The sequence below is a fragment of the Variovorax davisae genome, assembly GCF_030316845.1.
Taxonomy (GTDB): domain Bacteria; phylum Pseudomonadota; class Gammaproteobacteria; order Burkholderiales; family Burkholderiaceae_C; genus Variovorax; species Variovorax davisae.
In genome coordinates this window covers 109072-156045 of record NZ_JASZYS010000018.1, presented here as the reverse complement: position 1 = coordinate 156045, position 46974 = coordinate 109072, and the positions used below count along the sequence as shown (strand labels likewise).

Sequence of the window (46974 nt, the reverse complement as noted above, 5' to 3'; positions counted from 1 at the left end):
GGCGATCATCCTGGGCGCCAACGACGTGGTGAACCCGGCCGCGCTGCAGAAGGGCACGCCGATCTACGGCATGCCGATCCTGGAGGCCTACAAGGCCAAGACCGTGATCGTGAACAAGCGCTCGATGGCCGCGGGCTACGCCGGCCTGGACAACGAGCTGTTCTACATGGACAAGACCATGATGGTCTTCGGCGACGCCAAGAAGGTGGTCGAGGACATGGCCAAGGCGATCGAGTAGCACCCGGCCGCGCCACGAAGACCACGGGCCGCGCAGTGTCGCGGCCCGTGCCGCATCCGACGCTCAAGTTACGATGGCGGCAGATTTCCCCACAAGATTTCGTTCTGGAGACTGACAGTGATTGATCGACCCTGGCTCGGCAGCTACCCGCAAGGCGTGCCCGCCGACATCGATGCCTCGCGCTACACCTCGCTGGTGGCGCTGATGGAAGAGAGCTTCACCCAATACGCCGACCGCACGGCCTACAGCTTCATGGGCAAGGACGTCAGCTACGCCGACGTCGACCACCAGAGCCGCGCCTTCGCCTGCTACCTGCAGGGCCTGGGCCTGGTGAAGGGCGACCGGGTGGCGATCATGATGCCGAACTGCCCGCAGTACCCGATCGCGGTGGCCGGCGTCTTGCGTGCCGGGATGATCGTGGTCAACGTCAATCCGCTCTACACGCCGCGCGAGCTCGAGCACCAGCTGAAGGACTCGGGCAGCACCGCGATCGTGCTGATGGAGAACTTCGGCACCACGCTGCAGCAGTGCCTCGGCGCCACCCAGGTCAAGCACGTGGTGCTGGCCGCGATGGGCGACCGGCTCGGCATGCTGAAGGGCGCGCTGGTCAACTACGTGGTGCGCAGCGTCAAGAAGATGGTGCCGGCCTTCAGCCTGCCGGGCGCGGTGCGCTTCAACGACGCACTCGAGAAGGGCGCCACCCGCACCCTGAAGGCGCCGGCGCTGGGCCCGGACGACGTCGCGGTGCTGCAATACACGGGCGGCACGACGGGCGTGTCGAAGGGCGCGGTGCTGCTCAACCGCAACGTGATCGCCAACGTGCTGCAGTCCGAGGCCTGGAACGACCCCGTGATGCAGAAGGTGCCGGCCGGCGAGCAGCCGACCAGCATCTGCGCGCTGCCGCTCTATCACATCTTCGCCTTCACGGTGAACATGATGCTGAGCATGCGCACCGGCGGCAAGCTGATCCTGATCCCGAATCCGCGCGACATCCCGGCGGTGCTGAAGGAACTGTCCAAGCACACCTTCCACAGCTTCCCGGCGGTCAACACGCTGTTCAACGGCCTGGCGAACCACCCCGAGTTCAACACCGTCAACTGGAAGAACCTCAAGGTCTCGGTCGGCGGCGGCATGGCGGTGCAGGCCGCGGTGGCCAAGCTCTGGCTCGAGAAGACCGGCTGCCCGATCTGCGAGGGCTACGGCCTGTCGGAGACCTCGCCCTCGGTGACCTGCAACCCGACCACCAGCATCGCCTACACCGGCACCATCGGCGTGCCCTTGCCGAGCACCGAGGTCAGGCTGCTCGACGACGACGGCCGCGAGGTGCCGCTGGGCAGCACGGGCGAACTCGCGGTCCGGGGGCCGCAGGTCATGGCCGGCTACTGGCAGCGGCCCGACGAGACCGCCAAGGTCATGACCCCCGACGGCTTCTTCAAGACCGGCGACATCGCGATCGCGGACGAGCGCGGCTACTTCAAGATCGTGGACCGCAAGAAGGACATGATCGTGGTCTCGGGCTTCAACGTGTATCCGAACGAGATCGAGGACGTGGTCGCGCTGTTGCCGGGCGTGCTCGAATGCGCCGCCGTGGGCATCCAGGACGAGAAGACCGGCGAGGGCGTCAAGCTGGTGATCGTCAGGAAGAACCCCGACCTGACCGAGGCCGAGGTGCGGGCCCACTGCCGCGCCAACCTGACCGGCTACAAGCAGCCGCGGGTGATCGAGTTCCGCACCGACCTGCCGAAGACGCCGGTCGGCAAGATCCTGCGGCGCGAACTGCGCGACGCGCAAAAGTAGTTAGGGTTCGGCCGGGGACCATCCCCGGCATCGCTCTTGCATATTGAGGATGAATGTTCAGATTCATCCTGACCCGCGCCAGCCTGCTCGTGCCGACCTTCATCGGCATGACCTTGCTCGCCTTTTTCCTGATCCGACTGGTGCCCGGCGACCCGATCGAGACGCTGGCCGGCGAGCGCGGCATCGACCCGGTGCGTCACGCGGCGCTGCTCAAGGAGTACGGGCTCGACAAGCCGCTGTTCAGCCAGTACGGCATCTACATCGGCCGCGTGCTGCATGGCGACCTCGGCAAGTCGGTGATCACGCAGGAGCCGGTGATGAGCGAGTTCCTGGCGCTGTTCCCGGCCACGGTCGAGCTGGCGCTGTGCGCCATCGTGTTCGCCCTGCTGCTGGGCATTCCGGCCGGCATCCTGGCGGCGGTCAAGCGCAATTCGCTGTTCGACCATGGCGTGATGGCGACTTCGCTCACCGGCTATTCGATGCCGATCTTCTGGTGGGGGCTGCTGCTGATCCTGTTCTTCTCGGTGCAGCTCGGCTGGACGCCGGTGTCGGGCCGGATCTCGGTGCAGTATTTCATCGAGCCGGTCACCGGTTTCCTGCTGATCGACACCCTGCTGTCGGATGAGAAGGGCGCCTTCGTCTCGGCGCTGCAACACCTCATCCTGCCGGCCATCGTACTCGGCACCAACACGCTGGCCGTGATCGCGCGCATGACGCGCTCGGCCATGCTCGAGGTGCTCGGCGAGGACTACATCCGGACCGCCCGGGCCAAGGGCCTGGCGCCGCTGCGCGTGATCGGCCTGCATGCGCTGCGCAACGCGATGATCCCGGTGGTCACGGTGATCGGGCTGCAGGTCGGCGTGCTGTTCACCGGCGCGATCCTGACCGAGACCATCTTCTCCTGGCCCGGCGTCGGCAAATGGCTGATCGAGGCCATCGGCCGGCGCGACTACCCAGTGCTGCAGGGCGGCATGCTGCTGCTGGGGGTGATCGTGATGGCCGTCAACGTGGCGGTCGACGTCGCCTACGGGCTCATCAATCCGAGGATCCGTCGATGAGCGCAAGCACCTTGGTGGTCGAGAAAAGCACCGCGCCCCCCGGCCCTTGGCGCGAGTTCTGGGGCTCGTTCTCGGCCAACCGCGGCGCGGTGATCGGCCTGGCCGTGATCGCCTTGCTGCTGCTGGTGGCGCTGCTGGCGCCGTGGATCGCGCCGCATGCGCCCAACCAGACCGACAGCAGCGCCTTCCTGCGGCCGCCGGCCTGGCAGGAGGGCGGCACGGCCGCGCACCTGCTGGGCACCGATGCGATCGGGCGCGACATCCTTTCGCGGCTGATGTTCGGCGCCCGGCTGTCGCTGTCGATCGGCATCGCCGTGGTGGCGATCTCGGCTGCGGCGGGCATCGCGCTGGGCCTGGTCGCGGGCTTCTTCCGCGGCGTGCTCGAGATCGCGATCATGCGGCTGATGGACGTGGTGCTGACCTTGCCCAGCCTGCTGCTGGCGATCGTGATCGTCGCCATCCTCGGCCCGGGCCTGATCAACGCGATGCTCGCGGTGGCCGTCGTGGTGCTGCCGCACTACGTGCGCATCACGCGGGCGGCCGTGATCTCGGAGGTTTCGCGCGACTATGTCACGGCGGCCCGCGTGAGCGGCGCCGGCACGCTGCGGCTGATGTTCCGCGAGGTGCTGCCGAACTGCGCCGCGCCGCTGATCGTCCAGGCCTCGCTGGGCGTCTCGACCGCGATCCTCGACGCCGCGGCGCTGGGCTTTCTCGGCCTCGGCGCGCAGCCGCCGTCGCCCGAGTGGGGCACGATGCTGGCCGATGCGCGCGAGTTCGTGCTGCGCGCCTGGTGGGTCGTGACCTTTCCGGGGCTGGCGATCCTGGCCGCGGTGCTGGCCTTCAACCTGCTGGGCGACGGTTTGCGCGATGCGCTCGACCCCAAACTCAAACGCTGACATGGCCCTCCTCGACATCCGCGACCTCCATGTGGAGTTCCCGACCCAGGGCGGCACGCTGCATGCGGTCGACGGCGTGAGCCTGCGGCTGGAGCAGGGCGAGGTGCTCGGCATCGTCGGCGAATCCGGCTCGGGCAAGAGCGTCACGATGATGGCGCTGATGGGCCTGATCGGCTGGCCCGGGCGGGTGCGGGCGCAGCACCTGCGCTTCGACGGCCACGACCTGCTCGGCATATCGGACCAGACCCGGCGCGGCCTGGTCGGCAAGGACGTCGCGATGATCTTCCAGGAGCCGACCACCAGCCTCAACCCCTGCTTCACGATCGGCTGGCAGCTGATGGAAACGCTGCGCCTGCACCTGCGCCTGGACAAGCGCGAAGCGAAGAAGCGCGCCACCGGCCTGCTCGAGCAGGTCGGCATCCCGGCGGCGTCCACGCGCCTGGGCAGCTATCCGCACCAGCTGTCCGGCGGCATGAACCAGCGCGTGATGATCGCGATGGCGATCGCCTGCAACCCCAAGCTGCTGATCGCCGACGAGCCCACCACCGCGCTCGACGTCACGATCCAGGCCCAGATCCTCGACCTGCTGCGCAGCCTGCAGAAGGAGCGCGGCATGGGCCTGGTGCTGATCACCCACAACATGGGCGTGGTCAGCGAGATGGCGCAGCGCGTGGCCGTGATGTATGCGGGCCAGGTGATGGAGGAGCGCGGCGTGGCCGAGCTGTTCGCGGCGCCGCAGCATCCCTACACCGCGGCGCTGCTGGCGGCGCTGCCGGAGCGCGCGGCCGGCGAAGGCCGGCTGGCCACCATCTCGGGCGTGGTGCCGGGCCTGCACGATCGGCCCGCGGGCTGCCTGTTCGCGCCGCGCTGCAGCTACGCGACCGCGCATTCGCGCGCCGTGCGGCCCGAGCTGCGCGACTGGATGGGCGGCCAGGTGCGCTGCCACTACGCGCTCGGCGATCCGCAGCGCGAGGCGGCGCTGGCGCGCGATGGCGCCCGGGTGGTGGAGTTCGTGCGATGACCGAATGGGTGGTCGAGGCGCAGGACCTGCAGCGCGTCTACGCGGTGCGCCGCGGCCTGTTCCGCGCCCCGGCGCAGCTGCAGGCGGTCGGCAACATCTCGTTCAAGGTCGAGAAGGGGCGCACGCTGGCGGTGGTCGGGGAATCCGGCTGCGGCAAGTCCACGCTGGCGCGCATGGTGGCGCTGATCGAGAAGCCGAGCGCGGGCTCGCTGCAGCTGGTCGGCCACGACGCGGTCGACCCGCCGCACGAGCGCCGGCGCGAGCTGCGCCAGGCGGTGCAGCTGGTGTTCCAGAACCCCTACGGCTCGCTCAACCCGCGCAAGAAGATCTCCTCCGTGCTGGAGGACCCGCTGGCGATCAACACCACGCTCGGCAAGACCGAGCGGGCCGCCAGGGCGCGCGACATGCTGGCCCGGGTCGGCCTGCGGCCCGAGTACGCCAACCGCTACCCCCACATGTTCTCGGGCGGCCAGCGCCAGCGCATCGCGATCGCGCGGGCCCTGATGCTCGGCCCGCGCCTGCTGGTGGCCGACGAGCCGGTCTCGGCGCTCGACGTCTCGATCCAGGCCCAGGTGCTGAACCTGCTGGCCGACCTGCAGGCCGAGCTCGGCCTGTCCTATCTCTTCATCTCGCACGACCTCGGCGTGGTGCGCCACATCGCGCACGACGTGCTGGTGATGTACCTGGGCCATGCGGTCGAGCAGGGTCCCAAGGCGCGCATCTTCGCGCGGCCGCTGCACCCCTACACCCAGGCGCTGCTGGCGTCGACGCCCGGTCTCGCGGCCGAGCGCATCGTGCTCAAGGGCGAGCTGCCCTCGCCGCTGGCACCGCCGCCGGGCTGCGTCTTCAACACCCGCTGCGCGCATGCCACCGAGCGCTGCCGCAGCGAGCGGCCGCTGCCGCGCCTGCTCGACGAACGCCTCGTGGCCTGCCATCACGCCGAGAAATTCCTGCCAGCCGATGTTTCCCCGTCCGCGTTTTCGCGGTCTCAACCTTGAAGGAGTCGAACGACATGCCCACCACGTCCCCTCTCTCGCGCCGCCTCCGCGCGGCCGCGCTGCTGGCGCCGGCCGCGATCGCGCTGGCCTGCGGCAGCGCATCGGCCAAGACCCTGGTGTATTGCTCCGAGGGCAGTCCCGAGAACTTCTATGCCGCGGTGAACACCACCGGCACGTCCTTCGATGCCACCACGCAGGTCTACAACAACCTGGTCGATTTCGAGCGCGGCACCACCAAGGTCGTGCCCGGCCTGGCCGAGAGCTGGACCATCTCCCCCGACGGCACCGAATACACCTTCAAGCTGCGCCAGGGCGTCAAGTGGCACAACACGGCCAAGAGCTTCAAGCCGACGCGCGACTTCAACGCCGACGACGTGATCTTCATGATGGAGCGGCAGTGGAAGGAGAACGATCCCTACTTCAAGGTCACCAGCCCGAACCACTCGTACTTCAACGACATGGGCATGCCCAAGCTCTTGAAGTCGATCGACCGCATCGACGACCACACGGTCAAGTTCGTGCTCAACAAGCCCGAGGCGCCGTTCCTCGCGAACCTCGCGATGCCCTACGCCGGCATCCAGTCGAAGGAATACGCGATCGCGATGCTCAAGGCCGGCACGCCCGAGAAGATCGACCAGGACCCGATCGGCACCGGCCCCTTCTACCTCGTGCAGTACCAGAAGGACGCGATCGTGCGCTTCAAGGCCTTCCCGCAGTACTGGGGCGGCAAGGCCAAGATCGACGACCTGATCTTCGCCATCACGCCCGATGCCTCGGTGCGCTGGGCCAAGCTGCAGAAGGGCGAATGCCACGTGATGCCCTACCCGAACCCGGCCGACCTCGACGCGATCCGCAAGGACCCGAACGTGCAGGTGCTCGAGCAGGCCGGCCTCAACGTCGGCTACCTGGCCTACAACACGCAGAAGAAGCCCTTCGACGACGTGCGGGTGCGCAAGGCGCTCAACATGGCGATCAACAAGAAGGCCATCATCGACGGCGTCTACCTGACGACCGGCGTTGCCGCCAAGAACCCGATCCCGCCGACCATGTGGTCCTACAACGACGCGATCAAGGACGATCCCTACGATCCCGACGCGGCCAAGAAGCTGCTGGCGCAGGCCGGCTACCCGGACGGCTTCACGACCGACCTGTGGGCGATGCCCGTGCAGCGGCCCTACAACCCGAACGCCAAGCGCATCGCCGAGCTGATGCAGGCCGACCTGGCCAAGGTCGGCGTCAAGGCCGAGATCAAGACCTTCGAGTGGGGCGAGTACCGCAAGCGGATGCAGGCCGGCGAGCACCAGATGGGCATGCTGGGCTGGACCGGCGACAACGGCGATCCGGACAACTTCATGTACACGCTGCTGGGCTGCGCCTCGGCGCAGTCGAACGGCAGCAACGTCGCCAAGTTCTGCTACCAGCCGTACGAGGAGCTGGTCGTGAAGGCCAAGAACGTGCCCAAGCAGGCCGAGCGCGAAGCGCTCTACAAGAAGGCCCAGGTGGTCTTCAAGGAGCAGGCGCCCTGGTTCACGATCGCGCACGCGGTGCAGTTGAAGCCGGTGCGCAAGGAGGTCGTGGACTTCAAGCTGAGCCCCTTCGGGCGCCACACCTTCTACGGGGTGGACATCAAGCAATGACGATCGCCATCGTCGCCGCGATGCACGAGGAACTGGCTGCGCTGCTGGCGCAGATGCCGGACGAGCAGCGCGTGCGCGTGGCGGGGCGCGACTTCTGGGTCGGCCACCTGCAGGGGCAGCCGGTGGTGGCGGTGCTGTCGCGCATCGGCAAGGTCGCGGCCGCGCTCACGGCCACCGTGCTGCTCGAGCGCTTCCAGGCGCAGGCGATCGTCTTCACCGGCGTCGCCGGCGGGCTGGCGCCGGGCGTCCAGGTCGGCGACGTGGTGGTCGCCACCCGGCTGCTGCAGCACGACCTCGACGCCTCGCCGATCTTCCCCAAGTACGAGGTGCCGCTGACCGGCCATGCGCGCTTCGCGGCCGACACCGCGATCAGCGACGCGCTGGCCGCGGCGGCTGCCGCCGTGCTGGCAGACACCGTGGGCCTGCTGGGCCAGAAGGTGGTCGAGGATTTCGGTTTGGCGGCGCCCGCGGTGCACCGCGGCCTGCTGGTGAGCGGCGACCGCTTCGTCTCGACCGCCGCCGAAAGCAGCGCGCTGCGGCGCGACCTGCCCGACGCGCTGGCGGTCGAGATGGAGGGCGCCGCGGTGGCCCAGGTGTGCCACGACTTCGGCGTGCCCTTCGCCGCGGTGCGCACCATCTCCGACCGCGCCGACGACGAGGCGCACGGCGACTTCACGCGCTTCGTCTCGGTGGTCGCCAGCCGCTACAGCCTGGCACTGGTCGATGCCTGGCTGGCGACACTCCCGCCGCCCGCCAAAGAGGGCGAGGCTACTTGAGCCACCCGCGCCGGCGGAAGTACCACATCGGCACCAGTGCGCTGGCGATCATCAGCACGATCGCATAGGCGTAGCCATAGCTCCAGTCGACCTCGGGCATGAACTTGAAGTTCATGCCGTAGACGCTGGCGATCAGGGTCGGCGGCAGCAGCGCGACGCTGGCCACCGAGAAGATCTTGATGGTCTTGTTCTGGTTGATGTTGATGAAACCGACGGTCGCATCCATCAGGAAGTTGATCTTGTCGAACAGGAAGGCCGTGTGGTTGTCCAGCGACTCGATGTCGCGCAGGATCTGCCGCGCCTCCTCGAACTGCTCGGCGTTGAGCATCCGGCTGCGCATCATGAAGCTGACGGCGCGGCGGGTGTCCATCACGTTGCGGCGGATCCGCCCGTTCAAGTCTTCCTGGCGCGCGATCAGGCCCAGCACCTCGCCGGCCAGCTCGTCGCTGACGTTGCCCGAGAGCACCTTGCGGCCGGCGATCTCGAGTTCGTCGTAGATGTTCTCGAGCGTGTCGGCCGAGTACTCGGCGTCGGCGTCGAACAGCTTCAGCAGCACTTCCTTGGCGTCCTCGATCAGCCCCGGGGCGCGCCGCGCGCGCATGCGCAGCAGCCGGAACACCGGCACGTCCTCGTCGTGGATCGAGAACAGCACGCCGCGGCTGCGCAGTTCGGTGTTGTGCTGGTTCAGGATGAAGGCGACGCGCACCGAGCGCGGGTTCTCGTCGTCGGCGATCAGGAAGTCGCTGCGGATGTGGAGCTCGCCGTTGTCCTCCTCGTAGAAGCGGGCCGACTCCTCGATGTCCTCGTCCATCGCGTCTTCGGGGATCGACAGGCCGTAGTACTGCTTGATCCAGCGCTTTTCCTCGACCGTCGGCGATTCGAGGTCGACCCAGATCGGCTGGAACTTGGAAAGCTCTTCCAGGGCCTCGATCTCTTCCTGGACGAGGCGGCCGTTGGCAAGCGTGAAGATGTTGAGCATGGCTCACTCCCTTGAAATGTCTGGCGTTGGGGCGAGGGGCGGGGCGCTTTCAACTCCCTCGCCAACGGCGCGTCAGAGGGGAAGTGAAAGCTGCCGAGACGGATCGATTTCCATGCGTGGGTCTCCGGTTGCAGCGAGGCGCGATTATGTCATCCGGTCCCCGGCGCCGCCGCTGTCCGACTGGACGGACATACAGTACAGTTGCGTCGATGCAGCGCCTCGCAACCCCTCTTCCTCCGGCGGCCGGAAGCCAGGCCGAGCGGCTGGCGCAAGCGCTCGCGACCCTCAACGACGCCCAGCGCGCCGCGGTCCTGCACGGCGTCGACGCCGCCCTGGCGCCGGCGCAGCAGGACCCGCGGCCCCTGCTGGTGATCGCCGGTGCCGGCTCGGGCAAGACCAGCACGCTGGCGCACCGCGTGGCCCACCTGATCGCCGGCGGCGCCGACCCCCAGCGCCTGCTGCTCCTGACCTTCTCGCGCCGCGCGGCGCAGGAGATGGAGCGCCGCGCCGGCCAGGTGCTGCAGCGGGTGCTGGGGCTGGCCTCGCAGACGCCGCCGGCGCTGCCCTGGGCCGGCACCTTCCACGGCATCGGCGCCCGGCTGCTGCGCGAATACGCGGCGCAGATCGGCCTGGGCGAGAACTTCACCATCCATGACCGCGGCGACGCCGAGGACCTGATGGGGCTGGTGCGCCACGACCTCGGCCTGTCGTCCAGCACGCGGCGCTTTCCGCAGAAGGGCACCTGCCTGTCGATCTATTCGCGCACCGTCAACACCTGCGCGCCGCTGGCCGAGGTGCTGAAAGAGGCCTTCCCCTGGTGCGCCGAGTGGGAGGCCGAGCTCAAGCGGCTGTTCGGCGCCTACGTCGAGGCCAAGCAGCAGCAGCAGGTGCTCGACTACGACGACCTGCTGCTCTACTGGTCGGCGATGGTCGCCGAGCCCGCGCTGGCCGCGCAGGTGGGGGGCCGTTTCGACCACGTGCTGGTCGACGAATACCAGGACACCAACCTGCTGCAGGCGGCCATCCTGCGCGCCATCAAGCCCGACGGCCGCGGCCTGACCGTGGTCGGCGACGACGCCCAGTCGATCTATTCGTTCCGCGGCGCCACGGTCCGCAACATCCTCGACTTCCCGCAGCAGTTCGGCCAGCCGGCGCGGATCGTCACGCTGGAGCGCAACTACCGCTCGACCCAGCCGATCCTCGACGTCTCCAATGCGCTCATCGCCGGCGCCGCCGAGCGGCACGCCAAGACCCTGTGGACCGACAAGCCCTCGGCCGGCCGGCCGCAGCTGGTGCTGGTGCCCGACGAGGCGCAGCAGGCCTGCTGGGTCGCCGACCGGGTGCTGGCGCATCGCGAGGGCGGGCTGGCGCTGAAGTCGCAGGCGGTGCTGTTCCGCACCTCCAGCCACAGCGCCGCGCTGGAACTGGAGCTGGCGCGGCGCAACATCCCCTACGTGAAGTACGGGGGCCTCAAGTTCCTGGAGGCGGCCCACGTCAAGGACCTGCTCGCGGTGCTGCGCTTCGCCCAGAATCCGCGCGGCCGGATGGCCGGCTTCCGCGTCACCCAGATGATCCCGGGCATCGGCCCGGTGAGCTCGGCGCGGCTGCTCGACGCCATGGACCAGGCGGGCGACCCGGGCGCCGCGCTGCAGGACTTCGTGCCGCCGGCCGCGGCGCAGGTCGAATGGGCCCGCTTCGCCGCCACCTACGCCGCGCTGCGCGCCCCGGGGCTGCCCTGGCCGGCCGACATGGAACTGGCGCTCGAATGGTACCTGCCGCACCTGGAGCGGCTGCACGACGATGCCGCGGTGCGGCGCGGCGACGTCGAGCAGCTGGCCCGGCTGGCCGCCGGCTACGGCTCGCGCGAGCGCTTCCTGACCGAACTCACGCTCGACCCGCCCGAAGCCACCAGCGACCGCCCCGGCCCGCCGCTGCTCGACGAGGACTACCTGATCCTGTCGACCATCCACTCCGCCAAGGGCCAGGAGTGGAAATCGGTCCACGTGCTGAACGTGGTCGACGGTTGCATCCCGGCCGACGTGGCGCAGGGGGCCCGCGAGCTCGAGGAAGAGCGCCGGCTGTTGTACGTCGCCATGACCCGCGCCCGCGACCACCTGCACCTGCTGGTGCCGCAGCGCTTCTATGTGACGCAGCAGGCGGTGCGCGGCGACCGCCACCTGTACGCGGGCCGCACCCGCTTCATCCCGGCCGCCGATGCCCAGCGCTTCGAGCAGCAGACCTGGCCGCCGCCGCCCGAGCGCGCGCCGCACGTGCCGCCGCCGGCCGCCGCCATCGACCTGCTGAGCCGGATGCGCGCCGCCTGGCGCTGAGCGCGCGGCCGGGGACGGCTTGCTGTCCCTTCGGACTGCGGGGTCGAAAGCCCCTTCGACGGAGCCTGGGTTTGTTTCCAGTGGCACCGGCCGGCCGCGCCGCCCGGCGCTTGCGGGCTATCAAATCGATAGCGTGTGACAAACTGCATTTGATCTGGCGCAGACCCCTGCCCGGAAGGGATTGCAATTCGATGACAGCATGGGCATAGTGAACCGAAGCCTCTCTCTCCCTCCCCCTCTTTCCCTCTCTCTCCTCCCCTCATTCCCCTCTCGTTTCCCCCGGCCACGCCTCTAACCCCAGGGGCGCGGCTATTTCCCCAACCGTCAATTCCAGGAGGTCATTCATGAATTTGACGATCAGCGGTCATCACCTCGACGTCACACCTGCTTTGCGCAACTACGTTACGAGCAAGCTGGACCGGATCACCCGGCATTTCGACCAGGTGGTCGATGTGAAGGTGATCCTTACGGTGGAAAAGCAGAAGGAAAAGGAACGCCGGCAACGGGCCGAATGCAATATCCACGTCAAGGGCAACGACATGTTCGCGGAATCGAGCCACGCTGATCTCTATGCTGCCGTCGACGAACTGGTCGACAAGCTCGACCGCCAGGTCGTGCGCCACAAGGACCGCCTGCAGGATCACCACCACGCGGCACCCAAGCGCGTGATGTAGTTCCGCTGTTCGGGCAAATACTCTTGCGGGCCGCCGTCAGGCGGCCCTTTGCTTTTTGCAGGGTGGGTGCATAATCGCCCCCGCCCCAACATGAACCGACTCGCGTCCATCCTGCCGCCCGCTCAAGTGCTCGTGAGCGTCGACGCCACCAGCAAGAAGCGTGCTTTCGAAGAAGCAGGGCTGCTGTTCGAGAACCTGCACGGTCTCGGGCGCGCCCTGATCACCGACAGCCTGTTTGCCCGCGAGCGCCTGGGCTCCACCGGTCTGGGCCACGGCGTGGCGATTCCCCACGGCCGCATCAAGGGCCTCAAGTCGCCGATGGCCGCGGTGTTCCAGCTCGCCAACGCGATCGGCTTCGACGCCCCGGACGAACAGCCGGTGGTGCTGTTGATCTTTCTTCTGGTGCCGGAAGCTGCGACCCAGAAACATCTGGAAATACTCTCGGAAATCGCCGAACTGCTGAGCGATGCCAATCTGCGCGAGCAGATCAAGTCCAGCACCGACGCGGCGGCCCTGCACGCCCTGATCGCCGGATGGCAATCCGCACAGGTGGCTTGAGCTTCATTGGCGCCGGGCGGGTTCGGACATGAAGCCGACCGTCATCAGCGCCGATGCGATGTTCGAGGAGTTCCGCGGCTCGCTGCGCTGGGAGTGGCTGGCCGGCCTCGGCGCCTCCGAGCGGCAGTTCGACCCCGACGTCATCAGCCGCGCCCAGTCGGCCGCCGACCTGGTCGGCTACCTCAACTACATCCACCCGTACCGGGTCCAGATCCTCGGCGCCCGCGAAGTCGCCTACCTGACGCGCGGCACCCTCCAGGACACCGCCCGGCGCATCGCGCGCATCGTCACGCTGGAGCCGCCGATGCTGGTGCTGGCCGACGGCCAGCCGGCGCCCGACGAGCTGCTGTCGATCTGCGAGCGGGCCCAGCTGCCGCTGTTCGCGACCCGCGAGTCGTCGGCCTTCGTGATCGACCTGCTGCGGGCCTACCTGTCGAAGCATTTCGCCGAGCGCACCTCGATGCACGGCGTCTTCATGGACATCCTGGGCCTGGGCGTGATGATCACCGGCGAGTCGGGGCTGGGCAAGAGCGAACTCGGCCTGGAGCTGATCTCGCGCGGCAACGGCCTGGTGGCCGACGATGCCGTCGACCTCTACCGCATCAACCAGACCACGCTGGAGGGCCGCTGCCCCGAATTGCTTCAGAACCTGCTGGAGGTGCGCGGCATCGGCCTGCTGGACATCCGGGCGATCTTCGGCGAGACCGCCGTGCGGCGGAAGATGCGGCTCAAGCTGATCGTGCACCTGGTGCGGCGCGACAGCTTCGAGCGCGACTACGAGCGCATGCCCTCTGCGCCGCTGACCCAGGACGTGCTGGGCATCCCGGTGCGCAAGGTGATCATCCAGGTCGTGGCCGGCCGCAACATCGCCGTGCTGGTCGAGGCCGCGGTGCGCAATTCGATCCTGCAGCTGCGCGGCATCGACACCTATGCGGACTTCGTCGCGCGCCACCACAAGGCGATGGAAAGCGCGCGCGACGACGATTGACCCGCGACCGGGCGAGCGAGAGTCAGCGCTTGCTCACGCAGTCGGCGCACAGGCCGTAGAGCGACATGGCGTGGTCCTGCAGGATCCAGCCCTTGTCCTTGGCGATCATCTGCTGGCGGCGCTCGATCTCGGCGTCGTAGAACTCCTCGACCTTGCCGCAGGCGGTGCACACCAGGTGGTCGTGGTGCTTGCCCTCGTTGAGTTCGTAGACCGCCTTGCCGCTCTCGAAGTGGCTGCGCTCGAGGATGCCGGCCTGCTCGAATTGCGTCAGCACGCGGTAGACCGTGGCCAGGCCGATGTCGGAGTGGTCGTTGAGCAGCACGCGGAAGACGTCTTCCGCAGTCATGTGCCGCTGGCTGCCGTTCTGGAAGATCTCGAGGATCTTCAGCCGTGGCAGGGTGGCCTTGAGGCCGGTGTTCTTGAGTTCGTCGATGTTGCCCATGGGTCGTTCCTCCGCCGGCCTGGCGGGAGAGGCCCGCCGGGGGCCAGCCGCTACAATGATTCGATCATATCGCCCAACCCTTTTCCCATGCCTGCCATTACCCAACGCCGCCCATGGCTGCTCCTCGGCGCTGTCGCCGCGAGCCTCTGCCTGGGCGCCTGCAGCAGTGTCGGCAACAGCGCGCGCGGTGCGCTCACGGCCGTCACGCCCTACAAGGTCGAGGTGGTCCAGGGCAATTTCGTGTCCAAGGAGCAGGTCGAGGCCCTCAAGCCTGGCATGTCGCGCCAGCAGGCGCGCGAAATCCTCGGCACCTCGCTCTTGACCGATGTCTTTCATTCCAACCGCTGGGACTACGTGTTCACGATCCGGCGCCAGGGCGTGGAGGCCCAGCAGCGCCGCCTGACTCTGTATTTCAACGGCGAGCTGCTCGAACGCTTCGAGGGCGACCCGATGCCGAGCGAAGAGGAATTCGTCGCCCAGCTCGACACCCGCAAGCGCCGTGGCTCGGTGCCGCCGCTCGAGGCGACCGACGACCAGCTCAAGAAATTCGATCCGCCCAAGGAAAAACCGGCGGACAGCCAGCCGGCCCCTGCCGCGCCGCAGGCGCCGCTGCCGGCGGTCTACCCGCCGCTCGAATCGACACGCTGAGCGCGCGCCTTGGCCGGCCACTCCGGCCCGCCCGCTCCTTCCCGTTCTTCCGCATTGCCAGAGGCTGAAACGCGTGACCGACTCTTCCGCTTCCCATTCCCCACTTCGGCGCGTCGCGATCGCGGGCGCCTCCGGCCGCATGGGCCACATGCTGATCGAGGCCGTGCGCGAGGCGCCCGACTGCCGCCTGGCCGGTGCGCTGGATGTCGCCGGTGGCCTGGCGATCGGCACCGACGCGGCCGCCTTCCTCGGTGCCGCCAGCGGCGTGCCGATCGTTTCCGACCTGCGCGCCGGCCTGGCCGATGCGCAGGTGCTGATCGATTTCACGCGGCCCGAGGGCACGCTCGCGCACCTGGCGGTGTGCCGCGAACTGGGAGTGCAGATGGTGATCGGCACCACCGGCTTCAGCGACGGCCAGAAGGCCGAGATCGCGGATGCCGCCCAGGACATCGCGATCATGATGGCGCCCAACATGAGCGTCGGCGTCAACGTCACGCTCAAGCTGCTCGAGATGGCGGCCAAGGCACTCGCCACCGGCTACGACATCGAGATCATCGAGGCCCACCACCGGCACAAGGTCGATGCGCCCTCGGGCACCGCGCTCAAGATGGGCGAGGTGATCGCCCAGGCGCTGGGCCGCGACCTCAAGGACTGCGCGGTCTATGCGCGCGAGGGCATCACCGGCGAGCGCGATCCCTCGACCATCGGCTTCGCGGCGATCCGCGGCGGCGACATCGTCGGCGACCACACCGTGCTGTTCGCCGGCACCGGCGAGCGCATCGAGATCAGCCACAAGTCGTCCAGCCGCGCAACCTACGCCCAGGGCAGCCTGCGCGCGGTGCGCTTCCTGGCCGGGCAGAAGGCGGGCCTGTTCGACATGTCTGACGTCCTCGGCCTGCGCTGAGCAGCGGATGAGTGTTTTCGAGCTGCTTCGACACGGTGACGGCGTCAGCCGCACGGTGGCGGCGCTGCTGCTCGCGATGTCGGTGGCGAGCTGGGTCGTGATCCTCTGGAAGGCCTGGCTGCTGCGCGGCGGCACGCGCGACGTGTTGCGCAGCATCACGGCCTTCTGGCAGTCGGCCTCGCTGCAGGATGCCGAGGCGCGCCTGCAGCCCGTCGACCGGGCGCTGATGGTGCTGCCGGCGGTGCGCGCCCTGAACCGGCTGGCGCAGCCGGCCGAGGGCGCGACGCTCGGCGCCAAGGTCGACCGCACGCAGCGCCTGACGCGGATCCTGCGCGACGCCCTGCACGCGGCCCTGCGCCGGCTGCAGGCCGGCCAGATCCTGCTGGCCACGGTCGGCGCCACGGCGCCCTTCGTGGGGCTGCTCGGCACGGTCTGGGGCATCTACGGTGCGTTGGCGGGCATTGCCGCCGAGACCGGCGGCTTCACCATCGACAAGGTGGCGGGGCCGGTCGGCGAGGCGCTCATCATGACCGCCTTCGGCCTGGCGGTCGCCATCCCGGCGGTGCTGGCCTACAACGTCTTCGGCCGGGTGGTCGGCCGCATCGAGGCCGAACTCGAAGGCTTCGCCCACGACCTGCTCGGCATGTTCGGCGATCCGGCGTCGCCCGAGGCCGCCCTGCCGCCGGCGCGGCCGATGCCGGTCTAGGCGCAGGGAGCCCGCATGGCCTTCGGTCGCACCTCGCTCGGCAGCGCCGCCAGCGGCGGGCGCTCGACCGGCGCCGGCGGCCAGCGGCCGCTGTCGGACATCAACGTCACGCCGCTGGTCGACGTGATGCTGGTGCTGCTGGTGATCTTCATCATCACGGCGCCGCTGATGGCCAGCTCGATCAAGCTCGACCTGCCGCGCACAGATGCCGGCCAGCCCAACGACACGCCCAGGTTCGTCACGTTGGTGGTCGACGCCGGCGGCAAGGTCTACCTGAACGAGCAGGCGGTCGGCACCGACGAGCTGGCCGCCGGCCTGGCCAAGGCCGCGGCCGACAGCCGCGACACCGAGGTCCAGCTGCGCGCCGACCAGAGCGTGCCCTACGGCCGCGTGGTCGAGCTGATGGGCATCGCCAACAAGGCCGGCTTGAGCCGCATCGGCTTCGTCACCGAGGCGCCGCCGAAGAAGCCGTAGCAGCCTCCGCGGCCGGGCCCAGCGCCACCGGCCGGGTCTTCCAGATGTCGTGCGCGTACTGCGCGATGGTGCGGTCCGACGAGAACTCCCCCATGCCCGCCACATTGAGGATCGCCATCCGCGTCCAGGCATCGGCGTCGCGGTAGAGCGCGTCGACCCGGGCCTGGGCCTCGACGTAGCTCGCGTAGTCGGCCAGCAGCAGGTAATGGTCGCCCCAGCTCACCAGGGCGTCGAAGATCTGCTGGTAGCGTGCCGGCTCGGTGGGCGAGAACAGGCCGTCGCGGATGCTGTCGAGCGTGCGCTGCAGTTCCGGGTCGGCCTCGTAGATGCCGCGCGGGTGGTAGCCGGTGGCGCGGATCTGGGCCACCTCCGGCGTGGTGTTGCCGAAGATGAAGAAGTTCTCGGCGCCGACGTTGTCGCGCATCTCGACGTTGGCGCCGTCCAGCGTGCCGATGGTCAGCGCGCCGTTGAGCGCGAACTTCATGTTGCCGGTGCCCGAGGCCTCGGTGCCGGCGGTCGAGATCTGCTCCGACAGGTCGGCCGCGGGCATGATGATCTCGGCCAGGCTGACGCTGTAGTTGGGCAGGAACACCACCTTCAGCAGCTTGCCGACCCGCTCGTCCTCGTTGATCACCTTGGCCACGTCGTTGATCAGCCGGATCACCAGCTTGGCCATCTGGTAGGCCGAGGCCGCCTTGCCGGCGAAGACGATCACGCGCGGCACGTGGCCGGCCGTCGGATCGGCGAGGATGCGGTGGTAGCGCGTGACCACGTGCAGCACGTTGAGCAGCTGCCGCTTGTACTCGTGCATGCGCTTGACCTGGACGTCGAACAGCGCGTCGGTGTCGATGTCGATGCGCAGGTGCTCGTCGACCCAGTTGGCCAGCCGCAGCTTGTTTTCGCGCTTGGCATGGCGAAAGGCCCGCACGAAGGCCGGTTGCTGCGCCATCGGCCGCAGCGCCTGCAATTGCGTCAGGTCGCGCCGCCAGCCGCGGCCGATGCGGGCGTCGAGCAGGGCCGCCAGCGGCGGATTGGCCTGCGCCAGCCAGCGGCGCGGCGTGACGCCGTTGGTCTTGTTGTTGAAGCGTTCGGGAAACAGGCTGTTGAAGTCGGCGAAGATCGACTGCTTCATGAGCTCCGAATGCAGCCCCGAGACGCCGTTGACCGAGTGGCTCGCGAGCACCGCCACGTAGGCCATGCGCACCCGACGCTCGCCCGATTCGTCGATCAGCGAGAGCCGCCGCAGCAGTTCGACGTCGTGCCCGTGGGCCTGGGTGACTTCGGCCAGGAAGCGCGAATTCATGTCGAACAGGATCTGCAGGTGGCGCGGCAGGATGCGGCCGAACATCTCGACCGGCCAGGTCTCGAGGGCCTCGTGCATCAGCGTGTGGTTGGTGTAGCTGAAGACCTTCTGCGTGTGGGCCCAGGCGGTGTCCCAGGGCAGGTTGTGCTCGTCGATCAGCAGGCGCATCAGCTCGGGCACCGCCAGCACCGGATGGGTGTCGTTGAGGTGGATGCTGACCTGATCGGGCAGGTCGTCGAAGGTGGTGTGGTTGCGCAGGTAGCGGCGCAGCAGGTCCTGCACGCTGGCGCTGACGAAGAAGTATTCCTGGTGCAGCCGCAGCTCGCGGCCCGAGGGCGTGGAGTCGTCGGGATAGAGCACGCGCGAGACGTTCTCTGAATGGTTCTTGCTTTCCACGGCCTCCATGTAGTTGCCGCGGTTGAAGGCCGACAGGTCGATCTCCTCGGTGGCCTTGGCCGACCACAGGCGCAGGGTGTTGGTGGCCTGCGTGCCGTAGCCCGGGATGATGGTGTCGTAGGCCATCGCCAGCACGTCGTGGGTGTCGACCCAGTTGGCCGCGCCATAGGGCGCGTGGGTGCCCTCGCGCCGCTGCACGTGGCCGCCGAAGCGCACCCTGAAGCTCACTTCGGGCCGCTGGAACTCCCAGGGGTTGCCGCGCGTGAGCCAGTAGTCGGGCTGCTCGACCTGCTGGCCGTCGACGATGCGCTGGCGGAACATGCCGTACTCGTAGCGGATGCCGTAGCCCATGCCCGGCACGCCCAGCGTGGCCATCGAGTCGAGGAAGCAGGCCGCCAGCCGGCCGAGGCCGCCGTTGCCCAGGGCGGCATCGGGTTCGCGCTCGGACAGCGCCTGGATGTCGACGCCGAAGTCGGCCAGCGCCTGCTTCACGGTGCCCTGCAGCTCGAGCGCCAGCAGCGCGTTGGTGAAGGTGCGCCCGATCAGGAACTCCATCGACATGTAGTAGACGCGCTTGAGCTTCTGCGCGTACTGCGCCCGGGTGGTGCCCATCCAGCGCTCGACCAGCTGGTCGCGCACCGCCAGCGCGGTGGCGTGCAGCCAGTCGTCGGGGCTGGCGGCGAACGGGTCCTTGCCGACCGCGTAGATGAGCTTGTTGGCGACCGCGCGCTTGAAGGCCGCGACGTCGCGATCGGGGTGGTCGTATTTGAAGTCTTCGATGGTCATGGTGATTCGCGTGGGAGGGCTTCGGCATAGACGCCGAGGTAGTCGGCGGCGGCGCTGCCCCAGTCGGCGGGGCGGCGCATGGCGTTGGCTCGCACGGCGCGCCAGTCGGCCGGGCGCTGGTAGAGCGCGAACGCCCGGCGCAGCGCGCGCGCGTAGCCTTCGTGGCCGAAGGCGTCGAACGAGAAGCCGGTGGCCTGGCCGCCGGCCATGTCCTCGAGCGTCGCGTCGACCACCGTGTCGGCCAGGCCGCCGACCCGGTGCACCAGCGGCAGGCTGCCGTACTTGAGCCCGTACATCTGCGTCAGGCCGCAGGGCTCGAAGAGCGAGGGCACCAGCGTGACGTCGCCGGCGCCGAAGAGGCGATGGGCGGTCGATTCGCTGTAGCCCAGCGTGACGCTGACCGACTGCGGTGCGTCGGCGGCGCGCTGCCGGAAGGCGGCCTCGAGCGAGGCATCGCCGCTGCCGAGCAGGGCCAGCTGTCCGCCCTGGGCCAGCAGCGCGTCGAGGCCTTCGAGCACCAGGTGCAGGCCCTTCTGCTCGGTCAGCCGGCTGACCAGCACGAACAGCGGGGCATGGGTCTGCGGCGCCAGGCCGAGCTCTGCCTGCAGCGCCGCCTTGTTGCGCACCTTGCCGGTCATCCGGCGCAGGTCGTAGCGGTGCGGAATCAAGGCATCGGTGGCCGGATTCCAGACCTGGTCGTCGACCGCGTTGAGGATGCCGGTCAGCACCCCGGCCCGGCGGCGCAGCAGGCCGTCGAGGCCGCAGCCTTGCTCGGGCGTCTGGATCTCGCGCGCGTAGGTCGGACTCACGGTCGTGATGCGGTCGGCGAAGCACAGGCCGCCCTTCATGAACGACAACTGGCCGTGGTATTCGAGGCCGTCGATCGAGAAGGCGGCGGGCGGCAGGCCGAGCTCGGCGAAATGCGAAGCGGCGAACAGGCCCTGGTAGGCCAGGTTGTGGACCGTGAAGACGCTGCCGACGCGCGGGTGCTGCCCGCGCGGTGCGAAGGCCATGTAGGCCGGCGCCAGGGCCGCGTGCCAGTCGTGCGCATGGACGATGTCGGGCTGCCAGCCGGGGTCGAGCCCCTGGGCGAGCTGTGCCGCGGCCCAGCCGAGCAGCGCGAAGCGACGGTGGTTGTCGCCATAGGGCTGGCGGCGCGGGTCCTCGTAGGGGTTGCCGGGGCGGTCGTAGAGCGCCGGCGCGTCGATGACGTAGGCCGGCGTGTCGGGTGCGCCGGCGGTGGCGATCCGCCCGAGCAGCAGCCTGGCCCGCTCGCCCCAGGGCGCGGTCAGCTCGGCCACCGGCGCCGCATCGGCGACGCCGGCGAGGATGGCCGGGAAGCCCGGCAGCAGCACCCGCGCCTCCTGGCCGGCCGCCATCAGCGCCAGCGGCAGCGCGCCGGCGATGTCGGCCAGCCCTCCGGTCTTGAGCAGGGGAAACAGTTCGGCGCTGACCTGGAGGACCCTCATCGTCGTCAAGAGGCCAGTCGCTTGAGCATTTCACGCGTTACCAGGACCACGCCGCCCTCGGTGCGCTCGAAGCGCGCGGCGTCGGCCACCGGGTCTTCGCCGATGACCATCTCGTCGGGGATCACGCAGGCGCGGTCGATCACGACCTTGTTGAGCCGGCAGGCGCGGCCGACCTCCACGTCGGGCAGCAGCACGGCTTCGTTGATGTCGCAGAACGAATGGATGCGCACGCCCGAAAACAGCACCGAGCTGCTGACCTTGGATCCCGAGACGATGCAGCCGCCCGAGATGATGGTGTTGACCGTCATGCCGTGCTTGCCGTCGCGGTCGAGCACGAACTTGGCCGGCGGCAGCTGCCGCTGGTAGGTCCAGATGGGCCAGTCGGTGTCATAGATGTCGAGCTCGGGGGTGATCGAGGCCAGGTCGAGGTTGGCTGCCCAGAATGCATCAATCGTGCCCACGTCCCGCCAGTAGGCGGCTGCGCCGGGCCCGCGGCTGGCCCGGGTCACGCAGGACATGCCGAAAGGATGGGCCAGCGCCCGGCCCTCGGCGACCGCGCGCGGGATGATGTCCTTGCCGAAGTCGTGGTTCGAATCGGGGTTGGCGTTGTCTTCCTCGAGCAGCTTGTAGAGGTATTCGGAGTCGAAGACGTAGATCCCCATGCTGGCCAGCGCCACGTCGGGGTTGCCCGGCATGGCTGGCGGGTCGGCCGGCTTTTCGAGGAAGGCCGTGATGTTGCGGTCGGTGTCGATCGCCATCACGCCGAAGGCCGTGGCCTCCATGCGCGGCACCTCGATGCAGCCGACCGTGCAGCCGCGGCCGCTGGCGACGTGGTCGGTCAGCATGATCGAGTAATCCATCTTGTAGACATGGTCGCCGGCGAGCACGACGACATAATCATGCGGCGTGGAGCGTGTCTGGATGATGTCGAGGTTCTGGTAGACCGCATCCGCCGTGCCGCGGTACCAGTGCTCGTCGCCGACCCGCTGCTGGGCCGGCAGCACATCGACCATCTCGTTGAGCTCGGCGCGCAGGAAGCTCCAGCCGCGCTGCAGGTGGCGCATCAGCGAGTGCGACTTGTACTGGGTGACGACCGCCATGCGGCGGATGCCCGAGTTGAGGCAGTTCGACAGCGCGAAGTCGATGATGCGGAACTTGCCGCCGAAATAGACCGCGGGTTTGGCCCGCCGGTCGGTCAGCTGCTTGAGCCGGGAGCCGCGGCCGCCGGCCAGCACCAGGGCGATGGTGCGGCGAACGAGTTGGTGGGCCTGCAGGGTGGGTTGCGCGATGTCTTCCATCAGATGTCTCCGTTGGTGTTCTCGGGTGATTCCAGCCTAGCACCGTGGTGCCGGCGTCTTCATGTTTTTGCGACCCAGAGGCTGCCCGGCGCCAGCGCCTGGGTCGCACCCAGGGGCCGGGCCGCGGCCTCGTCGTCGGCCGCGTCGCTGGCCAGCCGGCGCGTCCAGCGCCCCGGCGGCAGGGTGAAGCCGACCGGGGCGTCGCCGGCATTCAGCAGCACCAGCCAGCTTTCGGCCGGCGCCGGCGCCTCGAACAGGATCGCCATGGCGCGGCGCTCGCCGGCCTGCCAGTCTTCGGTGCGCATCGGGTGGCCCTCCGGCGCCAGCCAGCGCAGCGCGGTGGCGCCCGGCGCGGGTTCGGCCGGCCACCAGCGCGTGCTGCGCAGGGGCGCGGCTTCGCGGCGCAGCGCCAGCAGGCGGGCGACGAAGGCGGTCATGGCGGCGTCGGCATGGTCCCAGTCCAGCCAGGTGGTGTCGTTGTCCTGGCAGTAGGCGTTGTTGTTGCCGCGCTGGGTGTGGCCGATCTCGTCGCCGGCCAGCAGCATCGGCGTGCCCTGCGACAGCAGCAGCACGGCCAGCAGCACCCGCTGCAGGCGCCGCCGCTCGGCGCGCACGGCGGGGTCGTCGGTTTCGCCCTCGACGCCGCCATTGCGGCTCAGGTTGCGGCCGCTGCCGTCGCGGTTGCCCTCGCCGTTGGCCAGGTTGTGGCGTTCCTCGTAGCTCAGCAGGTCGCGCAGCGTGAAGCCGTCGTGCGCGGTGATGAAGTTGACGCTGGCCGTGGGCTCGCGGGCGTTGCGCCGGAAGTCGTCGCTCGAGGCCGCGAAGCGGTGGGCGAAGGCGCCGAGGCCCTCGCTGCGGCGCAGCCAGAAGCCGCGCTGGACCTCGCGGAAGCGGTCGTTCCATTCGAGCCAGCCGGGCGGAAACTCGCCGAGCCGGTAGCCGCCCGGGCCGAGGTCCCAGGGCTCGGCGATCAGCAGGGTGCGTGACAGCACCGGGTCCTGGGCGATGGCCGCGAGCAAGGGCGCGCGGGGGTCGAAGTCGCCGTCGGCGCCGCGTGCGAGCACCGGCGCGAGGTCGAAGCGAAAGCCGTCGACGCCGAGCTCGCAGACCCAGTGGCGCAGGCTGTCCATCACCAGCGCGAGCACCCTCGGCTCGGCCAGGTTGAGGCAGTTGCCGCAGCCGGTCCAGTTCTGGTAGAGCGCCCGGTCGTCGGGGCGCAGGTGGTAGTAGAGCGCGTTGTCGATGCCGCGCAGGCTCAGCGTCGGCCCGAGCTCGTCGGTCTCGGCGCTGTGGTTGTAGACCACGTCGATCACCAGTTCCATGCCGCGTGCGTGCACGGCATCGGCCAGGGCGCGGAACTCGCTCGCCGGTGTCGTGCCGCCGCGGCCGCTCCAGTAGCGCACCTCGGGCGCGAACCAGCCGATCGTGCTGTAGCCCCAGTAGTTGCTGAGGCCCAGGGCCAGCAGGCGCGACTCGTCGGCGCGCTGCTGGACCGGCATCAGGCTCAGCGTGGTGACGCCGAGGCGCTGCAGGTGGTCGAGCACCGCCGGCTCGGCGAGGCCGGCGTAGCTGCCGCGCAGGGCCTCGGGAACGCCCGGGTGCCGGCGGGTCTGGCCGCGCACGTGGACCTCGTACAGCACCCGTTCGCCGGCCGGGATGCGGCTGTGCCCGGGCGGCGCCGCGGGCAGCGGGGCCGTGACCCGGGCCTTGAGCGCGATGGCCGCGTTGTCGCGCGGGTCGCGCTGCAGCGGCTGGGCGGGGTCGTGGCCGAGGAACAGGTCTTCGCCGCCGTAGTGGCCGACGATCTCGCGCGCGTAGGGGTCGAGCAGCAGCTTGGCCGGGTTGAAGCGCAGCCCCTCGGCGGGCGACCAGGGGCCATCGACGCGCCAGCCGTAGACCAGCCCGGGCCGGGCGCCCGGCAGGCGGGTATGCCAGACGCCGTCGGTGCGGGCCGAGAGCTGGAGGCGCTGCTGCTCGTGGCTGCCGGTGCTGTCGAACAGGCACAGCGCGACGGCCGTGGCGTTCGGCGCGGCGAGCGCGAAATTGACGCCTTCGGGGCTCGCCGTGGCGCCGAGCGGCAGGGGCGTGCCGTCGGTCATGCGCGCCGCCCCGGCCTCACGCGAGCACCCACATCACGGTGGCGAGCGGCGGCACCGACAGCACCATCGAGCGCGCCCGGCCATGCCAGGGCACGGGCTCGCTGGCGATCGGCCCGTTGCCGACGCCGCTGCCGCCGTAGACCTGGTTGTCGGTGTTGATGAGCTCGCGGTAGGTGCCGTCCGCGGGCACCCCGAGCCGGTAGCCGAGCCGCGGCACCGGCGTGAAATTGCACACCGCCACCACGAAGCGGCCGTCGCGCGCCCGCCGCACGAAGGAGAACACCGAGTGGTCGGCGTCGTCATGGCAGATCCACTCGAAGCCTTCGCCTTCGCAGTCGAGCTCGTGCAGCGCCGGGAAATGCCGCAGGACATTGTTGAGGTCGCGCACCAGCCGGCGGATGCCCTGGTGCGCCGGCTGGTCGAGCAGGTGCCAGTCGAGGCTGCGGTCGGCGTTCCATTCGGCGAACTGGGCGAATTCGCCGCCCATGAACAGCAGCTTCTTGCCCGGGTAGGCCCACAGGTAGCCGTACAGGTTGCGCAGCCCGGCGAACTTCTGCCAGTGGTCGCCGGGCATGCGCCCGATCATCGAGCCCTTGCCGTGCACCACCTCGTCGTGCGACAGCGGCAGCACGAAGTTCTCGCTGAAGGCGTACATCAGGCCGAAGGTGATCCGCTGGTGATGGTGCTTGCGGTAGATCGGGTTGATCCCGGCGTAGGCCAGGGTGTCGTTCATCCAGCCCATGTTCCACTTGTAGTGGAAGCCCAGGCCGCCGTTCTCGGGCGGGCGCGTCACGCCCGGGAAGCTGGTCGACTCCTCGGCCAGGGTCACGGCGCCCGGACGCTCGACGCCGACCACCCGGTTCATGCGGCGCAGGAATTCGATCGCCTCGAGGTTCTCGCGGCCGCCCAGCGCGTTCGGCACCCATTCGCCGGCCTTGCGGCTGTAGTCGCGGTAGAGCATCGAGGCCACCGCGTCGACCCTGAGCCCGTCGACGCCGTAGCGTTCGAGCCAGTAGAGCGCGTTGCCGACCAGGTAGTTGCGCACCTCGACCCGCGCATAGTTGAAGATCAGCGTCTGCCAGTCGTTGTGGAAGCCCTCGCGCGGGTCGGCGTACTCGTAGAGCGCGCTGCCGTCGAAGTTGGCGAGCCCGTGAGCGTCGGTCGGGAAATGGGCCGGCACCCAGTCGAGGATCACGCCCAGGCCCGCCGCGTGGGCGGCCTCGACGAAGTGGCGGAAGTCCCCCGGCGTGCCGAAGCGCGATGTCGGCGCATAGAGGCCGATCGGCTGGTAGCCCCAGGAGCCGTCGAACGGGTGCTCGCTGACCGGCAGCAGCTCGATGTGGGTGAAGCCCATGTCGCGGGCGTAGGGCACCAGGGTGTCGGCCAGTTCGCGGTAGTCGAGCCATTCGTGGCCGTTCTTGCGCCGCCAGGAGCCCAGGTGCACCTCGTAGATGCTGATCGGGGCGTCGCGCGCGTTGGCATCGGCGCGTCCGGCCGGCAGGGCCACCGGGGCCGGCAATGGCTGAACCACACAGGCGGTGTCGGGCCGCAGGCGGGCCGAGAAACCGAAGGGGTCGGCCTTGCGCAGCACCTGGCCCTGGGCCGACAGCAGCTCGAATTCGTAGGCGTCGCCCGGCGCCACGTGCGGCGCGAAGATCTCCCAGACCCCGCACTCGCGCCGCAGCCGCATCATGTGGCGCCGGCCGTCCCACTGGTTGAAGTCGCCGACCACCGAGACCCGGCGCGCATTCGGCGCCCAGACCGCGAAGGCCACGCCGCGCACGCCGTCGATCTCGCGCAGGTGGGCGCCGAGCTGCTCGTAGGGCCGCAGGTGCGTGCCTTCGGCCAGCAGCCAGACGTCGGTCTCGCCGAGCACCGGCGGAAAGCGGTAGGGGTCTTCGAGCGGGGTGCTGTGCGAGCCCCAGTCGACCTCGAAGCGGTAGCCGAGCCGGGCCTCCGAGGCCGGCACCAGGGCGGCGAACAGGTCGCTGTCGCCCTGGCGGTCGAGCCGGGCCAGCGGCCAGCCCGACGCCGAGTGCCGCACCGCCACGGATTGCGCGCCCGGCAGCAGGGCGCGGACCCACAAGCCCTCGTCCGTCTCGTGCGGACCGAGCACGGCGAACGGGTCGCCATGTTCGGCGCGCATCAGCGCGCGGACTTCGGCTTCAGGCAGCATGCGGGAGTTCTCCCATGAAAACGCCATAGGGCGGCAGCGTGAGCATGCGGCCGTCGAGTCCGGCGCCGGTGAACGGCGCGCCGGGCAGCGGCGCCAGCGGCGCTTCCAGTTGCAGCGTCGCCGGTGCGTCGGACAGATTGAACACCGCCTGCAGCGCCTTGTCACCTTCGCGCCGCTCGAACCACAGCAGGGGTTCGGGCGCCTCGAAGAAGCGCATGGCGCCGGTGCGCAGCAGCGGCTGGCTGCGGCGCCAGTGCAGCAAGGCCCGGCTGTGGTGCAGCATCGAGCGCGGATCGCCGGCCTGCTGGTCGATCGCCAGCGCCAGGTGGGCTTCCGAGACCGGCAGCCAGGGCAGCCCGTCGGTGAAGCCCCCGTGCGGCTGGTCGGCGCGCCAGGGCATCGGCGTGCGGCAGCCGTCGCGGCCCTTGAATTCGGGCCAGAAGGCGCGGCCGTACGGGTCCTGCAGCAGCTCGAAAGGCACTTCGGCCTCCGGCAGGCCGAGTTCCTCGCCCTGGTAGACGCTGGCGCTGCCGCGCAGCGACAGCAGCAGCGCCAGCCAGAGCCGGTCGCGCCGGGTGTCGGCCGAGCCGGCGGCGTTCCAGCGGCTGGCGACCCGGGGCACGTCGTGGTTCGACACCGCCCAGCAGCCCCAGCCGTCGGTCCTGACCAGGGCGCTGTCCAGCGCCTCGACCTGGATCCGCAGGTGGCGCGCGCTGTGTTCGCTGGTCAGCAGGCTGAAGCTGTAGGCCAGGTGCAGCCGCTTGTCGCGCTCGGTGTAGCGCGCCATCACGGGCGGCGCGTCCTCGTCGCCGACCTCGCCCAGCGCGACCGCGCCGTAGCCGTCGAGCAGCCGGCGCAGCTTTTCGAGGAACAGCAGGTTCTCGGGCTGGCTCTTGTCGTGCAGGTGCTGCTGCATCGCGTAGGGGTTGTCGGCCCGCACCGTGCTCACCTCGCCGCCGCTGGCCGGCGGGTTGTCGCGCAATTGCGCATCGTGGAACTGGTGGTTGCAGGCATCGAAGCGGAAGCCGTCGACGCCGCGCTCGCACCAGAACTTCACCTCGCCCAGCAGGGCTTCCTGCACGGCGGGGCAATGGAAATTGAGGTCCGGCTGCTCGGCCAGGAAGCTGTGCAGGTAGTACTGGCGCCGGCGCGAATCCCATTGCCAGGCCGAGCCGCCGAAGACCGAGAGCCAGTTGTTGGGCGGCGTGCCGTCGGGTCGGGGGTCGGCCCAGACGTACCAGTCGGCCTGGGGGTTGTCACGGCTGGCCCGGCTGGCCGCGAACCAGGCGTGCTGGTCGGAGGTGTGGGACAGCACCTGGTCGATGATGATCCTGAGGCCCAGCCCGTGGGCCCGGGCCAGCAGGGCGTCGAAATCGGCCAGGGTGCCGAAGATCGGGTCGACCGCCCGGTAGTCCGAGACGTCGTAGCCGAAATCCTTCATCGGCGAGCGGAAGAAGGGCGAGATCCAGATCGCGTCCACCCCCAGGCCGGCCACATGGCCCAAGGTGCCCGTGATCCCCGGCAGATCGCCGATGCCGTCGCCATTGCTGTCCATGAAGCTGCGCGGGTAGATCTGGTAGATCACCGCGCCCCGCCACCAGTCCTTCGCCATGCATGCCCCCAGGAATCCAAAATCATTGTGGCATGCGAAAAGCATGCCGCTCGCCCCCAGGTTGCCTGGCACTTCGTGTCCGGGCGCCCACCCCCTGCCGGGGGCGCAGTCAGCGGCCCGGCGAAGCCAGGCCCGTTGGTGAGACACCGCGGAGCTGGCTTTGCCAGGCCGCTGGTGTTGCCCCCGGCAGGGGGTGGGCGGGCTACACGAAGTGAGCCCAACCTGGGGGCGAGTATCAGAACCCCGCGATAATCCGCCTTCTCCCGGCCGCCTGGCGCCGGGTCGTTGTCGAGTGCCCATGAATCCCAGCTACAAACCCGCCGATGTCGAGTCGGCCGCCCAGGCCCACTGGACCGCGGCCGATGCCTACCGCGTGACCGAAGACGCGCGCAAGAAGAAGTACTACGCCTGCTCGATGCTGCCCTACCCCAGCGGCAAGCTGCACATGGGCCACGTGCGCAACTACACCATCAACGACATGCTCACGCGCTACCTGCGCATGAGCGGCTACAACGTCCTGATGCCCATGGGCTGGGACGCCTTCGGCCTGCCGGCCGAGAACGCAGCGCTCAAAAACAGCGTTCCACCGGCGAAATGGACCTACGAGAACATCGCCTACATGAAGGGCCAGCTGCAGGCCATGGGGCTGGCGATCGACTGGAGCCGCGAGATCGCCACCTGCGATCCGAGCTACTACAAGTGGAACCAGTGGCTGTTCCTGAAAATGCTCGAGAAGGGCATCGCCTACCGCAAGACGCAGGTGGTCAACTGGGATCCGGTCGACCAGACCGTGCTGGCCAACGAGCAGGTGATCGACGGCAAGGGCTGGCGCACCGGCGCCACGGTCGAGCGGCGCGAGATTCCGGGCTACTACCTGAAGATCAGCGACTACGCCGAGGAACTGCTCGAGCACACCCAGCACAAGCTGCCGGGCTGGCCCGAGCGCGTCAAGCTGATGCAGGAGAACTGGATCGGCAAGAGCGAAGGCGTGCGCTTCGCCTTCACGCACCGGATCAAGGACGACCAGGGCCACCTGATCCAGGACGGCCGCATGTACGTCTTCACGACCCGTGCCGACACCATCATGGGCGTGACCTTCTGCGCCGTGGCGCCGGAGCATCCGTTGGCCGCGCACGCCGCCAAGACCAGCCCCCAGGTGGCCGCCTTCATCGCCGAGGCCAAGGGCGGCGGCACCACCGAGGCCGAGCTGGCCACGCAGGAAAAGAAGGGCGTGCCCACCGGCCTCACGGTGACCCACCCGATCACCGAGGAACAGGTCCCGGTCTGGGTCGGCAACTACGTGCTGATCAGCTACGGCGACGGCGCCGTGATGGGCGTGCCGGCGCACGACGAGCGCGATTTCGCCTTCGCCAACAAGTACGGCATCGAGATCATCCAGGTCGTGCTGGTCGACGACGAGCCGCACTTCGACTACCACCGCTGGCAGGACTGGTACGGCGACAAGCAGCGCGGCGTGACCATCAATTCCGACAACTTCAGCGGCATGCACTACGGCGAGGCGGTCAAGGCGGTGGCCCATGCGCTGGGCCAGAAGGGCCTGGGCGAGATGCAGACCACCTGGCGCCTGCGCGACTGGGGCGTGAGCCGCCAGCGCTACTGGGGCACGCCGATCCCGATCATCCATTGCGAAGAACATGGCGCGGTGCCGGTGCCCGAGAAAGACCTGCCGGTCGTCCTGCCGACCGACTGCGTGCCGGACGGCCACGGCAACCCGCTGATCAAGCACGAGGGCTTCCATGCCGGCGTGGTGTGCCCGGTGTGTGGCAAGGCGGCGCGCCGCGAGACCGACACCATGGACACCTTCGTCGACAGCTCGTGGTACTTCATGCGCTACTGCGATCCGACCAACGACGAGGCCATGGTGGCCGACGGCGCGCAGTACTGGATGCCGATGGACCAGTACATCGGCGGCATCGAGCACGCCATCCTGCACCTGCTCTACGCCCGCTTCTGGACCAAGGTCATGCGCGACCTCGGCCTGGTGAAGGTCGACGAGCCCTTCAGCAAGCTGCTGACGCAGGGCATGGTGCTCAACCACATCTTCTACAACCGCGGCGACAAGGGCGGCAAGAACTACTTCCCGCCCTCGGAGGTCACGCCGGAACTCGACGCGCAGGGCCGCATCGTCGGCGGCACGCTGGCCGACGGCAAGAAGCTTGAATACGGCGGCGTCGGCAAGATGGGCAAGACCGAGCGCAACGGCGTCGACCCGCAGGACCTGATCGAGAAGTACGGCGCCGACACGGCCCGGCTCTACACCATGTTCACCGCGCCGCCCGAGGCCACGCTCGAATGGAACGACGCGGCGGTCGAGGGCAGCTACCGCTTCCTGCGCCGGGTCTGGAACTTCGGCGTCGCGCAGCACGCCGCCAGCGCCGCGGCCGCGCCGGCCGGCGAGCCCGTGTTCGGCAAGGAGGCCAAGGTGCTGCGCCACGAGGTCCACACCGTGCTGCGCCAGATCGACTACGACTACCAGCGGATGCAATACAACACGGTGGTGTCGGGGGCCATGAAGCTGCTCAACGCCCTGGAAGGCTTCAAGCCGGCCGCGGACGACGCCGGCAACCGCGCCGCGGTGCGCGAAGGCTTCGGCATCCTGCTGCGCTGCCTGTACCCGGCGACGCCGCACATCGCGCACGAACTCTGGCATCAGCTCGGCTACGACAAGGACCAGGGCGGCCTGCTCGATGCGCCCTGGCCGGTGGTCGACGTCGGTGCGCTGGCGCGCGACGAGATCGAGCTGATGCTGCAGATCAACGGCAAGCTGCGCGGTTCGCTGCGCGTGCCGGCCGCGGCGACCAAGCCGGAGATCGAGAAGATCGCGCTCGCCTGCGAGGATTTCGTGCAGCACGCCGCGGGCGCGGCTGCCAAGCGCGTCATCGTGGTGCCGGGCCGGCTGGTCAACGTGGTCCTATGAGCCCCCGCCCGGCCGTTCAGAAGGGGGCTCGCAGCGCAGTGCGAAGCACGGAGGTGACCCGGTGAGCCGTCGATTCGACCGCCGTGGCTTGCTGGCGGCCGCGGGCGCCATCGCGCTCGCGGGCTGCGGCTTCGAGCTGCGCAAGGCGCCGGAGTTCGCGTTCAAGAACATCGTGGTGCTCGGGAACTCCGCGTTCTCGAACTACCTGCGGCGGCAGCTGCGGGCCGCCGGCACCGTGGAGGTGCTGCCGGTCGACCAGGCCGACAAGGCCGAGGCGGTGCTGGAAATCCTGGGCGAGAACCGCAACAACATCGTGCTGTCGACCACGCCCGACGGCCAGGTGCGCGAACTGCAGTTGATCCTGACGCTGCGCTTCAGGGTGCGGGGCCAGGGCGGCAAGGAACTGCTCGGGCCGACCGAGATCCGGCAGTCGCGCGACATCACCTACAACGAGACGGCGGCCCTGGCCAAGGAAGGCGAGGCCGAGCTGCTGTATCGCGACATGCAGAACGACATCGCCCAGCAGGTGCTGCGCCGGCTGGCCGCGATCAAGGGCTTCTGACACCGTGCAACTCGCGGCTGCCCAGCTCGCCACCCACCTCGCGAAGCGGGTGGCGCCGCTCTACGCCATCCACGGCGACGAGCCGTTGCTGGCGCAGGAGGCGGCCGATGCGATCCGCGCCGCGGCGCGCACCCAGGGCTACACCGAGCGCAGCGCCTACACCGTGGCCGGGGCCCATTTCGACTGGGGCGCGGTGCTGGCGGCGGGCGGCTCGCTGAGCCTGTTCGCGGACAAGCAGATCGTCGAGATCCGGATCCCGTCGGGCAAGCCCGGCAAGGACGGCAGCGCCGCGCTGCAGCAGATCGCCGAGGCCGCGGCCGGCAACGACAGCACCCTGACGCTGGTGCTGCTGCCCCGGCTCGACAAGGCGACCCGCAGCGCAGGCTGGTTCGCCGCGCTCGAGAACCATGGCGTCAGCCTGCAGGTCGACACCGTCGAGCGCGCCGCGCTGCCGCAGTGGATCGCCCAGCGGCTGGCGCTGCAGGGCCAGCGCGTGAAGGCCGGCGAGGAGGGCCAGCGCACGCTGCAGTTCTTCGCCGACCGGGTCGAGGGCAACCTGCTCGCCGCCCATCAAGAAATCCAGAAGCTCGCGCTGCTGCATCCCGAAGGCGAACTCGGCTGGGAGCAGGTCGAAGGCGCGGTCAACAACGTCGCGCGCTACGACGTCTTCAAGCTGTCGGAGGCGGTGCTGGCCGGCAACCCGCAGCGCGTGGCGCGCATGCTCGACGGCCTGCAGGCCGAAGGCGAGGCCGAGGTGCTGGTGCACTACACGCTGTCCGAGGATATCCGGGCGCTGAAGCGGGTCAGGGACGCGATGGCGGCCGGACGGCCGCTGCCGATGGCGCTGCGCGAGAACCGCATCTGGGGCCCGCGCGAGCGGGCCTTCGAGCGGGTGCTGCCGCGGCTGGACGACCGGGCGTTGGCGCGCATGCTGCGCGCCGCGCACGTGGTCGACGGCATCGTCAAGGGCCTCAAGCAGCCCGACTGGCCGGCCAACGGCTGGCAGGCGCTGCAGCGGCTGGCCCTGATGCTGTGCCGGGCCTGCGGGCCCGCCGCATCGGCACCCCGGGCCCGCTGACCGAGGGGCGACGGGCCGGCGGCGCACAAGAATGGTGCGCGACTGTCCCTTGGCGCGCGCCGCCTTTGGCCGTCGCGGCACAATCCGGGGATGAATACGTTGAATGTCGCCGAGTACGTCCAGACGCTCGGGTTGCAGGCCAAGCTCGCTTCGGCCCTGATGGCACGGGCGGATGCCGCCACCAAGAACAAGGCCCTGAAGGCCCTGGCGCGCCGCCTGCGCGCCGCGGCCGCGCCCCTGGCCGAAGCCAATGCCAAGGACCTGGCGCGGGCCGAAGGCGCCGGCCTGTCGGCGCCGATGGTCGATCGCCTGAAGCTGACGCCCAAGGCCATCGAGACCGTCGCCCAGGGCTGCGAGCAGCTGGCCGCGATGTCCGACGTGATCGGCGAGGTCATCGGCATGCGGCAGCAGCCCAGCGGCATCCGGGTCGGCCAGATGCGGGTGCCGATCGGGGTCTTCGGCATGATCTACGAGAGCCGGCCCAACGTGACCATCGAGGCCGCCAGCCTGGCGATCAAGAGCGGCAACGCGGCGATCCTGCGCGGCGGCTCGGAGGCGATCGAGTCGAACAAGGCGCTGGCCCGGCTGGTGGCCGAGTCGCTCGAAGAGGCTGGCCTGCCGGTCGACGCCGTGCAACTGGTCGGCACCACCGACCGCGAAGCCGTGGGCCAGCTGATCGCGATGCCGCAGTTCGTCGACGTCATCATCCCGCGCGGCGGCAAGGGCCTGATCGAGCGCATCAGCCGCGACGCCCGGGTGCCGGTGATCAAGCACCTCGACGGCAACTGCCATGTCTATGTCGACCACACGGCCGAGCTCGACATGGCGCTGAAGATCGTCGACAACGCCAAGACCCAGAAATACAGCCCCTGCAACGCTGCCGAAGGCCTGCTGGTGGCCTCCTCGATCGCCGAGACCTTCCTGCCCGAGATCGGCGCGATCTTCGCCGCCAAGGGCGTCGAGATGCGCTGCGACCCGGTGGCGGCGCAGATCCTGCGCGCCGAGGGCGCGCACCTGCCGGCCGACAAGGTGGTCGACGCCGCCGAATCGGACTGGTCGGAGGAATACCTGGCGGCGGTCATCAGCATCAAGGTGGTCGAGGGGGTGGACGAGGCCATCGCGCACATCAACCGCTACTCGAGCCACCACACGGACGCCATCGTCACCCGCGACCACATGAACGCCCAGCGCTTCCTGCGCGAGGTCGACTCGGCCAGCGTGATGGTCAACGCCAGCACCCGTTTCGCCGACGGCTTCGAGTTCGGCCTGGGCGCCGAGATCGGCATCAGCACCGACAAGTTCCACGCCCGCGGGCCGGTCGGCATCGAGGGTCTGACCTCGCTGAAGTACGTCGTCCTCGGACAAGGCGAAGTGCGCAGTTGAGCACGCGGCCCGGCCGCGCTGGAGCGGCCTGCGGACGCTTGTCATGGGGGCGTTCGCCCCCAAATCTACAATCCCCGCTCTAGCTCAGGCACAAATCAAACAAGGCCGCCGCATGGTCCCCCATCTCGTCACCGCCCTGACCGGCCCGATCAACGAACTCGAGCAGCGCGTGCTCGACTCGACGCCCGCCATCGAGCGCTGGTTCCGGCTCGAATGGATGGAGCACACGCCGCCGTTCTACAGCTCGGTCGACATCCGCAACGCCGGCTTCAAGCTGGCGCCGGTCGACACCAACCTCTATCCGGGCGGCTGGAACAACCTCACGCCCGAGATGCTGCCGCTGGCGGTGCAGGCGGCGCAGGCCGCCATCGAGAAGATCTGCCCCGAGGCGCGCAACCTGCTGGTGATCCCCGAGAACCACTCGCGCAACACCTTCTACCTGGCCAACGTGGCCCAGCTGGTTCGGATCTTCCACATGGCCGGCCTCAACGTGCGGGTGGGCTCGATCGATCCGGCGATCAAGTCGCCGAAGAAGATCGCGCTGCCCAATGGCGAGACGGTCTGCCTGGAGCCGGTGGCGCGCAGCAAGCGGCGCCTGGGGCTCAAGCACTTCGACCCCTGCACCATCCTGCTCAACACCGACCTGTCGGCCGGCACGCCGGGCATCCTCGAGGACCTGCACGAGCAGTACCTGCTGCCGCCGCTGCATGCCGGCTGGTCGGTGCGCCGCAAGAGCAACCACTTCCACAGCTACGAAGAGGTGTCCAAGCGCTTCGGCAAGCTGCTGGGCATCGACCCCTGGCTGATCAACCCGATGTACGCCAAGGCGGCCGAGGTCAGCTTCGCGACCGGCCAGGGCATCGACGTCCTGACCAGCCACGTCGACGCCCTGCTCACCAAGGTGCGCCGCAAGTACAAGGAATACGGCATCAACGAGAAGCCCTTCGTGGTGGTCAAGACCGACAACGGCAGCCCGGGCCTGGGCGTCATGACGGTGCGCGACGCCAAGGAGATCGAGGCCCTGGTGCGCCGGCCGCGGGCCAGCAAGGCCGGCGCCGCCAAGGAAGGGCAGGAGCCCTGCGACCTGATCGTCCAGGAGGGCGTGCTGACCAACGAGCGGGTCCACAACGGCGTCGCCGAGCCGGTGGTCTACATGATGGACCGCTACGTGGTGGGCGGCTTCTACCGGGTGCACGCCGAGCGCGCCCCGGACGAGAACCTGAACCTGCCGGGCGCCAGCTTCGTGCCGCTGGCATTCTCTGAAAGTGCGCACTTACCACAGCCGGGCGCCAAGCCGGGCGCCAGCGCGCCCAACCGCTTCTACATGTACGGCGTGATCGGCCGGCTGGCGATGGTGGCCGCGAGCTACGAGCTGGAGGCGACCGACCCGGATGCCGAAGTCTATGAATGATTTGGCATTGCAACTTGCAGACCGTCGCGGCGGCGGCAAAATAGCCACCCCATAACAACGTCGACGAGGGTGGGAGCCGATGCAGCGGCCGAAACGGGCCGCCCCAGCGCCTCGTGGCGTGCTGCAGGCCGCCGACCCTTTGCAGCCTTTCCGTGTCCGCCCCTAAATCCTCCTCCGCTGCGCTGATCCTCGCGGCCATCGGTGTCGTCTACGGCGACATCGGCACGAGCGTCCTGTATGCGGTCAAGGAGGTGTTCGGCCACGGCCACGTGCCCTTCACGATCGACAACGTCTACGGCATCCTGTCGATGTTCTTCTGGACGCTGACGGTGATCGTCTCGCTGAAGTACGTGGTGCTGGTGCTGCGGGCCGACAACGAAGGCGAGGGCGGCCTGGTCGCGATGCTGGCGCTGGCCTCCCAGGCGGTGGTCGACAAGCCGCGGCTGCGCCAGGTGCTGCTGGTGGTCGGCATCTTCGGCACCTCGCTGTTCTATGGCGACGGCGTCATCACGCCGGCGATCTCGGTGCTGTCGGCGGTCGAGGGCCTGGAGGTGGTGTCGCCGCAGTTCAGGCACTACGTGATCCCGATCACGCTGGTGGTGCTGTTCTGCCTGTTCGCGCTGCAGAAGCACGGCACGGCGGGCATCGGCCGCTTCTTCGGCCCGATCACGCTGGCCTGGTTCTTCGCCATCGCGGTGCTCGGCGTGTCGCAGATCCTCACCCATCCCGAGATCCTCAAGGCGATGAGCCCGTTCTACGCGCTGCGCTTCATGTGGGAGAACCCGGGCACCAGCTTCATCATTCTGGGTGCCACCGTGCTGTGCGTGACCGGCGCCGAGGCGCTCTATGCCGACCTCGGCCACTTCGGCAAGAAGCCGATCCGCATCGCCTGGTTCTCGGTCGTCATGCCGGCGCTGACGCTCAACTACTTCGGCCAGGGCGCGCTGCTGCTGGAGAACCCGCTGGCCGTGAAGAACCCGTTCTTCATGATGGCGCCCGAGTGGGCCCTGCTGCCGCTGGTGCTGCTGGCCACGGCCGCCACCGTGATCGCCTCGCAGGCGCTGATCACCGGCGCCTTCAGCGTCACGCGCCAGGTGATCCAGCTCGGCTTCCTGCCGCGCATGAACATCGAGCACACCAGCGTGCGCACCGCGGGCCAGATCTACATCCCCTTCGTCAACTGGGGGCTGTTCGTGGCGATCGTGCTGGCGGTCGTGATGTTCCGCTCGTCGAGCAACCTGGCGGCGGCCTACGGCATCGCCGTCACCACCGACATGCTGATCACCACGGTGCTGACCTTCTTCGTGATCCGCTATGCCTGGAAGTACCCGCTCTTCCTGTGCATCGCGGCCACCGGCGCCTTCTTCGTGGTCGACTTCCTGTTCTTCGCCTCGAACCTGCTCAAGCTGTTCGACGGCGGCTGGTTCCCGCTGCTGATCGGCGGCTCGATCTTCATGCTGATGCTGACCTGGAAGGAAGGGCGCCGGCTGATGGGCGAGACCCAGCTCGCCGAGGCCATCGACCTGCGCGGCTTCCTCGACTCGGTCTTCGTGAGCCCGCCGGCGCGGGTCGACGGCACCGCGGTCTTCATGACGGCCGAGCCGGGCGTGGTGCCGAATGCGCTGCTGCACAACCTCAAGCACAACAAGGTGCTGCACGACCAGAACCTGTTCGTCACGGTGCGCAACCACGAGGTGCCCTGGATCCCGATGGACAAGCGCATCGAGATGGAGCCGCTGGGCCATCATTGCTGGCAGGTGGTGGTGCACTACGGCTTCAAGAATGAAATCGACCTGCCGCGGGCGCTCGAGCACGCGAAGATGCGCGGCTGCCAGCTGGAGCAGATGGCGACCAGCTACTTCCTGTCGCGCGACGTCGTGATCCCGACGCTGGGCAGCGGCATGGCGCCCTGGCGCGAGAAGCTGTTCGCGCAGATGCACCACAACGCCAGCGGGGCAGCCGACTTCCTCGGCCTGCCGAACAACGCGGTGGTCGAACTCGGCTCCAAGATCGAGATCTAGGCGCGGTTCGTCGGCGATGCGATTCTTCAAGGACTTGAGCCTCTCGGCCTTCACCGCCGGTTTCGTCGCCGTGCTGGTGGGCTTCACGAGTTCGGTGGCGATCGTGTTCCAGGCCGCCCAGGCCTTCGGCGCCACGCCCGCGATGGTGTCCTCCTGGATGTGGGCGCTGGGCATCGGCATGGGCCTGGCCTCGGTGCTGCCCTCACTGTGGTGGCGCCAGCCGGTGATGATCGCCTGGAGCACGCCCGGTGCCGCCGTGCTGGCGGTCGCCGGCGCCGGCTACGGCATGAACGAGGCGGTCGGCGCCTTCATCGTCTGCGCGCTGCTGATGGCGCTGGCCGGCGCCACCGGCTGGTTCGAGCGCGTGATGAACAAGATCCCGATGGCACTGGCCTCGGCGCTGCTGGCCGGCGTGCTGGCGCGATTCGGCCTGCAGGCCTTCATTGCCGCCCAGACCGCGCTGCCGCTGGTGCTGCTGATGCTGGGCGCCTACCTGGTGGCCAGGCGGTTGCTGCCGCGCTATGCGGTGCCGCTGACCCTGGGCGTGGGCATCGCCTTCGCCGCCGCGCGCGGCCAACTGGCCTGGAGCGCCGTGCATTTCAGCCTGGCGCTGCCGGTGTTCACGATGCCGGTCTTCAGCTGGCAGGCGGTGGTCAGCCTGGCGCTGCCGCTGTTCGTCGTCACGATGGCCTCGCAGAATCTGCCCGGCGTGGCGGCGATCCGGGCCGCGGGCTATGACATGCCGGTGTCGAAGCTGATCACCATCAGCGGCCTGTTCACGCTGGTGCTGGCGCCTTTCGGCGCCTTCGCGCTGAACCTGAGCGCCATCACCGCCGCGATCTGCATGGGCCGCGAAGCGCACGAAGACCCGGCGCGGCGCTACACGGCGGCGGTCAGCTGCGGCGCGATCTACATCGTCATCGGCGTGTTCGGGGCGGCCGTCACGGGGCTGCTGACCGCCTTCCCGAAGGAACTCGTCGCCACCATCGCCGGCCTGGCCCTGCTCGGCACCATCGGCAGCGGCCTGGCCGCCGCCGTGCGCGACGAGACGCACCGCGAGGCGGCGCTGATCACCTTCCTGGTCACGCTCTCGGGCGTCACGCTGGCGGGCATCGGCTCGGCCTTCTGGGGCGTGGTGGCCGGCGCGCTGGCGCTGGGCATCCAGCAGCTCGGCCGCCAGAAGGCCGCGCCGGGCAAGGACATCGCGCCTGCGTGCAAGATCAAGCAGGACGCCAAAGCCGCTATTGGAAAGAACAGCCCGTGAACATCCTCTTCGTCGCCGACCCGCTCGAGCATTTCAAGATCTACAAGGACACCACCTTCTCGATGATGCGCGAGGCCCAGCGCCGCGGCCATGGCATCTCGGCCTGCGAGCCGCGCGACCTCGGCTGGCAGACCGGACAGCCGGTGACGGCCGGCGTGCGCGACATCACGCTCACCGGCAACGGCGACGACTGGTTCACCGAAACGCCGCGCCGCCAGGCGCCGCTGCACGGCTTCGATGCGGTCCTGATGCGCAAGGACCCGCCCTTCGACGCCGAGTACATCTACGCCACCCACCTGCTGGGCCAGGCCGAGCGCGAAGGCGCGAAGGTGGTCAACAAGCCGGCGGCGCTGCGCGAGCACCCCGAGAAGCTGGCGGTGATGGAGTTCCAGCAGTTCACCAGCCCGACCCTGGTCACGCGCGACCCGGCGGCGGTGCGCGCCTTCCACGCCGAGCACAAGGACATCATCCTGAAGCCGCTCGACGGCATGGGCGGCATGGGCATCTTCCGGGTCCGCGAAGACGCGCTCAACCTGGGCTCGATCACCGAGACCCTCAACAAGAACGGCGCAGAGACGCTCATGGTGCAGCGCTTCGTGCCCGAGATCGCGGCCGGCGACAAGCGCATCCTGATCATCGGCGGCGAGCCGGTGCCCTTCGTGCTGGCCCGCATCCCGCAGGGCACCGAGGTGCGCGGCAACCTGGCGGCCGGCGGCAAGGGCGTGGCGCAGCCGCTGACGCCGAAGAACCGCGAGATCGCCGAGGCCGTGGGCCGCGCGCTGGCGCCGCGCGGTCTGCTCCTGATCGGCCTCGACGTGATCGGCGACTATGTGACCGAGATCAACGTCACCAGCCCGACCTGCTTCCAGGAGATCACCGAGCAGACCGGCTTCGACGTGCCGGCGATGTTCATCGATGCGCTGGAGGCCGAGGTCGGGCGATGAGGGTCGACGCCTAGAAGTCGACGCTGGCGTTCAGCACGAAGGTGCGCGGCGCGCCCATCACGAGGTAGTTCGAGCCCGGAAAGCCGCCGGCCGAGGCCCAGTACGACTTGTTGAACAGGTTGTCGACGCGCGCGCGCAAGGTCAGCAGCCGGCCGTTGCCGATCTCCATCAGGTAGCGCGCGCCGAGGTCGAAGCGGTTCCAGTCCGGCAGCTGCTGGGTGTTGGCGGCATCGGCGTACTGCTTGGCGGTGTAGAGGAAGCGGGCGTTGACCGCCAGCCCGCGCACGCCGGGGATGTCCCATTCGGCGCCGATGTTGAACTGCTGGCGCGGCACGCCGATCACGTCCTTGCCGTCGGTCAGGCCGCCCTCGGTGCGCGCCTGCTCGGCATCGAGCAGGGTCAGGCCGCCCAGCACGCGCAGGCCGCGCACCGGCTCGCCGAACACCGCCAGCTCGAAGCCGCGATTGCGCTGCTCGCCGTTGTTGCCGTAGATCCCGTTCTGCACGAAGGCCAGCGGCTTGGTGGTCTCGAACAGGGCCACGGTCGCGCCGATGCCGCCGTCGCTCTCGTACTTGGCACCGATCTCCTTCTGCTTCGAGACGTAGGGTGCGAACACCTGGCCGGCATTGAGCACCGGCTGCCCGGTGGAGGTGAAGGCCGGCGCGACGTCGCCCTTGACCAGGCCTTCGATGTAGTTGCCGTAGAGCGAGACGTTCTTGCTCGCCTTGAAGACGATGCCGGCCACCGGCGTGGTCTTGCTCTCGTCGTAGTGGCTGGTTTCCAGGCCCGAGTCGTAGTTGAAGCCGGTCTGCTCGATGGTCTGGCGGCGCGCCCCCAGGGTCAGGAGCACCGTGTCCTGCGCGAAGGCCATCGTGTCGGCGACCGCGTAGCTGGAGGTCTTGGTCTTGTCCGTCACCTGCGGGTTGCTCAGCACCCCGCCGGTGAAAAGGTTCGCCAGCGGCGGCAGCGACGCCACCGGCGTGTAGATGCTGCTGACCAGCGTGCTGCCCGAGATCGCATAGGCATTGCGCTGTTCGTTGTCGTAGGCAGTGGCCGAAGCGATCACCGTGTGGCCGACCGGGCCGGTCGCGAACTTGCCGCGCACGCCGATCTCGCCGGTCGAGACCTTGTCTTCGCGCTCGTTGTCGAAGCGGTTGCCGATGGTGGCGCCGAAGACATTGGTCAGCATCGGGTTCGACAGCGAATTCGACTCCTTGCCGTCGCGCAGGCCGCCGGCGACCCAGCCGGTCACGCTGTCGTTGAAGTCGACCTCGCCGCGCACGGTGCCGAAGGTGTCGCGTTCCTTCGAGTAGGTCCAGGGCTGGGCGAAGTTGGCCTTGGCGTCGGGCGGCGTCGGGATCGGCAGCCCGAAGCCCGGCGTCACGCTCGGGCGGCCTTCGGTCAGCTTGTGGTCCTGGTAGCCGACGTCGGCCGACAGCCGCACGTTGCGGTTGCGCCAGTCGAAGCCGACGCCGACCGCGCTCAGTTCGCGCTTCTCGTCGTCGACGCCGGTGCCGCCGTCGCGGCGCACCGCATTGAGCCGGATGCCGGTGCTCTGGTCGGGGCCGAAGCGGCGCGCCAGGTCGACCGAGGCCGAGCCCTCGCCGCCGCTCTGCACGCCGAGGCCGACGCGGCTCAGCGGCTCGCCGGGCGCCCGCTTGGGCAGCAGGTTGATGGCGCCGCCCAGGCCGCTGCCGCCCGGTGCCGCGCCGTTCAGGAAGGCATTGGCGCCCAGCAGCACCTCGACCCGCTCGAAGAACTCGGAGGCGATGTACTGGCGCGGCAGCATGCCGTAGAGCCCGTTGTAGGCGATGTCGTCGGAAAACACGGGGAAGCCGCGCACCACGTACAGCTCCTGGAAGTTGCCGAAGCCGCGGGCCTGGCGGATGGACGGGTTGTTGAGCAGCACGTCGGCCACGCTCTGCGCCTGCTGGTCCTGGATCAGCTCGTTGGTGTAGGACGTGATCGAGAACGGCGTGTCCATGAGGTCCTGGGTGCCCAGCACGCCGACCCGGCCGCCGCGCGCCACCTGGCCGCCGGCGAAGGGCTTGGTGAGCCCGGCGGCGGAAGCGTCGGCGCTGGCTTCGACCGTCACGGTGGCCAGGGTGCCGCCTTGGGCGGCGGGCGCTTCGGCGGCGGCCTGGGCGAGGGCTCCCAGCGAGTGGAGGGCGAGCGCGCTGGCGAGCGCGACAGGGCGCAAGGAGAAACGGACGGAGGACATGAAACGGCCCTTTGAATACAAATGAGAACCGTTATTATCTTTGTCGAGGGATTGTGTCCAGGCCCAGGGTCGCCAAAATCGGCGTCAACGTTGTTTTGAGGCGTCAGTTCGCCTCCGCGGAACCTCAGCTGCAGCGCCGCCCATCCACGAACACCGCCAGCTCCCGGGGCGCGAACGCCGTCCATGGCTCGTTGGTCGTGAGCGGCGCCGTCACCACCACCGCGACGCGGTCGTTCGGCGTGGTGTGCTGGGCGAAGTCGATGCTGAGGTCTTCGTCGGACAGCTCGGCCGTCAGGAACGGGTGCCGGCGCTCGACGTACCAGAGGTGGGTCGAGGCATGCGCCCACAGCGCCTGGCCGTTCGACAGCATGAAGTTGAAGGTGCCGTGGGCGGCCAGCCGCGGCGCGAGTTCGCGCAGGGTCAGCGTCAGTTCGTCGACGCTCGGCACGCCGGCATGCGACTTGGCCAGCTCCTGCATGATCCAGCAGAACGCGTGTTCGCTGTCGGTGCTGCCGACAGGATGGAAGTTGCCGTGCAGCCGGGGTCGGAAGTCCTTCAGGTCGCCGTTGTGCGCGAACACCCAGTAGCGGCCCCACAGCTCGCGCACGAACGGGTGGCAGTTCTGCAGGTTGACCGCGCCCTGCGTCGCCTTGCGGATGTGGGCGATGACGTTGCGGCTCTGGATCGGGTAACGGCGGATCAGCTCGGCCACCGGCGATTCGCAGGCCGGCTGATGGTCGACGAAATGCCGCAGCCCCCGGTCCTCGAAGAAGGCGATGCCCCAGCCGTCGGCGTGGTGGTCGGTGCGGCCGCCGCGCTGGGCGAAGCCCGTGAAGCTGAAGGTCACGTCGGTCGGCGTGTTGCAGTTCATTCCGAGCAGCTGGCACATGGCGGCTATTAGAACTGAAACGGGGTCAATGCTCCGGCACCGAGGCCGGCCCCGGCGCCTTCACGCGCAGCTGCCAGGCGGCGACGATCGCCAGCGCGCACAGGCCCGCCAGCATGAGGAACACCTCGTCGAAGGCCGCCAGCCGCGCCGGGCTGGTCGCGGGGTTGGCCAGCGAGTCGCCATGCGCCGCCAGCCGCCATTCGAGCACGATGGCGCACAGGCTCACGCCGGCGGCGCCGCCCAGCATGCGCAGGAAGTTGATCGCGCTGGCGCCCTGCGGAATGAGCGGCTTGGCCAGCGGCCGCATCGAGCCCAGGTTGAGCGAGGGCAGGATGAAGCCGAGCCCGATGCGCCCGATGACGGCGAAGGCCACCAGCAGCCACAGCGCGCTGTCGAGCTTCAGCAGCACCATCAGCGCGAAGGAGGCGGCCAGCAGCAGCAGCCCGGTGCACACCAGCAGCCAGGTCGGATGCCGGTCGGCCAGCCGGCCGACGCCGGCGATGGTGATCGCCAGCACGATGCCGGCCGGCAGCAGGATGGTGCCCACGTGCGAGGCCGACAGCTGCAGCCCGACCTGCATGTAGACCGGCAGCAGGTAGGTCGAGCCGAACAGCGCCGTGCCGTAGATGAAGGCCACCACGCTGCCCATCGCGAACTGGCGGTACTGGAACAGCGCCAGGTTCATCAACGGCGCGCCGCCGTTCGCGGCCAGGCGCTTCTGCCAGGCCACGAAGGCGCCGAAGGCGATGCCGGCGCCGGCCAGCAGCAGCGTCGCGTGCAGAGCCGAATCGCCGCGCAGCGCGACCAGGCCGTTCAGCAGGCAGAGGGTGCCGACCGTGCCGAGCGCCAGGCCGCGCCAGTCGAGACCGTCGCTGCGCGCCGCGACCACGCCGCCCGGCGCGGTGGTCGGCACGAACTTGTAGGCCAGCCAGATCGACGCCAGGCAGAAGGGCACCACCATGAAGAAGATCGAGCGCCAGCCGAACAGATCGACCAGCACCCCGCCGATGCTCGGCCCGATGGCCGGCGCCAGCACCACGCCCATGCCGAAGATGCCGCTGGCGCGCCCTTGCTCGTGAGGCTGGAAGGCGCGCAGGATGATGATCGCCGGGATCGGCTGCACCACGCCCGCCGCCAGCCCTTCGGCCACGCGCGCGATCAGCACCAGCGTGAAGTCGCTCGCCAGCCCGCCCGCGAGCCCGCCGGCCAGCAGCAGCACCATGGTGCCGACGTAGGTGCGCCGGTAGCCGTAGCGCGACAGCAGCCAGGGCGTGGTCAGCATCGACACCGTCATCGCCACCATGAAGCCCGAGCTGACCCACTGGGCGCGCTCCTGGCCGAGCGAGAAATGGTGGCTCATGCCGGGGATGGCGACGTTGACGATGGTCGACGACATGATCGACGCCATCACGCCGACCATGACCGACAGGAGCAGCAGCCAGCGGTAGCGCTCGCCGTAGCGGCTGCTCAGGGACTGCGGGGGAGGATTGTTCATCGGGAGGGAAATTGCCGCGCTCGGCCGTCCTACAAGGATATCGGCGTTTGCACCGCTCCGCGTCCGGATGCGCGCCGCCACAATCATTCGCTGTCCCGCACGCGATCCAGACCGCCATGCAAGCGCAATCCCAGAACCAGAACAACAGTCCCGACGCCGACGCCGCCGATCCGCTCGAAGCCGACAGCGCCGCCGCCGACACCGGCGGCTCGCTGGCGTCCGAGCTGCAGGCGCCGACCCTGAGCCGGGCCTACCAGTGCCAGTGCGGCCGCCCGGTGTTCCTGCGCAACAGCCAGTGCCTGGCCTGCCTGACGCCGCTCGGCTACGTGGTCGAGCGGCTCGGCGTGGTGCCGCTCGCCCCGGCCGGCTTCGAGGGCGCCGAGGCCGACACCTTCACGGTCTTCGGCGACGGCCACGGCAAGGCCTACCGGCGTTGTGCCAACCTCATGACGCCGGCCGCCTGCAACTGGATGGTGCCGGCGCCGCGCGAAGGCGACGACCCGTCCTTCCATACCGAGGGCCTGGTGCCGGGGTTGTGCCTGGCATGCAGCGTGACGCGCACCATCCCCGACCTGTCGGTGGAGAGCAATGGCCAGCTCTGGCTGAGCCTCGAGCTGGCCAAGCGGCGGCTGATCTCGCAGCTGCTCGCGCTCGGCCTGCCGGTGGTCACGCGGCTGAGCGACCCGGGGCACGGCCTGGCCTTCGACTTCCTGAGCCACGTGCCGGGCGGGCCGCACGTCATGACCGGCCACGAGATGGGCGTCATCACGCTGAACGCGGAGGAAGCCGAGGATGCCGTGCGCGAGCGCATCCGGGCCGAGATGCGCGAGCCCTACCGCACCCTGCTGGGCCACTTCCGCCACGAAATCGGCCACTACTACTGGGACCTGCTGGTGGCGCCGACGCCGTGGGTCGACGGCTTCCGCCAACTGTTCGGCGACGAGCGCGACGACTACGCCGCGGCCTTGCGCAAGCACTACGACAACGGCCCGCCGCCCGACTGGGCCGATCGCTTCGTGACCAGCTACGCGAGTTCGCACCCGTGGGAGGACTGGGCCGAGACCTGGGCCCACTACCTGCACATGGCGGACACCGCCGACACCGCGTTGAGCTTCGGCGTCGATGCGCAGAACGTCGAACTCGCGAGCGACCTCTTCGAACTCGCAGACCTCTGGCAGCCGGAGCACGCCGAAGCCGGCCGCTTTCTCGATTTCCTCAATGGCTGGGTGCGGCTCACCAACGTGCTCAACGAGCTGTCGCGCAGCATGGGGCAGCCCGACTACTACCCTTTCGTGCTGCCGCGGGCGGCGGTCGGCAAGCTGCAGTTCATCCACCAGGTGATCACCGAGCAGCGCGAGCGCGGTGGGCTGCCCACGATGGCGGCTAAGGAAGAGCCGCCGGCGGCTCAGGGCTGAAGCGCTTCCTGCGCGGCGCAGCGCGCGCAGATGCAGGCCAGGCGGCGCTGCCCTTCAGGCACGCGCGCCAGCAGGTCGGCGCTGAAATCGACCGCCATACACCAGCAGGGCGGCTGCGCCTGGCCGGTCTCGCGCTCGATCTCCAGCGCGCAGCGGTTCGACTCGCCGCACAGGGGACAGCGCGACGGATCGGGGCGCTGAGCCGTGTTCATCCAGCGACCTCGAACGGCGGCAGCTTCTTCGGCACCGCGACGTTCTCCAGCGTCACGTAGACCGGCAGCCCGTTGCGGTAGGCCGGGTAGTCCTCGCCCTGGATCAGCGGCAGCAGGTAGCGCCGGCATTTCTCGGTGATGCCCCAGCCGTCGTCCGAGATGAAATCGCGCGGCATGAACTTCTCGGCATTGGCCACCGCATCGAGCGATGCCGTGCCGAGCCGGTAGTCGTAGGGGACGTCGGAAGTGCGCTCGATGGTCGGCATCACCGAGTTCTGTCCCGCAAGCGCCAACTCGACCGCGCGCTGGCCGAGTTCATAGGCCTGCTTGACGTCGGTGGCCGAGGCGATGTGCCGCGCCGCGCGCTGCAGGTAGTCGGCGACGGCCCAGTGGAACTTGTGGCCAAGGGCCTCCTTGACCATCTGCGCCACCACCGGGGCGGCACCGCCGAGCTGCGCATGGCCGAAGGCATCCTTGGTGCCCTGCTCGGCAAGGAAAGTGCCGTCAGGGTGGTGGCAGCCTTCGGACACCACCACCGTGCAGTAGCCGTGGTACTTGACCAGTGCGTCGACGCGGGCCAGGAAGGCCGGCTGGTCGAAGGGAACCTCCGGGAACAGAATCACGACCGGGATGCCCTGGTCGGCCACCAGTCCGCCGGCCGCGGCGATCCAGCCGGCGTGGCGGCCCATGACCTCGATCACGAAGACCTTGGTCGAGGTCGCGGCCATCGAACGCACGTCCATCGAGGCTTCGAGTGTCGACACCGCCACGTACTTGGCGACCGAACCGAAGCCCGGGCAGCAATCGGTCAGCGGCAGGTCGTTGTCGATGGTCTTGGGCACGTGGATCGCCTGCAGCGGGTAGCCCAGCGACTGCGA

General features: G+C 69.2%; 38 protein-coding genes (1 of these 38 only partly in view). 25 read left to right on the top strand and 13 right to left on the bottom strand.

What is annotated here, in order from left to right; all coding sequences use genetic code 11:
- The 8 genes from QTI33_RS30970 to QTI33_RS30935 all read left to right on the top strand — a co-directional run.
- Window positions 1–238 (top strand): NAD(P)(+) transhydrogenase (Re/Si-specific) subunit beta (locus QTI33_RS30970; RefSeq protein WP_286510402.1); only part of this gene is annotated, 238 nt, incomplete at its 5' end.
- A gap of 117 nt (window positions 239–355) precedes the next feature.
- On the top strand, window positions 356–2035 hold the full coding sequence (locus QTI33_RS30965) for a long-chain-fatty-acid--CoA ligase (protein ID WP_286510401.1): 1680 nt from the start codon (window positions 356–358) through the stop codon (window positions 2033–2035).
- A gap of 53 nt (window positions 2036–2088) precedes the next feature.
- On the top strand, window positions 2089–3093 hold the full coding sequence (locus QTI33_RS30960) for an ABC transporter permease subunit (protein WP_286510400.1): 1005 nt from the start codon (window positions 2089–2091) through the stop codon (window positions 3091–3093).
- Window positions 3090–3989, top strand: a complete 900-nt coding sequence (locus QTI33_RS30955; RefSeq protein WP_286510399.1) for an ABC transporter permease subunit — start codon at window positions 3090–3092, stop codon at window positions 3987–3989. Before QTI33_RS30960 ends, QTI33_RS30955 begins: the two co-directional genes overlap by 4 nt.
- A gap of 1 nt (window position 3990) precedes the next feature.
- The gene (locus QTI33_RS30950; RefSeq protein ID WP_286510398.1) at window positions 3991–5010 is read left to right on the top strand and encodes an ABC transporter ATP-binding protein; all 1020 of its coding nucleotides are present in this window, start codon (window positions 3991–3993) and stop codon (window positions 5008–5010) included.
- A complete protein-coding gene (locus QTI33_RS30945; protein ID WP_286510397.1) occupies window positions 5007–6008 on the top strand; it encodes a dipeptide ABC transporter ATP-binding protein in 1002 nt (333 codons plus the stop codon). Before QTI33_RS30950 ends, QTI33_RS30945 begins: the two co-directional genes overlap by 4 nt.
- A 14-nt stretch (window positions 6009–6022) precedes the next feature.
- A complete protein-coding gene (locus QTI33_RS30940; RefSeq protein WP_286510396.1) occupies window positions 6023–7645 on the top strand; it encodes an ABC transporter substrate-binding protein in 1623 nt (540 codons plus the stop codon).
- Entirely contained in the window at window positions 7642–8421 is a 780-nt protein-coding gene (locus QTI33_RS30935) for a 5'-methylthioadenosine/adenosylhomocysteine nucleosidase (RefSeq protein ID WP_286510395.1), read from the top strand. The genes QTI33_RS30940 and QTI33_RS30935 overlap by 4 nt, the downstream gene beginning before the upstream one ends.
- Here the strand turns inward: QTI33_RS30935 and corA are convergent.
- Window positions 8414–9400, bottom strand: coding sequence for a magnesium/cobalt transporter CorA (gene corA, locus QTI33_RS30930; protein ID WP_286510394.1), 987 nt, complete (start codon window positions 9398–9400; stop codon window positions 8414–8416). The genes QTI33_RS30935 and corA overlap by 8 nt on opposite strands.
- 209 nt (window positions 9401–9609) lie before the next feature.
- On the opposite strand from corA, the gene QTI33_RS30925 reads away from it, so the two are divergent.
- From QTI33_RS30925 to hprK, 4 genes are all read left to right on the top strand, one after another.
- Window positions 9610–11730, top strand: a complete 2121-nt coding sequence (locus QTI33_RS30925; RefSeq protein WP_286510393.1) for an ATP-dependent helicase — start codon at window positions 9610–9612, stop codon at window positions 11728–11730.
- 344 nt (window positions 11731–12074) lie between these two features.
- Window positions 12075–12404 (top strand): ribosome hibernation-promoting factor, HPF/YfiA family, encoded by a 330-nt coding sequence (gene hpf / locus QTI33_RS30920; RefSeq protein ID WP_093381418.1) that lies wholly within the window; start codon window positions 12075–12077, stop codon window positions 12402–12404.
- A gap of 90 nt (window positions 12405–12494) precedes the next feature.
- Complete coding sequence (locus QTI33_RS30915; RefSeq protein ID WP_286372102.1) at window positions 12495–12962, top strand: PTS sugar transporter subunit IIA; 468 nt, start codon at window positions 12495–12497, stop codon at window positions 12960–12962.
- Between the two features lie 28 nt (window positions 12963–12990).
- Window positions 12991–13950: an HPr(Ser) kinase/phosphatase gene (gene hprK, locus QTI33_RS30910; protein ID WP_286510392.1), complete on the top strand. Its 960-nt coding sequence runs from the start codon at window positions 12991–12993 to the stop codon at window positions 13948–13950.
- 22 nt (window positions 13951–13972) lie between these two features.
- Here hprK and fur read toward each other — a convergent pair whose 3' ends face one another.
- Window positions 13973–14392, bottom strand: a complete 420-nt coding sequence (fur, locus tag QTI33_RS30905) for a ferric iron uptake transcriptional regulator (protein ID WP_286372100.1) — start codon at window positions 14390–14392, stop codon at window positions 13973–13975.
- A gap of 87 nt (window positions 14393–14479) precedes the next feature.
- Between fur and QTI33_RS30900 the strand changes: the two genes are divergently transcribed.
- The 4 genes from QTI33_RS30900 (at window position 14480) to QTI33_RS30885 (ending at window position 17124) form a co-directional block, all read left to right on the top strand.
- Window positions 14480–15040, top strand: coding sequence for an outer membrane protein assembly factor BamE (locus QTI33_RS30900; RefSeq protein ID WP_286510391.1), 561 nt, complete (start codon window positions 14480–14482; stop codon window positions 15038–15040).
- Window positions 15041–15113: 73 nt separating this feature from the next.
- Complete coding sequence (gene dapB, locus QTI33_RS30895; protein ID WP_286510390.1) at window positions 15114–15944, top strand: 4-hydroxy-tetrahydrodipicolinate reductase; 831 nt, start codon at window positions 15114–15116, stop codon at window positions 15942–15944.
- A 7-nt stretch (window positions 15945–15951) separates the two neighbouring features.
- Window positions 15952–16650: a MotA/TolQ/ExbB proton channel family protein gene (locus QTI33_RS30890; RefSeq protein ID WP_286510389.1), complete on the top strand. Its 699-nt coding sequence runs from the start codon at window positions 15952–15954 to the stop codon at window positions 16648–16650.
- Between the two features lie 15 nt (window positions 16651–16665).
- Window positions 16666–17124 (top strand): ExbD/TolR family protein, encoded by a 459-nt coding sequence (locus QTI33_RS30885; protein ID WP_286510388.1) that lies wholly within the window; start codon window positions 16666–16668, stop codon window positions 17122–17124.
- On the opposite strand, the gene QTI33_RS30880 is transcribed toward QTI33_RS30885, so the two are convergent.
- The 6 genes from QTI33_RS30880 to QTI33_RS30855 are packed head-to-tail and all read right to left on the bottom strand — an operon-like array spanning window position 17096 to window position 28263.
- Window positions 17096–19609: a glycogen/starch/alpha-glucan phosphorylase gene (locus QTI33_RS30880; RefSeq protein ID WP_286510387.1), complete on the bottom strand. Its 2514-nt coding sequence runs from the start codon at window positions 19607–19609 to the stop codon at window positions 17096–17098. The two genes, QTI33_RS30885 and QTI33_RS30880, sit on opposite strands and share 29 nt — an antisense overlap.
- On the bottom strand, window positions 19606–21078 hold the full coding sequence (gene glgA / locus QTI33_RS30875) for a glycogen synthase GlgA (RefSeq protein WP_286510386.1): 1473 nt from the start codon (window positions 21076–21078) through the stop codon (window positions 19606–19608). Before glgA ends, QTI33_RS30880 begins: the two co-directional genes overlap by 4 nt.
- 5 nt (window positions 21079–21083) lie before the next feature.
- Entirely contained in the window at window positions 21084–22376 is a 1293-nt protein-coding gene (gene glgC / locus QTI33_RS30870) for a glucose-1-phosphate adenylyltransferase (protein WP_286510385.1), read from the bottom strand.
- A 59-nt stretch (window positions 22377–22435) separates the two neighbouring features.
- Window positions 22436–24475 (bottom strand): glycogen debranching protein GlgX, encoded by a 2040-nt coding sequence (gene glgX, locus QTI33_RS30865; protein ID WP_286510384.1) that lies wholly within the window; start codon window positions 24473–24475, stop codon window positions 22436–22438.
- A 16-nt stretch (window positions 24476–24491) separates the two neighbouring features.
- Entirely contained in the window at window positions 24492–26651 is a 2160-nt protein-coding gene (glgB, locus tag QTI33_RS30860) for a 1,4-alpha-glucan branching protein GlgB (RefSeq protein ID WP_286510383.1), read from the bottom strand.
- Window positions 26641–28263, bottom strand: a complete 1623-nt coding sequence (locus tag QTI33_RS30855) for an alpha-glucosidase (protein WP_286510382.1) — start codon at window positions 28261–28263, stop codon at window positions 26641–26643. Before QTI33_RS30855 ends, glgB begins: the two co-directional genes overlap by 11 nt.
- 298 nt (window positions 28264–28561) lie before the next feature.
- Here QTI33_RS30855 and leuS point away from each other — a divergent pair, with 298 nt between their 5' ends.
- The 8 genes from leuS to gshB all read left to right on the top strand — a co-directional run bounded on the left by leuS (window position 28562) and on the right by gshB (window position 39864).
- The gene (gene leuS, locus QTI33_RS30850) at window positions 28562–31201 is read left to right on the top strand and encodes a leucine--tRNA ligase (protein ID WP_286510381.1); all 2640 of its coding nucleotides are present in this window, start codon (window positions 28562–28564) and stop codon (window positions 31199–31201) included.
- A gap of 61 nt (window positions 31202–31262) precedes the next feature.
- Complete coding sequence (locus QTI33_RS30845) at window positions 31263–31763, top strand: LPS-assembly lipoprotein LptE (RefSeq protein ID WP_286510380.1); 501 nt, start codon at window positions 31263–31265, stop codon at window positions 31761–31763.
- 4 nt (window positions 31764–31767) lie between these two features.
- Window positions 31768–32841, top strand: coding sequence for a DNA polymerase III subunit delta (gene holA, locus QTI33_RS30840; protein WP_286510379.1), 1074 nt, complete (start codon window positions 31768–31770; stop codon window positions 32839–32841).
- A 90-nt stretch (window positions 32842–32931) separates the two neighbouring features.
- Entirely contained in the window at window positions 32932–34224 is a 1293-nt protein-coding gene (locus tag QTI33_RS30835) for a glutamate-5-semialdehyde dehydrogenase (protein WP_286510378.1), read from the top strand.
- Between the two features lie 112 nt (window positions 34225–34336).
- Complete coding sequence (gshA, locus tag QTI33_RS30830) at window positions 34337–35635, top strand: glutamate--cysteine ligase (protein WP_286510377.1); 1299 nt, start codon at window positions 34337–34339, stop codon at window positions 35633–35635.
- 152 nt (window positions 35636–35787) lie between these two features.
- On the top strand, window positions 35788–37656 hold the full coding sequence (locus tag QTI33_RS30825; protein WP_286510376.1) for a potassium transporter Kup: 1869 nt from the start codon (window positions 35788–35790) through the stop codon (window positions 37654–37656).
- A gap of 16 nt (window positions 37657–37672) precedes the next feature.
- A complete protein-coding gene (locus QTI33_RS30820; RefSeq protein ID WP_286510375.1) occupies window positions 37673–38920 on the top strand; it encodes a benzoate/H(+) symporter BenE family transporter in 1248 nt (415 codons plus the stop codon).
- Window positions 38917–39864, top strand: coding sequence for a glutathione synthase (gshB, locus tag QTI33_RS30815; RefSeq protein ID WP_286510374.1), 948 nt, complete (start codon window positions 38917–38919; stop codon window positions 39862–39864). The genes QTI33_RS30820 and gshB overlap by 4 nt, the downstream gene beginning before the upstream one ends.
- A 10-nt stretch (window positions 39865–39874) precedes the next feature.
- Here gshB and QTI33_RS30810 read toward each other — a convergent pair whose 3' ends face one another.
- The 3 genes from QTI33_RS30810 to QTI33_RS30800 form a co-directional block, all read right to left on the bottom strand.
- Window positions 39875–42085 carry a TonB-dependent receptor gene (locus tag QTI33_RS30810; protein ID WP_286510373.1) on the bottom strand — a complete coding sequence of 737 codons (2211 nt, stop codon included), beginning with the start codon at window positions 42083–42085 and terminating at the stop codon, window positions 39875–39877.
- A gap of 124 nt (window positions 42086–42209) precedes the next feature.
- The gene (locus QTI33_RS30805) at window positions 42210–42974 is read right to left on the bottom strand and encodes a class II glutamine amidotransferase (protein ID WP_286510372.1); all 765 of its coding nucleotides are present in this window, start codon (window positions 42972–42974) and stop codon (window positions 42210–42212) included.
- Between the two features lie 25 nt (window positions 42975–42999).
- A complete protein-coding gene (locus QTI33_RS30800) occupies window positions 43000–44469 on the bottom strand; it encodes an MFS transporter (RefSeq protein WP_286510371.1) in 1470 nt (489 codons plus the stop codon).
- Window positions 44470–44585: 116 nt separating this feature from the next.
- Between QTI33_RS30800 and QTI33_RS30795 the strand changes: the two genes are divergently transcribed.
- Complete coding sequence (locus tag QTI33_RS30795; protein ID WP_286510370.1) at window positions 44586–45884, top strand: zinc-binding metallopeptidase family protein; 1299 nt, start codon at window positions 44586–44588, stop codon at window positions 45882–45884.
- Here the strand turns inward: QTI33_RS30795 and QTI33_RS30790 are convergent.
- A complete protein-coding gene (locus tag QTI33_RS30790) occupies window positions 45875–46096 on the bottom strand; it encodes a cysteine-rich CWC family protein (RefSeq protein ID WP_286510369.1) in 222 nt (73 codons plus the stop codon). The two genes, QTI33_RS30795 and QTI33_RS30790, sit on opposite strands and share 10 nt — an antisense overlap.
- Window positions 46093–46974, bottom strand: partial view of a 6-phosphofructokinase gene (locus tag QTI33_RS30785; protein ID WP_286510368.1) — the 3' portion only. The gene runs 378 nt beyond the window's last position; only the last 882 of its 1260 coding nucleotides appear in the window; its start codon lies off the right edge, out of view; the stop codon is at window positions 46093–46095. Before QTI33_RS30785 ends, QTI33_RS30790 begins: the two co-directional genes overlap by 4 nt.

Bases quoted from the DNA above. Each gene is read 5' to 3' on its own strand.
- QTI33_RS30960 (WP_286510400.1), top strand. From the start codon at position 2,089: ATGTTCAGATTCATCCTGACCCGCGCCAGCCTGCTCGTGCCGACCTTC.
- QTI33_RS30955 (WP_286510399.1), top strand. From the start codon at position 3,090: ATGAGCGCAAGCACCTTGGTGGTCGAGAAAAGCACCGCGCCCCCCGGC.
- QTI33_RS30950 (WP_286510398.1), top strand. From the start codon at position 3,991: ATGGCCCTCCTCGACATCCGCGACCTCCATGTGGAGTTCCCGACCCAG.
- QTI33_RS30945 (WP_286510397.1), top strand. From the start codon at position 5,007: ATGACCGAATGGGTGGTCGAGGCGCAGGACCTGCAGCGCGTCTACGCG.
- QTI33_RS30940 (WP_286510396.1), top strand. From the start codon at position 6,023: ATGCCCACCACGTCCCCTCTCTCGCGCCGCCTCCGCGCGGCCGCGCTG.
- QTI33_RS30935 (WP_286510395.1), top strand. From the start codon at position 7,642: ATGACGATCGCCATCGTCGCCGCGATGCACGAGGAACTGGCTGCGCTG.
- corA (WP_286510394.1), bottom strand. From the start codon at position 9,400: ATGCTCAACATCTTCACGCTTGCCAACGGCCGCCTCGTCCAGGAAGAG.
- QTI33_RS30925 (WP_286510393.1), top strand. From the start codon at position 9,610: ATGCAGCGCCTCGCAACCCCTCTTCCTCCGGCGGCCGGAAGCCAGGCC.
- hpf (WP_093381418.1), top strand. From the start codon at position 12,075: ATGAATTTGACGATCAGCGGTCATCACCTCGACGTCACACCTGCTTTG.
- QTI33_RS30915 (WP_286372102.1), top strand. From the start codon at position 12,495: ATGAACCGACTCGCGTCCATCCTGCCGCCCGCTCAAGTGCTCGTGAGC.
- hprK (WP_286510392.1), top strand. From the start codon at position 12,991: ATGAAGCCGACCGTCATCAGCGCCGATGCGATGTTCGAGGAGTTCCGC.
- fur (WP_286372100.1), bottom strand. From the start codon at position 14,392: ATGGGCAACATCGACGAACTCAAGAACACCGGCCTCAAGGCCACCCTG.
- QTI33_RS30900 (WP_286510391.1), top strand. From the start codon at position 14,480: ATGCCTGCCATTACCCAACGCCGCCCATGGCTGCTCCTCGGCGCTGTC.
- QTI33_RS30890 (WP_286510389.1), top strand. From the start codon at position 15,952: ATGAGTGTTTTCGAGCTGCTTCGACACGGTGACGGCGTCAGCCGCACG.
- QTI33_RS30885 (WP_286510388.1), top strand. From the start codon at position 16,666: ATGGCCTTCGGTCGCACCTCGCTCGGCAGCGCCGCCAGCGGCGGGCGC.
- QTI33_RS30880 (WP_286510387.1), bottom strand. From the start codon at position 19,609: ATGACCATCGAAGACTTCAAATACGACCACCCCGATCGCGACGTCGCG.
- glgA (WP_286510386.1), bottom strand. From the start codon at position 21,078: ATGAGGGTCCTCCAGGTCAGCGCCGAACTGTTTCCCCTGCTCAAGACC.
- glgC (WP_286510385.1), bottom strand. From the start codon at position 22,376: ATGGAAGACATCGCGCAACCCACCCTGCAGGCCCACCAACTCGTTCGC.
- glgX (WP_286510384.1), bottom strand. From the start codon at position 24,475: ATGACCGACGGCACGCCCCTGCCGCTCGGCGCCACGGCGAGCCCCGAA.
- glgB (WP_286510383.1), bottom strand. From the start codon at position 26,651: ATGCTGCCTGAAGCCGAAGTCCGCGCGCTGATGCGCGCCGAACATGGC.
- QTI33_RS30855 (WP_286510382.1), bottom strand. From the start codon at position 28,263: ATGGCGAAGGACTGGTGGCGGGGCGCGGTGATCTACCAGATCTACCCG.
- leuS (WP_286510381.1), top strand. From the start codon at position 28,562: ATGAATCCCAGCTACAAACCCGCCGATGTCGAGTCGGCCGCCCAGGCC.
- QTI33_RS30835 (WP_286510378.1), top strand. From the start codon at position 32,932: ATGAATACGTTGAATGTCGCCGAGTACGTCCAGACGCTCGGGTTGCAG.
- gshA (WP_286510377.1), top strand. From the start codon at position 34,337: ATGGTCCCCCATCTCGTCACCGCCCTGACCGGCCCGATCAACGAACTC.
- QTI33_RS30820 (WP_286510375.1), top strand. From the start codon at position 37,673: ATGCGATTCTTCAAGGACTTGAGCCTCTCGGCCTTCACCGCCGGTTTC.
- QTI33_RS30810 (WP_286510373.1), bottom strand. From the start codon at position 42,085: ATGTCCTCCGTCCGTTTCTCCTTGCGCCCTGTCGCGCTCGCCAGCGCG.
- QTI33_RS30805 (WP_286510372.1), bottom strand. From the start codon at position 42,974: ATGTGCCAGCTGCTCGGAATGAACTGCAACACGCCGACCGACGTGACC.
- QTI33_RS30800 (WP_286510371.1), bottom strand. From the start codon at position 44,469: ATGAACAATCCTCCCCCGCAGTCCCTGAGCAGCCGCTACGGCGAGCGC.
- QTI33_RS30795 (WP_286510370.1), top strand. From the start codon at position 44,586: ATGCAAGCGCAATCCCAGAACCAGAACAACAGTCCCGACGCCGACGCC.
- QTI33_RS30790 (WP_286510369.1), bottom strand. From the start codon at position 46,096: ATGAACACGGCTCAGCGCCCCGATCCGTCGCGCTGTCCCCTGTGCGGC.